Source organism: Methylobacterium indicum (assembly GCF_001043895.1).
Classification (GTDB): Bacteria; Pseudomonadota; Alphaproteobacteria; order Rhizobiales; family Beijerinckiaceae; genus Methylobacterium; species Methylobacterium indicum.
The window spans coordinates 1-42,312 of sequence record NZ_JTHF01000055.1 but is presented as its reverse complement, the minus strand read 5'-3'; the positions used below and the strand labels follow the sequence as shown (position 1 = coordinate 42,312).

Sequence of the window (42,312 nt, the reverse complement as noted above, 5' to 3'; positions counted from 1 at the left end):
CCAGGACGCGCAGGGCGCCGGCAACTTCCCCGGCCGCGACGGGCGCATGCCCCGGCCCGAGCCGCGCCTGCTCACCGTCACGCAGGAGGTCAGCCGCTCGGCGCCCGAGACGCTTCATCTTGCCTACGGGGTCGTCTCGCCGATCACCTTCGTGGACGGCAAGGGCGCGCCCTGGCCGATCGCCTCGGTCGCCTACGATCCCCGGCTGTTTGCGCAGGATGGGACCGGCTGCGGCCAGGACACCACGCTGGGAGCGGCGCAGGTGCCTGCGGCGACGGGGGCAGACCGCCCGACCTCGATCAACCTGATGCCGTGCCGGTACGACACCTGGGGCAACATCCTGATCCGCCTGGAGAACGTGCCCTACCCGATCCCCCTGATGGTCCTGTCGGGGCAGAGCGAGACGGTCGACATCCCGGTCACCGTGCGGGTCGCCGGCACCTCGCCGCTGACGCCCCCGAAGGTCGTCACGGCGAGCGCGCCGGTGCGCAAGGCCGGTCCGCCCGGCCCGCCGCGCGGCGCAGGCCCGATCGACACCACGGCGCTCCTGCACCTGTTCGGCGCCGGCACGCCGCCGACCAGCGCGCAGAAGCTCGTCGCGACCGGCGGGGCGCAGGCCTGGCTCTACCGCGAGCGGATGTACGTGCGCGTCCAGGGCGATCTCGTCAGCCCGCAGCCGGTCGCCTCGGCCGACGCGGCGTCGGGCTACCGCGTCTACGAGTTCCTGCGCCCGGCCTCGCGCCTCGTCGCCGAGCGCGGCGACGGCGCCGAGACCGCCATCACGATCGAGTTCTAGGAGGGGATCATGGCTACGCTGTCTCCCAAGGCGTCCGCTGCGATCGGTGGTGCGGTCCTTGTCTTCTCGCTCGGCTCGGCGGCCTTCGTCCTTCGGGACGCGCCGGTCACGGACCAGGGCGCAGGCCAGGCCTCGGAGATCCGGGGATCGACCCCGAACCCGCAGAACGACATGATGAAGCCGGTCGGCAAGGCCGAGGCCGACCGGCGCGCCGGGGTCAATCGTCAGGCGGCGGACGAGAAGGACAGCGCCGGCAAGCCCTACGTGGCGCCGACGGTGATCGCGGAAAAGCGCGGCGCGACGATGGGCGATCTGCCCGACGACAACCCGGCGCCCAAGCCCCCGGAGCCGCCTCCGGAGCCCAAGGTAGTCGAGCGGATCGTCTACCAGGACCGGCCGGTCATCCAGACCGTGTACCGGGACGTGCCGGTCCAGCCCACGGCCGACCCCGAGCAGGTCGCGGCGATCAACGAGCAGATCAAGGCGCTGCTGAAGCCCACCCCGGGCGGGTTCCTGGTGCGGAGCTTCGCCAAAGGCGAGCGGCCAAAGCCCCCCGAGCCGCGGGCGGCCGCGGTCACCCCACCGGTTCCGACCGGCCCGTTCGGCCCCGGCGTCCGGCACGCGACCGTGGCGCGCGCCGGCGACGTCGCCTACGCGGTGCTCGATCGGGGCTTCAACTCCGACGATCCGGCCGCGCCGATCTTTGCCACCATCGTCGACCTCGACGAGCGCCAGCAGCCCGGGCCGCTCAACGGCATCCGGCTGCTCGGCCAGATCGTCTACTCGCAGACGCAAGGTGCGATCCGGTTCTCGACCATGATCCTGCAGGACGGCCGCCAGGGGCCGATGCATGCGATCGCGATCACGGTCGACCAGGCCCGCACCGGCGTCGCCGAGGACGTCGACAACCACGTGCTGGAGCGCTACGGCGGCCTCGTCATCGCCGGGCTGATCCAGGGCGTGGGCCAGGTCGGCCAGCAGCTGACGCAGCTCAACACCCAGACGGTGGTCGGCAACGGCTTTGCCGTCCAGTCCGGCCGCAACATCGACTGGCTGACCGCCGGCATGGGCGCGGCGCTGCCGGTTGGCCAGGCCATGACCGCGGCGGCGGCAAGAAGCTTCAGCCGGCCGCCGACCCTGTCCTCATCGACCAACTTCCCGATCGGCATCGTCTTCTTGCAGCCGGTCGTGGTGCCGCTCGACGCCGCCCGCGTCTCGGTCGGGGCCGGCACCGGCTACGGGCCCGACCCGGCCTTTGGTCCGAGCTACCGGCCCGAGACCCTGCCGATCTCTCAACTGAGGAAACCGTGATGGGTCCGACCAAGGGACTGGCCGACGTCCTGCGCGGCCTCGTCGAGCTCGTGCCGGTCCTGGCCTGGCTCGTGGTCGTGCTCACGGCGGTCGCCGGCATCGCCCTCACCGGCTACGCCCTGGTGCGGGTCTACCAGGCCAACACCTCGGGCGACGGCACGGCGGGCAACTGGATCGTCGCCGGGGTGATCGGCTGCGCCATGACGATCCCCACGATCATCATCGCGCAATTCTCCTTCTACTTCGCCGAATGAGCATGGATCGCAGGCGATGAACGACGGATCCTGGCACCTCATCGACAACTTGACCGCCAACGCGGCGGCCTACCTCGGCGATCATCCCGTGGTGAGCAAGGCGGCCATCGGCTTCACCCTCGCGGCGGGGTGCTACGCGGTCGTGGCCGCGCGGGCCTGGTCGGTGTCGGTGTGCTCGGACCGGGGCTTGCGCCGGATCCTGCACCTTTGCGCCATGGCGGGCGGCGGCTGCCTGTTCCTGACCGGCCTGCTCTACGACAGCCTGACGCGTGGGCTCGACGGCGCGATCACGTCCATGCCGCTGATCTACGCCTACTACCCGGCGTCGATCATGCTCTCTTGCGCCGCGATGGTGTTTGCCCTCGCACAGGTGTTCTGCGCACTGCACGTCCGCCCAGCGCCTTTGCTCAGGGGCGTCATCCCGGGACTGCTCGGAGCCTGGCTCTTCGCGCTCGCGGTACCCGTCTTCCAGTTCTCGGTCATCCTGCGGGGCGCGCAATGAGGACGGCGGACAAGTTCTGCGACCTCGCCGGCTTCGACCCGGAGCGCGAGGAAGCGGTGGTCTACGCCCATGACGGGTCGCAGGTCACCCTGATCGAGATCGACGGGGTCCGCTCGATCGTCTCGGCCGAGGACTACCTCGTCAACGTGGTCGAGCGCTTCGCCGGCGGGATCGCGCAGATCCTCAAGCGGCCCGGCCACCAGATCACGATCTCCTACGAGTCCTCGCTCAACACCGCGAAGATCATCGACCCCTTCGTCGAGCGTCAGAACCGGCGCTCGCGGCAAAAGGGGCTGTCGGTCGAGGCGCTGATCGAGGAGGGTCGGACGGTCCTGGAGGACCGGGCGCGTTCCGAGACGATCCTGCTCGCTGCCTGGACCCGGCCGACGGCCGGGACGGCCGAGGAGGTTCGCCGCGAGCTGAAGGAGAACCGGAAGGCCTGGCAGGAGCTGCCGCCGGCCCGCGACGCCCAGAACCCGTACCTGCGGCTCGGCTCCCTCGACGGCGTCCACGCGGCCTTCGTGCGCCGGGTGATGGAGGCGCTCAGCGAGGCCCGTCTGCAAGGGCGCATCCTGGCTCCCGACGACAAGGGCCGGCGCCGCGACCTGGAGCAGATCCGCGCGGCCGTCCTCTACCACGAGACCCCCGACGGCTGGACGCCCTACGGGCCGGGCACCCGGCGCTATCCCGGCGCCAAGGAACGCCACGACGACGACGTCTCGGAATTCTTCACGCCGACCGTCGCGCGTCAGATCATGACCTCGAACGCGCAGGCCGCGAGCAACATGCGGGCGCTCGACATGGGCGGGCGCCGCTACGCGCTCGCGGTCATGCGGATGTTCCCCTCCACGATCCTGCCGTTCAACCGGCTGCTCGACTCGCTCCTGGAAAGCACGTCGCGCTCCGCCGACATGCCGTTCCGGGTGTGCTTCCACCTCGAGGCGCTGCGCGATGCCGATGTCGGCTTTCGCCTGCGCAAGGTGTTCGCCGGCCTCCTCGCCTTCGCAAGCCCGAGCAACAAGAACCTCTTCCGGGCGCTGCGCCAGCTCGAGGAGGTGGTCGAGAAGGACGGCGAGGCGATCGTCAAAGGCCGGGTCATCGCCACGACCTGGACCGAGCCAGGCGAGGATCCGGGGCTCCTGGAGCGCCGCCGCTCCTACCTGATGAGCGGGATGATGACCTGGGGCGAGGCGGTGATGACCGACGCCCCCCACAACCCGCTGCGGGCGCTGTGCGAGACGGTGGCCGGAATGACCGTCCAGGCCGAGGTCCCGCCGGGCTCGATCGCGCCGCTCGGGGATCTGGCCGCTCTGCTGCCGTTCCACCGCACCGCGCCGATCTTCAAGCAGGGCCAGAGCATGCTGGTCACGCCCGACGGCAAGCCGGTGCCCTACGAGGCATTGAGCCCCGAGCAGTTGTTCTGGCTCACCCTCATCTACGCCACGCCCGGCTCGGGCAAGTCGGTGCTGATGAACCGGCTGAACGTCGAGTTCGCGGCGTTCTCGGCCGGCGCGGCGCTGCCGTTCCTGGCCGTCATCGACGTCGGCGTCAGCTCCAGCGGGTTCATCGAGCTGGTGCGCAACGCGCTTCCCCCTGAGCGGCGACACGAGGCGTACTACGTCCGGCTCCTCAACACGCCGGACTACGCGGTGAACTTCCTCGACCTCGGGCTCGGCCGGCGCATGCCGCTGGAGCGCGAGAGGAGCTTCATCGAGAACTTCCTCGCCACGCTCCTCAACGTGTCGAACCCGGAAGTGACGCTCCTGGTCCCGCGCCTGATCTCGCGGGTGTTCCAGCTCAAGAGCGACCTCCAGTTCTCGTCCTCGCCATCGGTCTACCAGCCCGACGTCGACCCCGAGCTCGACCGGATCATCCACGACTTCGGCATCGAGGTCCCCGACAAGGCGCGGTGGTGGAGCATCGTCGACGCGCTGGTCCAGCGCCGGCTCTTCAACGCGGCGCAGCGCGCGCAGCGCTACGCGATGCCGGTGCTGGAGGACTTCGCCCGGGTGCTCGCCGAGCCGATCATGGTGCAGGACTTCCCGGCCGAGCTGATCCGCCACGTCCAGCGCTCGCTGGAAAGCGCGATCGAAAAGTTCCCGATCTTCTCCCGGCCGACGAGGCTCGACCTCGGCGAGGCGCGGGTGGTGTCGATCGACCTTCAGGACGTGGCCCAGCGCCACAAATCGCCGGAGGCCGAGCGCAACAACGCGCTTATGTTCATGATCGCGCGGCACGTTTACCTGTCGAAAATCTCCGGCTTTGCCGAGGAGATCGCGAAGATGGATTTCCCGCCCGAGGACAAGATCCGGTCGGAATACGTCCGGTACTGGGAGGCGCGCTACGCTGAGGTGGCGGAGACGCCTAAGCGCCTGTGCATGGACGAGTATCACCTGACCGGCGGCGTCGAGACGATCGCCCGGCAGGTGAAGTCGGACGCGCGCGAGGGCCGCAAGTGGGGCTTGGAGCTGATCCTGGTCTCGCAGCTGCTCGCCGACTTCGACACCCTCGCCGACATGGCCTCGACCGTGCTCGTGCTCAACGCCGACTCGAACGAGATCCGCGAGCAGGCGCGCAAGACCTTCGGGTTCGATCAGGCGGTGAAGTCCGCGCTCGAGCGCCAGGTCCACGGCCCGCAGGGGCGGCGCGGCGCGAACCTGCTGGCGCGGTTCAAGCTGCGCGAGGAAGAGCGCTGGATCATTCTGAACAACTCGCTCGGGCCCCGGATGCTGTGGGCCCTGACCACCAAGGCGGAGGACCGCCTGGTGCGCGACGAGCTGTACCGCCGGATGGCGGTCAACGATGCGCTGCGCATCCTCGCTTCCCGCTTTCCCGATGGCACCGCCATCGAGACGTGGAGCCGGATGTCCGCGCTTGCGCGGTTCGGTGAGGACCGGATCGCAAAGACGATCGTCGATCAAGTGTTGGGGGAAATCATGAGCGAAGCTCAGCCCCAGATCGGCCGATCCAGAACCGCAGCATGACGATGGAGGCTTCCATGAACTTCAAGGATATGTACTACCACGCGCTCGCGACTGCGACGGTTATGGGCTGGAGCACTGTCTCGGCTCTGGCTCAGGCGACGGGCGGCACCTCGGGCGACCCATCGGCGCCGATCGAGTTCCTGAAGAACTCGCGCTCGAAGGCGGCAAGCTCGTCGCTCAACGCGTCCTCGATTGCCACGGGCGGCAACAACGCCGGCATCGTCATCTCGATCATCTTCGCCGTGATCGGCATCGGCCTTGCTGGCATCTCGGGCGTGAAGCTCTACAAGAGCTCGCAGGACGATAACGCCCGCGAGGATAGCGGCCGGTCGATCGCCGGGATCGTCGTCGGCTCCGGCGTCACCATCCTGGGCGTCATCATCGGCGTCGTGACCACCTACATGACCGGAACGGGCACCTGACGGTCGACCCGGCCGGTACAGCGTGACACGACGACAGCGCCGAGCGGACCTTCCGCTCGGCGCTCCTCGTTGAGGGATCTCAGTAGGTCCTGATCTCAGACTGCAAGCGCGGATCGACGTGGCGAAGCCAAGCGTAGTCCGGGAATTTCAACCCGCGCTCCGTCAGGGCCACGCTTGCGAGCGTCGAGACGGCTTCTTCGAGATATTCCTTCGTCTCGAGCACTGCGTGGACCTGCAGGAGTTCTGCGATCCCCCGGCCCTTCTGATCGGCGATCGCCTGGACCAGGGCGCCGTGCAGGGTCGGCAGGAGGGTAGCGGGCTGCTCGCATAGCGGATTCACGGCATGGCGGTCTGCGGCCGCCCTGACGGCGTTCAGGACCCTCTCGCGAAGCTTGCGATCGGCGAGGGGCGCCAGCGCGTCGATCGTGAGGACGAGGGCGCCCGCGAGGTGCCAGGGAACGTCGTCCGGCACCGTCTCCACGGCCCGGGCATCCATGAGATCGCGAACTTCCACAAACCGGTTGGGGCACTTGGCCGGAGGAGAGGACAATGGCTCCTGGTCCTGGTCCTGGTCGGGCAAACGCACCAGCCGGTCGGCCGGCATGAACCGACGGCCGATCTCCTTCCGCGTGAAGCCTTGGCGCGGCAGGGTGATGAGGGCGTCGATGTGGTTCCGGCTCCGCTTGCCCCACGCGAGGAAGCCGATGAGCGCCGTGAGCAAGGCGGCCACCAGGCCGAACGGAGCGCTCGATTGGTAGATCGATACGAAGGCGAACGGCTGGCCTGCCGGCATGCCGGTGAAGTACCGGCCCCAGCCCGTGAACCGCCATAGGGTGAGCGTCTCGAGCAGTCGCAGGGCAGCATAGACCTGCCCGAGGACCGGCGTGAACGTCCACCACACGAGGCTGAGAACGGCCATCGTGGCGCACGCGACGAAGCTGAGGGTAAGGATCGAGCCAGCCGAGATCGACTCGACCGGCGTGCGCCGCAGGGCCTTCATAGGGACCGTCCGAGCTGAGGCTCTTCCTGGCCGAGCGTCTTCTGCTGGGCGACCGTTTGCTGACGATCGTCGGCCACCAGGACGTCCATCAGGGGCTTCAGGACGGCACGGATTTCCTCGAGATCCTGGCCTTTCGGCAGGAGGCTCTTGGCCTCAGCGTCGTTGCCCTGGACCAGGATCGCCGAGCCCTCGCGCCCGAAGCGCTCGATCAGGCTTTTGTCGATCTGCCGCGCCTCGGCTGCCAGCCCTGGGTCGGCAACGATCTCCCGGGCCGTTCGGGTCTGCAACGCGTCGGCGAGCGCCGGGCTCGGGCCTGGGATCTCGATCCGGTTGCGTACGGCGTCCTCGGGTCGCTGGCCGGCGAGCATCAGATAGCTCGCCGGGATCAGCACCCGGCCGACGACCTGGCTGCGGGCGACCTTCTCGCGCGGCTGAGAGCGGTCCAGCCCCTCGTCGTTGCGCAAGACCCGCACGTCGATGCGGGAATTGTTCTCCGGCATCACGCGGAACGAGGCGAGCGGCACCGCCGCGAGCACGCGATCCTGACGCACCAGAGCGTGGTGGTAGTTCGCGGCGACCACCTGGCCCTGGACCCGGGTCCCGGGCTCGGGAAGCACGATGCGCGGCGCTCCCATCAGGCGCGTCGCTTCGAACGCCTCGGCCGACAGCCGGCCGAGCACCGGATGGGCGCGCTGCTCCTCCGAGTAGCGGGCGTTCCGGATCATCTCGGCCAGGGGCTGGACTTGGCCGCGGGTGGCGAGCACGAGCTTGTCGCGGGTCTCGCTCGGCACCCGGTTGATCAGCGCCTGGTCGAGCGGCTGCTTATGGTGGCGGGCGTACTGCTCCATGAACGCGAGCAGGGTGCGGGTGTTGCCCTCCCGGAACGGGTGGGCCTGGAACAGCGTCGCCACGGTACCGGCAAAGCGCAGCGCCGGTCGGCTGTCCTTCAGGTTCCCTGGTTCTTCGCGTGCCAAGCTCGACAGGGCCGACCGCATCAGCCCGTCGATCTGCGCCGGCGGCGCATAGGCGACGCTGCGGCCGTTGAGCACGATCTCGGGCTTCCACAGCTCGATCGTGCGGGTCTCGCCGGCCCACGGGTACACCTCGGCGACCAGCCGCTTGTGGATCGCCGCGAAATGCGCCTGGTCGAATTGGCCGAGCACCGGCTCCTTGAGCATCTGGCGCAAGGCCTGGAACGAGACGATCTGCTCGCGCTCGGCCAGGGCTTCCGGATCACGGATGCCGGCATTGTTCTTGAGGGTGCCGGTGCCCTCGTAGACGTAGGGATCGCTGCTCACGCCACCGCTCCCTTGGCTCGGGCCCGGCGCGCATCGAGGGCCTGGAACACCTCGTCGTTGGTCACCAGGCCGGCCCCGGCGAGGAGGGCGCCGAGCTGGACGCGTAAGGACATCCCGTTGCCTGATCCGAGCATGATGGCGGCGGCCTGCTCGTCCTCCGGCGAGGTAAGCGCGGTGACGAAGGGCGCGAACTCGCGTTCATCGACGCCCGAGGCGAGAGCCTCGAGCAGAGTCAGGGCATCCTCGCGCTGGGTCACCAGCGCCGGCAGATCGCGGAAACTCATGGGTTGCGGTTCCTCGGTTCAAGCCCGGCCGATACGGCATTCAGGCATCGTCTCTCGATCCGTCCTTGAGACGGCAAAAACCCTCGGCTGTCCTCTCTCCTACCCTTACCCATCGTCGCCGCGGGGCCAATACGAGGCGCGTGTCGTCCGCGTCACAGAGTCGACCGGAGACAGTGCTAACAGCAAAGTTCCGGCCGTCGATCGAGGATCTGGCGAAGCGTCAGAGCGTCAGCCCGGGATCACGGTCACGATCGAGTTCCTGGCGCTGTTCCGGTGTCTGCTGCGGCTGAACGTCGAGGCGCTGGTCGAGCTCGCGGCGCAGGACCGTAGCGATCAGATGATCCAGGCTGCCCTCTTTGAGGTAGGAGGCGACGAACCCGCCGCCCGACAGGATCTCGCGTTCCTCGCTCGTCAGCCATTGCCCTGGGCCAAGGCTCTTGTCCGGTGAATGCCCGATCGCGCCGTAGGCGCCGAACCGGCGGGCAACGGCGCTCGCGAATGCCTCGATCTCCGCGCGCTGCTCGGACGTCGCAACAGCCTGTGCAACGACAGCATCGAAGGCCCGTGGGTCCGAGCCCGGTGTCCGGGCGATCGTGACCAGCGCAGCCGCCGCCGCCAGAGACAAACCAGGCACCTCGATCGTGAGGCGTCGACGGTACCGCAATTCTTCCGGACGCGCCTTCTCGAGCACGGCGGAATACTGGTTCTTGAGGTTGATCGCGGCCCCTCTGACAGCGTCATACGACGCCACAGCCTTCTCGCGTTCCTCCTTCTCCGGCTTCGGCACGAACCAGCCCTTGCGACCCCGCAGGCCGCCGTAGGCCTCGGGATCGGCCAGCAGGTCGTCGATGCGCGCGATGTAGCCTTTTCCGGGCGTACGAAGCTGGGCGAAGATCGCCTTGTACAGGCTTGCCGGATCCTTGACCGCCATGCGGATCGAGGTGCGCAGCGAGGTGAGTTCCCGCTTCAGATCCCGCTCTGGATCGACGCGATATGCGAGGGCTGCATCGACTGTCGTCTTGTCGAAGGGAACACCCGCGAGGAACGGCCTGAGTGGACCCATCGACGGGGAGAGTTCGGCAGCCTTCGGCGGGATATTCTCGACGGCTGGACGCGATGAGGCGAGCGCCTGCCAGGCGGCGCCAAGCCGTTCGGCAAGGCCGTGCAGGCGGCGCCAACGGGCCTGTGCCGTGCGGATCATCGTGCGGGCACGCTTCACCAGCGCTGGCGCAAGGACGGCGTGACCGTTGAGACCGCGCCGCTCCGCGAAGGCCGAGGCGAGGGCGCGCAGATCCTGCGGCCGCACCCGGTCGGCGATGTCGTTCTCCGCCGTCTCCAGCCGGGCAAGAGCCGCCTCGAGCGTGGTCAAGGCAGGCGAGCCCGACGGGTCGATGAGCCCGTCAGCGGGCTTCGGTTCGGGCCTCACGGCACCGGCATCAGCTTCGATGCGTCCCGCTAGAGCCGACAGACTGCTGGCGATCCGACCGGCGTTGAGCAGCGGAAGGTCGCTCGCCCGATCCCGGATCGGCTCACCATCCATCGCCTCGGGCGGCCGGGTCAGCGCAACCGCGGCCTCGCGGAACGCAGCCTCGTCGGCGTAGTCCAAGGTCGAGGCTTTCGACCCGTCGCGAGACAGCCGGCGCGACAATCCTTCGAGCGCGGCCGTGTCGAGAACGTCCAGGGACGGCGCGGATCCGAGCTTGGCTTTGCGCCAATCCGGAATGAAGTCGGCATGCGCGCCGTGGACGGTGACAGCGTGGCGGTGGCGCGTCATCGCCACGTAGGCGAGATGCCGATCCATGCCGGGCGTGGCCAGCACATGGACCCGATCGAGCGTCGCGCCCTGGCTCTTATGCACGGTCGCTGCGTAGCCGTGATCGAGGTTGCGGTAAGCTTCCGCCTGGACCTCGATCCGCTCGCCGTCGCTCCTCCCGTCACGGTCGAGCCTGACGGTGAGCCGACCGCTCGACGCGGCCTCGACGCTCGCCAGCATGCCGTTCTTCACGCCAAGCTGGCGATCGTTCTCGAGGAACAGGACGCGGTCGCCGGGAGCGAACATCCGCTCGCCTCGCGCGGTCACGAACCGGGCCTCTTCGGCCAGCATGCCGTCGGCCTTGAGCGCGGAACGCGCCATGCCGTTGAGGGCCAGAACGTCGACGTTGGTCTGGGCGAGGATCAGGGTTTCGCTCGCCCGGCCGTCAGGCTTGTGGCCGAGGTAGTCCGGCTTCCAGGCCGCGATCAACGCCTCGCGTGCGCCCTCGCGATCGGGCGAGAACCGCACCATCCCGGCCTCGCGGTAGACCCCGAGTGCTGCTGCGGCTTCGCCCCGCGCAAACGCTACGCTTGCCCGCCGCATCGCCGGATCGGCCTGGCGCCAGATCTCCGATAGCTCGGCGTAGCCGATCGTCTCGGTGATGGCCCTGAAGCCCGCTCCGGCCTCGATCGGCTGGAGCTGCATGGCATCGCCGACCAGCACCAGCTTGGCGCCGCGCCGCTCCACTTCCTGGACGATGCGCGAGAGCTGCTCGGACGAAACCATGCCGGCCTCGTCGAGCACGAACACGTCGCCGGGTTTGAGCAGGTCACGCTCGTGCTTCCAGGCCAATTCCCATGAGGCGAGTGTGCGGCTGGCGATGCCTGCACTCTTCTCCAACCCCTCGGCCGCCTTGCCGGCCAGCGCCCCGCCGACGACCCTGTGACCGGTCCCGATCCAGGCCTCGCGCGCGACGCCGAGCATGGTGGATTTGCCGGCTCCGGCAAAGCCGACGACAGCCGCGATCCGCTCAGGCTGCGTGACGTGCCGGACCGCCTCACGCTGCTGCTCGGACAGTTCCGGGCGAGCCGCGAGGGCGCGCTCAAATGCGCGTGAGGAAACCCGGTGACCGGCATCGGCGTAGAGCCGGCCGGTCGCGGCCTGCATCAGGATTTCGGCGCTCAGAAGCGCACGGGTGGTCCAGCGCGCCGGCGACGTGACCCGCCCACTCTCGGGGTCGAACACCTCCTCGGCGACCGCCACCAGTTCCGGCGACTGGCCGAGCCGGAGCCGGACTGCCTCGAAGGCGACCGGATCGTCGATGTAGCGGAAGACGGCGCGGGCGATGTCGCGTTCGTCGAACACGCTCTTCTCGCGCGAGAGGATCGGTAGGAGCTTTTCAGGATCGGCGATGATTGCCTGCGCATTACGGATGCGCTTCTGCTTCTCCTCCTCGACACGGTCGGAGATGGTGCCGCGCAGGTTCGAGGCCTGGACGCCGATGTGCTCGGTCGGCTCGATCTGGATGCCGGCCTCGACGTGGGAACGATGATCGATGCGCAGGTCGAACCCTGCGGCCGCCAAGTGGGTGTTCGCCACCTCCGCCCATGACCGGCGCCATGGAATGAGGTGCTTCATCGGCCCGGCCATGACCTCGTACTGAGGCTTTCCGTCCGGGCGGTAGATGACGTTGCCGTCCGGATCGCGGGCAAACTCGTGCTTGCGCGCAAAGCCCTCCTCGGTGAGCGTCCGCAGCGGGATCATGACGTGGATGTGCGGGTTACCCGGGGCATCGTGCAGGGCCCAATCCACGACATGGCCCCGGGCCGCGATCTCCGTCTCGATCCAGTCGCGGGCGAGTTCGATGTTCTGCGCCAGCGTCAGCTCGATCGGCAGCGCGATGTTCAGCTCCATCGCGTAGCCGGTGCCTCTCAGCCCCTCCTTCTTCTCGACGGCGTTCCACAGGAAGGCCGACGCACCGTTCTCGCTGCGTCCGTCGAGCGCGATCCGGAACCAGGCCGGAACCACGGGGGGAAGGCTGAACTCGGTGTGGGCGACGTGCTGCTTGCCCTCGTAGGTGATGACCTTGCCGTCGGCCTCTCGGGTCATCGTGGCCGCACGCCGGTAGGCGGCGCTGGCGACGGCGCTCTTGCCGCGTCCGCGGCTGATGAGCTGAGCCGAGAGGTGATAGATCGCCATGCGAGGTTCCCGAGCTTGACAATTAGCAGCTAACTCAGGGAAACGCAAGTTTCCTTTAAGTGCGCCCCTTCGTAAACTCAGAGGACTTTGCGGAGGCGCTGCGCGCCAAAGTTCCGTTCGAGGGAGGCCCCTATGGGGCCTCAACCATCTGCCCGGCGGCAGCCGGACCGCGCGACGTTCGAAGGTTCGCCGTCGCCTGAGATAATGGGGCAACGGGGATGATCGAGGAATGTCGAAGCCCGATCGGCCCGACGCTTGCGACTCGGCACAGGGTGCGCCGCCGGAAGGGGATGGAGGTGCCCCCTAGCTCCACCATAAGCTGAGCTTCGGAGCCTCGAACGTCCGCCGATGCTCCGCGATCAGGGGATCGCGCCCCGCTCCACTATAAGTCTAACAAACCCGGAAGTGTGATGTTGGGACCACGGGTGGTTGGGTCTTTGACCCGACATCACACACACTTTCTGACGCAGCGTTCCGCAATCGTGTTCCGGATGTTAACCAGCGCTGTCCACCGCAGAAGGGAACGGAGCAACCATGGCCAGGCCAAAGTCGCGCGAGGCGATCCTCGGCGAGATCCAGCAGCTGTCGAGCTCGATCGATGCGTTGAAGAAGAAGCTCTCCGACCACGACAAGGCTGAGGCTGCGCGGATCGGCGGCCTGGCGATGAAGGCTGGCCTCGGTTCGATCGCCATCCCCGAGGAGGCTCTGGCCAAGGCCTTCGAGGAACTAGTGGCGCGATTTCGTACGGAATACCCGGAGGTGGCGCAGCCCAAGGCAAAGGGACGTCGAGGCGCTCGATCGGCTCCAGAGGGAGCTGATGCTCAAGCGGAATGAGGAGCGGAAGCGAGACGCTCGCGAGAAGATCCAGCTCGGCGGCCTCGTCATCAAAGCCGGCCTTTCCGATCTGCCGAGCAATGTTCTGCTCGGCCTCCTGATCGAGGCTCGCGAGCGTATCCGCGACCCTGACGTGATCGAGCGCATGGCTCGGCTCGGCGACAAGGAGTTCAAGAAATGAAGTGGATCAACGGGGCCATCGTCGTTGCGATCGGCCTGGCGCTGCACCTCACGTTCAGCCTGTTCCTTGCCCCGCTGGTCGGCGCGTTTTACGTCATCGAACCGGGCCATACGATGATGGTCCACGCCATGCGCGTGGCCGCCGTCGCGTTCCCCGCGCTCGTGCTATTTGCCGCTTCGGGCCTTGCCCGAGCCGGCGACAGCGGCCGGGTGGTCGCTGCGCTGTCCTCGCTGTTCCTGATCGGACTTTGCGCCTGGACGGTGCGTGAGGAGATCGCCCGTCTGAGCGCGCTCAATCCGCAAGGGGACGCCCGTGCACTGCTGCGCCAAGCCGATATCGCGCTGTTCTGCGCCGTGTGCTTTGCGGGTTTCGTCGCCTTCATCGCACCGGTAGTCTCGCTCGTCCGGGTCCGCCGGACCATCCGCGGCTACAACAAGCCGGTTCGCTCGAAATCCGCGGCCCATGGCGATGCGGAATGGGCGCCGATGAGGCTCGCCGGCGAGCTGTTCCCGGAGGATGGCGCGCTGGTGCTGGGCGAGCTGTACCGGCCCGATCTCGATCCGAAGAACACATCGAGGATCTTCAAGCCCGGCGACCGCAAGACGTGGGGCTCGGGCGGGCGCAAACCGCTGATGGGGTTCAACGCCGATCTCGGCTCCGGGCACGGCCTGATTTTCTCGGGATCGGGCGGGTTCAAAACGACGGGAACCGTGATCCCGATGCTGCTGTCGTGCCCGTGGAATGCCGTCGTCCTCGACCCCTCGACCGAGCTGCATCCGATGCTCGCCGAGTATCGAGCAACGATGCGCGGTCAGGAAAACCTCCGGCGCGTGCACTGCATCACCCCGAAGGAGCTGATGAGCGGGTTCAACGTGCTCGACTGGATCGGGCGGGGCGAGAACTCCGCCGAGAAGGACATCGCGGCCGTGGTCGGCTGGATCGCCACCGGCCAGGTCAAGCGTGCCGACCCCAACGACTTCTTCCGAAACTCGGCACTCCAGCTCATCCGCGGCGTGCTCGCGCACATCTGCCTCAACCGCGGCTTCGACGCGACCCGGCCGCGCACGCTGCGCACCCTGCGCGAGCTGATCTCCCAGGCTGAACCCGACTTTCTGGATTACCTGAGCCGGATCCTCCGGGCCGAGGAAAGGGACTCGTTTGCCGCGCTGGCGCTGGGCCCGTTCAAGTCGATGACGCCCCAGACGTTCTCCGGCGTCTACGCCACCGCAGCCGACCTGACGAACTGGCTGAGCTTCAAGGAATACGCCGCCATCGTGTCCGACGGAACGTTCTCCAGCCTCGATCTCGTGGAGGACGATATCGATGTGTTCGTCGCGCTCGATCTCCAGACGCTTCAGGATTATCCGGGCCTTGCCCGGGTCATCATCGGCGGGCTGATGAACGCGCTCTACCACGCCAACGGCGAGGTCAAGGACCGCGTCGCGTTCATCCTCGACGAGGCCGCCCGGCTCGGCAACATGAGCCTGCTCGAGGTCGCCCGTGACGCCGGCCGGAAGTACGGCATCGTGCTCGTCATGGTGTACCAGGCGCTCGGCCAACTCCGCCAGCAATGGGGCGACAAGGACGCCGTCAGCGCGTGGTTCGAGTCGACCTCGTGGCAGAGCTTTTCCGCCATCACCGACATCGAAACGGCCAAGGCATTGTCCGAGCGGTGCGGGTATTTCACCCAGGAGATCATCTCGTACAGCCAGCAGGCTCGATCGGGCGGCAAGGGCTCGGGCGGAGTGAGCGTCTCGGCCTCGACGTCGCTCCACAAGCGGGCCCTCATCATGCCCGACGAGATCATCAACACGATGCGCCGCGACGAGCAGATTTTGTGCGTGCCGGGCATCGAACCGATCCGCTGCGGGCGCGCGATCTACTTCCGCCGCGACGACATGATGAAGCTCGTCGGCGAGAACCGCTTCTTCTCTCGCGAAGCGCGGGAAGCGGAGGATTACCTCACCGAGTTCGAGGTGACCCAACAGGCGGCCTGACGGGCCGCTCGCTGCGTCGCCGGACGCGGCGAAACCCGTCCGAGAGGACGGTTCGGTGGGCGTCCGAATGGGCGCCCGCCGAAGGCTTGTCCCGCGCGCTACGAACCAGGGTAAGGCTCCCCGATCTCCGGGGACAAAGGCCGCCGTTGGGCGGCCCTGGAGGAGGGGGATTAGCCCTCCGGGGTGAGCTGGGCGACCCGGGCCTGGGCGGCCTTCAGCTCGGCCTGGATGGTGCGCCGCTCGCGCGGGCAGGAGATGGAGGCCAGCTCCGCCTGGAGTTCGGCTACGTGGGTCGCGAGGGCGTAGCGGGCGTGGGCGGGGAGGGTCGAGGTGGGGCGCGGCATCGTCTGGTTTCCCTGGGCGCTCGGGACCGTCCCTGCGCGATGCGACCCCCCAAACAGGCGGCGGCTCCGCCTGCACCCCGAGAGGGGCCGGAGCGCAGCGGAGGACCGGCCGGACTGACGATTTTGTCCCGCGAGGAATGGCGCGAAGCGACAGGGGAAAATCGTCTGGCCGGACGGTTGCGGGCGGAGCCGCCGTCTGTTCCCTTGTCGCCATCGTGTAGGGACGGTCTGACGCTGTGGCGAACGTCGGCGCCGCGTTTCACCGCCGGTTCCGCTTGGGGCGGTTCGACCGGGTTCCATGCTTGCCGGATGAGGCGAGGTGGCCGTCTCGTACCCGCGCCGTGGCTCCAGATTGGCGCGGGAGGACGCCCTCAACCGCGCCGCCGCCGCTCGAGATGGCGCCCGCTCCGGACGCCCCCAGCCCCGCAGCCTGACCAGGAAGGTTGCCCTCACCGGGGAGGAGCGCCTCCAGTCGAGCACCGGTACCTCCGAGACCCCGGTGCCAGCCCGCGCCCTGTTCCCTGTTCCTCCGAAATGAGGAAAGGGACCATGCCGGCCCTCAGGATGGATCGCTCAAGCCCCCGGCGGGAGGTCGTCGATCGCGGCCTGGACGCTCTCGATGCATTCCGCCACGACGCTCACCGGATCGCAGTCGGCTGACAGGCTGGGCGGTGGCGAGCGTCGTGCCGGCTGCGAACCCTGCCCGCCTTGCGGCCTGACCCACGCACGCAGCGCCCCTGGGGGAGGGGCAGTTTCAGCCTGGCGCCGGGCGACTTCGCTTCAGTGCTGACCCCGCCCCCTCAGCGTGCTACCTTACGGCATACTGGCACAACCCAGGGGCAACCGTGGCCGTCGACCCACCCGACCCTTTCGCCTGCCCCGAGGCCTCCGCCTCGCCTCTGCCGGCATCTTCCTGGACGACCTGCAAGGCGATCTTCGAGGGCGCCACCTCGCTTCGGTTCGAGGTCGGCGATCCCGCCGGTTTGCGCCTCACGCTGACCTTCAGCGGAGGGATCATCTCGGCCTCAGGCGTCGATGACATCGGCGAGTTGATCGAGGGTTTCCAGCTTGTCGGGGAGGCCATCGTGTTCTGTGACCGCTTAAGCTTCACGCTGGTCCAAACCGCCGACACCGTCCTCTACCGTGACGCCGATACCGTGGTCCGGATCCCCCGGGGCACCTACGATCGTCTTGCCTCGCTGGTGGGGTCGTTTGCGGGAGAGGGCGAAATCCTACGCTAAGGCTTTGGCCAACGATATTCTCCGGTAAGATTGATGTGTTCCCAGGGGATAGGAGAAGTCGCTTGATATCTAGTATGACGTCTGTCGCACCTGCTTGATCGCGGCCGCGATAGCTAGATCGCGTTGCTCCTCTTCTCCATCCGCGTTCCAAGCTGCGGAAAGGCACCCATAAGCGTACGCCTGGTCGAGCAGGCGACGCGGATCGACGTCCAGCGCACGAGAGAATGCGTCCGCCATCTGTGCAATGCGTCTAGGATCGAGACAAAGGTCGTCTCTGTCAGCCGGATCGTAGAACATATTGGCGGCGCCAAAGCCCACTTCACCGACCAGACCGACGGGATCTATCACCAGCCAGCCGCGACTGGAGAACATGATGTTTTCATGATGCAGATCGCCATGTAGCCCACGCAGTTCCGAGGCATTGCTCATCATTTGATCGGCTATAATCGCCGCGTGGACGTAGTCAGTTTGACAACCTGCGTTTTGATCATCGCGCGCCCGCTGAAACAAAGCTGCAAAGCGATCCCGGATCGGGAGAAGGGCAGAAGGCAGGGGTTCCTCAGATGCGGCATACAGCTTCGCCATTAGTTCCGCTGCAATTTCGGTCGCCTGGTAGTCGCCGTGCTCGGCAACGATGTGAGAGAGCATTCGCTCCCCGGCATATTCGAGCAACATCAGATTGTTCTCACGACCGAGCAACCGGACTGCTCCCCTCCCATTGCGCCATACCAGATAGTCGGCCCCGCGCAGTTCATCAGCAATGTCTTCTATAGGTTTCAATCCCTTGACGATTGCAGGAGTCCCGTCTGGCAATGAAACTTTCCAAACGAGGCTGGAAAAGGTGTCCGCAATGAGAACAGGTTGCGAAACGTGCCAATGAGCAGGAAAAACAGGCGGCATGAACATCAACCCCAAGTCAGAGGGTCCAATCGCAGATAGAAGGCAAGGCGTTCGCGGTCGGGGGCTTCGATCCCCAATACATTGAATAGGACAGCGAAGGCGCGCTCTGCTTCATCTGGCGCTGCCCAGTTCTCTTCGGCGTTAGCAATCATGAGTGCCAAATCGGCATAGCGATCTGCTGTTCCGAGCCGCCCAAGGTCGATCAGACCCGTGCATTGAAGAGTTTTAGGGTCCACCATGAAGTTCGGCATGCAGGGATCACCATGGCAAACAACCATATCGGTGCGCTCTTGGTCGAGCCGCACCGGTAGCTCTCGTTCGACACGAGCCAAAAGATCGAGCTGCGGCGTACTCTTGTCCTCGTCCGGTAAGAAGTCGGGATTGACGGCATTGCGGGACACCACATCAACGGCGCGTCCGAACATTCGCGACAGCCTGCGCTCAAACGGACATTGATCAACCGATAGGCTGTGAACAGCGCCAAGTTGCTGCCCCATTGACGGCCACGCTTTGAGCAAATCCGCTCCAGACAGATCAGCCGCCGGTACTCCCGGAATTGCCGTTATCACCAAGCATGCACCCTCCTGTTCCTCCTGCCAGTTGATCACCTCGGGGCAAGCCACACCTCGACCTTTGAGCCAAATGAGGCGGTCACGCTCTCCAGCGAGCTCACCGCGGCGGGAAGCAGGTGCGATTTTCGCGAAGGCATGCCCGTCACCACGTCGAAAAACAAAATCACCAGATTCTCCGCCTCTGACAGGCAACCAGTCAGAATGCGATTCACCAAAAAAAATATTAGTTCGATTCAATGGAGGTTCCTTCAGTTTTCTGATGAAGCGCGGAGGTGGCTCAACCTGCGAAAAGAAACGAGTTGCTACGTAAGTCCGAGAACATGCTTTCCATGGTCTCTGAGCTCGCCTTTGGGACCGACATATCGGTAGAGAGTGACGCGCTCGATGCCGAGTTCCTTGCAGAGATCGGAAACTGAAGTATCGCGCTGGGCCATGGCGGCTTGCGCGAGACGCACCTGAGCTTTGGTGAGCGCGAATTTTCGTCCGCCCTTGCGACCGCGCGCTCTCGCGGAGGCGAGACCCGCCATGGTGCGCTCTCGGATCAGATCCCGCTCGAACTCGGCCAAGGTGGCGAAGATTCCGAACACCATGCGACCGGACGCAGTCGTGGTGTCGATCTGAGCGCCCTTTCCAGTCAGAACCCGCAGGCCGATCTTGCGGTCTGACAGCTCCTTCACCGTGTTGACCAGATGGGCAAGCGATCGTCCGAGGCGATCGAGCTTCCAGACCACCAGCACATCGCCGTCACGCAATGACTTGAGGCAGGCAGTCAAGCCAGGGCGATCATCACGACCGCCGGAAGCAAGATCATCATAGATATTGTCCCGTTCGACACCTGCGGCGCGCAAGGCGTCGTGCTGCAGGTCGAGAGACTGCGAGCCATCGGCTTTGGAGACGCGGGCATATCCGATCAGCATGTATCACAAACGTTGGTTTGAGGCGGCGCGTTGGCCACGAATGATTTGTTCGCTGGAAATGTATCTCAACCAGCTTCATAAACAAAGCGTCTTGAACACCATCGGATTTTGAAAAAGGAACATTGATGCCGCGTCGCGTCACTCTAACCGATCGGCAGAAGGACGCGCTGTTGCGCCTGCCGACCTCGCAGGCGGATTTGCTGAAGCATTATACGCTGAGCGATGAAGATCTCGGCCACATCAGGCAACGTCGGCGCGCTCACAACAGGTTCGGCTTCGCCCTGTAATTATGCGTCCTGCGCTATCCCGGCCGGGTGCTGGCTCCGGGCGAACTGATCCCGGCCGAGGTGGTCGAGTTCATCGGAGCGCAACTCGGCCTTGGCGCCGATGATCTCGTTGATTATGCCTCCCGCGAGGAGACGCGGCACGAGCATCTTGCCGAGTTGCGGGCGCTCTATGGGTTCCGCACCTTCTCCGGACGTGGAGCACGCGAGCTGAAGGACTGGCTGTTCCGGGAAGCCGAACTGGCGGTGTCGAACGAGGACATTGCCCGTAGCTTCGTGACCGAGTGCCGACGCACCCGCACGGTTCTTCCCGCGACATCCACGATCGAGCGGCTTTGCGCCACGGCTCTGGTCGATGCTGAGCGGCAAATCGAGACGCGGATTGCCGGTCGCTTGCCCATACCGATCCGGGAACAGTTACTGGCATTGCTTGAGGAAACGGCCGACGATCGGGTGACCCGCTTCGTGTGGCTGCGTCAGTTCGCGCCAGGCTCGAACTCTTCGTCGGCCAACCGGCTGCTCGACAGGTTGGAATATCTGCAACGTGTCGATCTTCCCGAGGATCTGCTGGCCGGTGTTCCTGCCCATAGGGTGACACGTCTGCGCAGGCAGGGCGAGCGGTATTATGCCGATGGTATGCGCGATCTCCCGGAGGACAGGCGGCTTGCAATTCTGGCCGTCTGCGCATCGGAGTGGCAGGCGATGCTTGCCGATGCCATGGTCGAAACCCACGACCGGATCGTGGGCAGGCTCTACCGGGCGTCGGAAAGGATTTGCCAGGCCAAGACCACCAACGAAGCGAACGCGGTGCGCGACACCCTGAAATCCTTCGCTGAAATCGGCGGAGCCTTGGTCGATGCCCAGGATGATGGCCAGCCATTGGGCGACGTTATCGCGAGCGGATCAGGCTGGGACGGCTTCAAAACCCTTGTCGCGATAGCAACCAGACTGACGGCCACCATGGCGGACGATCCGCTCAATCATGTACTCGATGGCTATCACCGTTTCCGCCGGTATGCTCCTCGCATGTTGCGCCTGCTCGATCTTCGGGCTGCCCCTGTCGCGCAGCAGCTTCTGGAAGCGGTGACAGCCCTGCGCACCGGTTTGAACAATGCTCCGCATACCGCCTTTCTGCGGCCGAGCTCGAAATGGCATCGTCATCTTCGTGGTCAGGCGGCCGGCGATACCCGCCTCTGGGAGATCGCGGTGTTGTTCCATCTGCGCGATGCGTTCCGCTCCGGAGATGTCTGGCTGGCGAGGTCCCGGCGCTACGGTGATCTGAAGCACGCACTCGTACCTGCTCAGGCCGTGGCGGAAAGCGGCCGCCTCGCCGTGCCATTGCGGCCGGAGGAATGGCTGGCAGACAGGCAAGCTCGCCTTGATATCAGGTTGCGCGAGCTTGGCCGCGCTACTCGCGCCGGCACGATCCCTGGCGGGTCCATCGAAAACGGGATCCTGCATATCGAGAAGCTCGAAGCTGCCGCGCCGCCCGGCGCCGAAGATATGGTTCTCGATCTCTACAAGGCGATTCCGCCGACACGTATCACCGATCTCTTATTGGAAGTGGATGCCGCGACCGGCTTTTGTGAAGCATTCACCCACCTGCGCACGGGAGCGCCCTGCGCGGACCGGATCGGGCTAATGAACGTCATCCTTGCGGAAGGGATCAATCTCGGCTTGCGCAAGATGGCGGACGCCACCAATACCCACACCTTCTGGGAGTTGATCCGCATTGGACGGTGGCATGTCGAGGGCGAAGCCTACGACCGGGCGCTGGCCATGGTGGTTGAGGCGCAGGCGGCACTACCTATGGCTCAATTCTGGGGCGCGGGTATCTCCGCATCAAGCGATGGACAATTCTTCGCGGCGACCGAGCAAGGCGAGGCCATGAACCTGGTCAATGCGAAATATGGCAATACACCGGGCTTGAAGGCTTATAGCCACGTCTCGGATCAATATGCGCCGTTCGCGACCCAGGTGATTCCCGCGACGGCGAGCGAAGCACCCTATATTCTCGACGGACTGCTTATGAACGATGCCGGCCGCCATATCCGCGAGCAGTTCGCCGATACGGGCGGCTTCACCGATCACGTCTTTGCCGCGTGCGCCATTCTCGGCTATCGGTTCGCCCCTCGTATCCGGGATCTGCCGTCCAAGCGCCTCTACGCGTTCAATCCTTCGTCCGCGCCGGCGCACTTGAGGGCCTTGATCGGCGGAAAGATCAACCAGGCCATGATCGAGCGCAACTGGCCCGACATCCTGCGCATCGCCGCCACCATCGCGGCCGGGAGCGTCGCGCCGAGCCAGATCCTGCGGAAACTCGCCTCCTATCCGCGGCAGAACGAACTCGCGACGGCCCTGCGGGAAGTCGGCCGCGTCGAGCGAACCCTGTTCATGATCGACTGGATTCTGGATGCCGAACTCCAACACCGGACCCAGATCGGTCTCAACAAGGGTGAAGCGCATCATGCGCTGAAACGGGCCATCAGCTTCCATCGCCGGGGAGAAATCCGCGACCGGTCCGCCGAAGGACAGCACTACCGGATCGCCGGCATGAACCTGCTGGCCGCGATCATTATCTTCTGGAACACCATGAAGCTCGGCGAAGTCGTCGCCAGCCAGAAACGAGACGGAAAGCTGCTATCGCCCGATATGCTGGCCCATGTCTCGCCGCTTGGATGGGAACACATCAATCTCACCGGAGAATATCGTTGGCCAAAGCCTTAGCGCAGGATTCCGCCCCCTCCCGCAAACGACCCCCCGTAGGGCGCGAAGGGGGGATAGCTCGCCCCCTTTGGGGGCCTCGATATGCGGGAGGGGGAGCCGCCGCGAAGCGGTGGGGGAACCCCGCAGGGGTGCCCCGTGCAGGGCACGCGATGATTAAAAAAGGATTAAAACCGGATTAGGCTCGTTTTCGCCAAAGGCTAAAACCCAGCACTGGCGCGGGTTTGCAGCCTGTTCGGCCTGTGGATAGCGTATCCGCTGGAACGGTATCCGGCATCCGCTGGAACGGTATCCGGCATCCGCTGGAACGGTATCCGGCATCCGCTGGAACGGTATCGCCTACCTGCTGGAACGGTATCAAGGAGTCCACGCTAGATCTATCTCATCTGCGCAAGGCAGAACGTGAAGACGGCCGCCCTGGACCTCGCCCGCGAGCGCCAGGCGCACGAGGCCGGCGCGCGGACCCGCGCCACGGCCCACGAGCGGACGCCGCAGCAGGAGCGCCAGAAGGCCGCCAGAGAGGCCGAGCGCGGCCGTGAGGCTTGGACGCTAGGGCAGGGCATGAAAAAGCCCGTAGCGGGCTGCTACGGGCGTCTGACGCGGTGGAAAGGGGGAGGGGATGTTGTCTACATGGCTCTGCTGTAGTGAGTGGGTTGCGCTCCGGCAGCGGTCCTGATCAATCGTCACCCTTTCTCGGTCCTTCAACGTTCCTGACAACGAGCCTCCTTTTCGCCAATCCATCGACAATCACCGCGAGTCCCTGCTCGAACGCTGCGTCCGGACCGGCTTCGTCGAAGGCGTCTATCGCGGCCCGCAACAGCGGCGAGAGCGGAGCCTGTTCAACGGTGCCGCCGCGCTCGCCGGCATCGCTGTCGCCGGCCTGCTCCTCAAGCACGGCCCCAACAGTGAAGTAGCTGATTGTCATCAGCGCATTGACGGCGTCCCCGGCCGAAAAACCCGCCTCGCAGAGGAAGCGAAGCTGCGCGTCGGCCGTTTCCATCTGCGGTGCGCCCGGTCGCGTGCCGGCATGGATGCGCGCGCCATCGCGGTAGGCGAGCAGCGCCTGCCTGAAGCTGCGGGCATTCCCGATCAGAAATGAGCGCCAGTCGTCGTCGGCTCTCGGCACCGAATGCGTATGATTCTCCGCCAGCATGGCTTCGGCCAGTGCGTCGAGCAGCGCCCGCTTGTTCCTGAAGTGCCAGTAAAGCGCCGGCTGCTGAACCCCCAACCGTTCCGCCAGTTTGCGTGTCGTCAGACCGTCTACGCCGACCTCGTTCAACAGGTCCAGGGCGGCACGGATCACTGTATTCGGCTGCAACTTTGTCATGCTTGACACTTTATCACTGATAAACATAATATGTCCACCAACTTATCAGTGATAAAGAATCCGCGCGTTCAATCGGACCAGCGGAGGCTGGTCCGGAGGCCAGACGTGAAACCCAACAGACCCCTGATCGTAATTCTGAGCACTGTCGCGCTCGACGCTGTCGGCATCGGCCTGATTATGCCGGTGCTGCCGGGCCTCCTGCGCGATCTGGTTCACTCGAACGACGTCACCGCCCACTATGGCATTCTGCTGGCGCTGTATGCGTTGGTGCAATTTGCCTGCGCACCTGTGCTGGGCGCGCTGTCGGATCGTTTCGGGCGGCGGCCAATCTTGCTCGTCTCGCTGGCCGGCGCCACTGTCGACTACGCCATCATGGCGACAGCGCCTTTCCTTTGGGTTCTCTATATCGGGCGGATCGTGGCCGGCATCACCGGGGCGACTGGGGCGGTAGCCGGCGCTTATATTGCCGATATCACTGATGGCGATGAGCGCGCGCGGCACTTCGGCTTCATGAGCGCCTGTTTCGGGTTCGGGATGGTCGCGGGACCTGTGCTCGGTGGGCTGATGGGCGGTTTCTCCCCCCACGCTCCGTTCTTCGCCGCGGCAGCCTTGAACGGCCTCAATTTCCTGACGGGCTGTTTCCTTTTGCCGGAGTCGCACAAAGGCGAACGCCGGCCGTTACGCCGGGAGGCTCTCAACCCGCTCGCTTCGTTCCGGTGGGCCCGGGGCATGACCGTCGTCGCCGCCCTGATGGCGGTCTTCTTCATCATGCAACTTGTCGGACAGGTGCCGGCCGCGCTTTGGGTCATTTTCGGCGAGGATCGCTTTCACTGGGACGCGACCACGATCGGCATTTCGCTTGCCGCATTTGGCATTCTGCATTCACTCGCCCAGGCAATGATCACCGGCCCTGTAGCCGCCCGGCTCGGCGAAAGGCGGGCACTCATGCTCGGAATGATTGCCGACGGCACAGGCTACATCCTGCTTGCCTTCGCGACACGGGGATGGATGGCGTTCCCGATCATGGTCCTGCTTGCTTCGGGTGGCATCGGAATGCCGGCGCTGCAAACAATGTTGTCCAGGCAGGTGGATGAGGAACGTCAGGGGCAGCTGCAAGGCTCACTGGCGGCGCTCACCAGCCTGACCTCGATCGTCGGACCCCTCCTCTTCACGGCGATCTATGCGGCTTCTATAACAACGTGGAACGGGTGGGCATGGATTGCAGGCGCTGCCCTCTACTTGCTCTGCCTGCCGGCGCTGCGTCGCGGGCTTTGGAGCGGCGCAGGGCAACGAGCCGATCGCTGATCGTGGGGTCGTCTCAGAAAACGGAAAATAAAGCACGCTAAGTGTGCACTGAGGCGGGAACGCTCATTGCAACGCCTTTGCTAAGGCTGATCCGATTCTGGACACCGCCTGGTTGCTTGCCGACATAGACGCTGCGGTTTGGGTGATGTAGATCGCCACAATGACGGCTGAACGCTTGGGCGGCCAGACAACGGCGATTATGGAACGTGATCCGTGACCACCTGCTCCCGACTTGTCCGCAATTTGCCAATCCCTCGGCAAGCCAGCGCGTAGCAAGGCATCGGCAACTTGATCCCCGAGCATCCATTGTGTCAGTTCGTTCCGAGCCGGAGCGGAGAGGACACCGTCGAGCAACAGTGTTTGCAGGCTCCGCGCTGCCGCAATTGGCGTTGTCGTGTCGCGTGCATCCCCCGGCGTGGCCTCGTTGAGTTCGGGTTCTCGCCGATCCAGGCGTGTCTTATCGTCACCGATAGACCGCATGAACGCGGTGAATGTCCGTGCCCCGCCGATTGCATCCAACGCCAAATTGGCCGCTGTGTTGTCACTGATACTGACGGCGGCCCTGCACAGCTCACGCAGGGTCAGCGTGCCGCCAGGTGGCACCCTTTCCGTCACGGGTGAGTATGTGACCAGCGCTGTGCGCTCGATCGGTATCGCCTGCTCCAGGTTCAGCTTGTGGCGGTCGGCCTGGGCCAGAACGGCCGCGCAGGAAAAGGCTTTATGCGTGCTGTTCAGCGGGAAGCGTTCGTCGCCACGATGCTGCCACGTCAGGCCGGAATCCGTATCGATCACCGCCACTCCGACCCTAGCCTGAAGCGTGGTCTCCTCTTGGGTTACAGCGAGGTCGAGGATTCCCGTATCCATGGCATATGCGGATGTGCAGATGAGGCCAACACATCCGAGTATCGCCACAGGGACAGAGAGAAAATGACATTGAAATTTCATAAGCATTAGATTTGTAGCGACGCCGGCACCCAGCGATACAGCGTCGGAATCGACACGCCGAGGTTCTTGGCCACGTCCCGCGGCGGCACGCCGCTAGCCAGCAGTTTCTTGGCCGACTCGATCTTACTGTCGGTCATCTTCGGCTTGCGGCCCCCTTTGCGGCCGAGTTGCTTGGCAACCGCCAGTCCGGCACGGGTGCGCTCGACGGTCAGCTCACGTTCCATCTCGGCAAGGCTGGCCATGACGTGGAAGAAGAAGCGCCCGGACGGCGTGCCGGTGTCGATGGAGTCGGTGAGGCTCCTGAACTGGACGCCTTGCTTGTGCAGCTCGCCGACCAGATCGACAAGTTGCTTGACCGAGCGGCCCAGCCGGTCGAGCTGCCAGACGACCAAGGTGTCGCCCTCACGCAGCATTTCGAGCGTTTTGCCCAAGCCCGGACGGTCTGCCCGTGTGCCGCTCACCTTATCCTCGAAGACCTTTTGGCATCCGGCCTTGGCCAAGGCTTCACGTTGCAGCTCAAGGTTCTGATCCTGCGTGGAAACGCGCGCATAACCGATTAGCATGGCTTGCCTTTTGCCCGGTCGATGCGTTCCTGCACCACCTGCATGGCTTCTTCGTGGGGGTAAGCCTTGACGGCGGGGTCGTTGGCATCCAGGCGCACGGCTGGCAGTTGCTTGAGCAATTCCGGTAGCCATTGCTGTACCGTCTCCCACACTACATCGAGGTTGATGTCGAAATAGCCGTGGGCCATGCGATTGCGCATATTGCGCATGCTGCGCCACGGCACGTCGGCATGCGCCTGGGTGAACTCGGCGTAGCCATCCATCACCTTCGTCGCAGCCTCGCCGATGACGATAAGGCTCATGATGACGGCCTGCTGGGTGCACTTGTCGGCCAAGAAGTCGTCCCTGGCCATCCCTTCCACGAAGCTGCGTGCATCGGTTGCGGCCTGCTGGATGTGGTCGAGGTAATCGGGCAGACGGTTCTCGCTCATACCGGCTGCGCCTCCGCGAGCACCTTGGCCCGGAACTTTGGCGGCAGGTCGCCAGGGGTCAGCAAATCGACGTCCACGCCGAGCAGCGATTTCAGTTCTTCTTCCAAATCGCCCAAGTCCAACAACGTGGCACCAGGCAAGGCATCGACCAGCAGGTCGAGGTCGCTGCCATCCCGGTCGGTGCCATGCAGAACCGAACCGAATACGCGCGGGTTCGCGGTGCGGAAGCGGCCTACTGCTTCACGCACCGCGCTTCGCTTCATGTCAAGCACAACGGACGGTCGCATGGGCATCCTTTCTTATCGAAACTCGTTGAGATGATATGCAATCAAGAATAGAATTTCAAGAACCATTTTCGAGAATCGCAATGCCTTGATTTCGCGTGCCGCGCCGGGCGCTTTGGCGGGCTTGTCACAAACCTACGTTTTCAAGAAGAAGGAAACCGCATGCCCCGCCGTTCGATCCTGTCCGCCGCCGAGCGCGAAAGCCTACTGGCGTTGCCGGACACCAAGGATGAGTTGATCCGTCACTACACGTTCAGCGAAAGCGACCTGTCCATCATCCGGCAGCGGCGCGGCCCGGCCAACCGGCTAGGCTTCGCCGTGCAGCTCTGCTACCTGCGCTTTCCTGGCGTCATCCTTGGCGTCGATGAGCCGCCGTTCCCGCCCTTGCTGAGACTGGTCGCCAACCAGCTCAAGGTCGGCGTCGAAAGCTGGGACGAGTACGGCCAGCGGGAACAGACCCGGCGCGAGCACCTGGTCGAGCTGCAAACGGTGTTCGGCTTCCAGTCCTTCACCATGAGCCACTACCGGCAGGCCGTCCAGTTGCTGACCGAGCTGGCCATGCAGACCGACAAGGGCATCGTGCTGGCCAGCGCCTTGATCGAGCATCTGCGGCGGCAGTCGGTCATTCTGCCTGCCCTCAACGCCGTCGAGCGGGCGAGCGCCGAGGCGATCACTCGCGCCAACCGGCGCATCTACGATGCCTTGGCCGAACCGCTGTCGGATGCGCATCGCCGCCGCCTCGACGATCTGCTCAAGCGCCGGGACAACGGCAAGACGACCTGGCTGGCCTGGCTGCGCCAGTCACCCGTCAAGCCCAATTCGCGGCATATGCTGGAGCACATCGGACGCCTAAAGGGGTGGCAGGCGCTCGACCTGCCTTCCGGCATCGAGCGATCGGTGCACCAGAACCGCCTGCTCAAAATCGCCCGTGAGGGTGGCCAGATGACGCCCACCGATCTGGCCAAGTTCGAGCCGCAGCGGCGCTACGCCACCCTGGTGGCGCTCGCCATCGAGGGCATGGCGACCGTCACCGACGAAATCATCGACCTGCACGACCGCATCCTGGGCAAGCTGTTCAACGCCGCCAAGAACAAGCATCAGCAGCAGTTCCAGGCATCCGGCAAGGCGATCAACGCCAAGGTGCGGCTGTTCGGGCGCATCGGCCAGGCGCTGATCGAGGCCAAGCAAGCGGGCCGCGATCCGTTCGCCGCCATCGAGGCCGTCGTGTCTTGGGATGCTTTCGCCGAGAGCGTGACCGAGGCGCAGAAGCTCGCCCAACCCGAGGACTTCGATTTCCTGCACCGCATCGGCGAGAGCTACGCCACGCTGCGTCGGTACGCGCCGGAATTCCTCTCTGTGCTCAAGCTGCGGGCAGCGCCCGCCGCCAAGGACGTGCTCGACGCCATCGAGGTGCTGCGCGGCATGAACAGCGACAACGCCCGCAAGGTGCCCGCCAACGCACCAACCAATTTCATCAAGCCACGCTGGCAGAAGCTGGTGATGACCGACAACGGCATCGACCGGCGCTACTACGAACTGTGCGCGCTGTCGGAGATGAAGAATGCGCTGCGCTCCGGCGACATCTGGGTGCAGGGGTCGCGCCAATTCAAGGATTTCGAGGACTATCTGGTGCCGCCCGCAAAATTCGCCAGCCTCAAGCAGGCCAGCGAATTGCCGCTGGCCGTGGCCACCGACTGCGACCAGTACCTGAATGAACGGCTGACGCTGCTGGAAACGCAGCTTGCGGCCGTCAACCGCATGGCGCTGGCGAACGAGCTGCCGGACGCCATCATCACGGAGTCGGGCCTGAAGATCACGCCGCTCGATGCAGCGGTGCCCGATACCGCGCAGGCCTTGATTAACCAGACCGCAATGGTCCTGCCGCACGTCAAGATCACCGAATTGCTGCTGGAGGTGGACGAATGGACGGGCTTCACCCGGCACTTCGCGCACCTGAAATCGGGCGACCTGGCCAAGGACAAGAACCTGCTGCTGACCACGATCCTCGCTGACGCGATCAATCTGGGCCTGACCAAGATGGCGGAATCGTGCCCTGGCACGACCTACGCCAAGCTGGCGTGGCTACAAGCCTGGCACATCCGCGACGAGACCTATTCGACGGCGCTGGCCGAGCTGGTCAACGCGCAATTCCACCATCCCTTTGCTGAGCACTGGGGCGATGGCACCACGTCATCGTCGGACGGCCAGAACTTCCGCACCGGGAGCAAGGCCGAGAGTACCGGCCACATCAACCCGAAATACGGCAGCAGCCCAGGGCGGACGTTCTATACCCACATCTCCGACCAGTACGCGCCGTTTCATACCAAGGTCGTGAACGTCGGCGTGCGCGACTCGACCTACGTGCTCGACGGTCTGCTGTACCACGAATCCGATCTGCGCATCGAGGAGCACTACACCGACACGGCAGGCTTCACCGATCACGTTTTTGCGCTGATGCACCTGCTTGGCTTCCGCTTCGCGCCGCGCATCCGTGACCTGGGCGACACCAAACTCTACATCCCGAAGGGCGAAGCCGCCTACGACGCGCTCAAATCGATGGTCAGCAACGACCGGCTGAACATCAAGGCTATCCGCACCCATTGGGAAGAAATCCTGCGGCTGGCCACCTCGATCAAGCAGGGCACGGTGACGGCCTCGCTGATGCTGCGCAAGCTCGGCAGCTATCCCCGCCAGAACGGCCTGGCTGTGGCGCTGCGCGAGCTGGGACGCATCGAGCGCACGCTGTTCATCCTGGACTGGCTGCAAAGCGTCGAGCTGCGCCGCCGTGTGCATGCCGGACTGAACAAGGGCGAGGCGCGCAACGCGCTGGCCCGCGCGGTGTTCTTCAACCGCCTGGGCGAAATCCGCGACCGCAGTTTCGAGCAGCAGCGCTACCGGGCCAGCGGCTTGAACCTGGTGACTGCCGCCATCGTGCTGTGGAACACTGTCTATCTGGAACGGGCCGCGAACGCCCTGCGTGGCCACGGCCAGGCCGTCGATGACGCCCAGTTGCAGTACCTGTCCCCGCTGGGCTGGGAGCATATCAACCTGACCGGCGATTACCTCTGGCGCAGCAGCGCCAAGATCGGCGCGGGCAAGTTCAGGCCGCTACGGCCACTGCAACCGGCTTAGCGTGCTTTATTTTCCGTTTTCTGAGGCGACCCCTGCTGGAGGTGGATGCGGCGACCGGCTTCACCGAAGCGTTCACCCATCTGCGCACAGGAGCACCCTGCGCTGACCGGATCGGGCTAATGAACGTTATCTTGGCGGAAGGGATCAACCTCGGCTTGCGCAAAATGGCGGATGCGACAAACACCCACACCTTCTGGGAATTGATCCGCATTGGACGGTGGCATGTCGAGGGCGAAGCCTATGACCGGGCGCTGGCCATGGTGGTCGAGGCACAGGCAGCGTTACCCATGGCCCGGTTCTGGGGCATGGGCACGTCGGCTTCGAGCGACGGACAGTTCTTCGTCGCTACAGAGCAAGGTGAGGCCATGAACCTGGTCAACGCGAAATATGGCAATACCCCGGGCCTGAAAGCCTATAGCCACGTCTCCGACCAATATGCGCCGTTCGCAACCCAGGTGATTCCTGCAACGGCAAGCGAAGCGCCTTACATCCTCGATGGCCTGCTGATGAACGATGCTGGACGCCATATCCGCGAGCAGTTCACCGACACGGGCGGCTTCACCGATCACGTCTTTGCCGCATGTGCCATTCTCGGCTACCGGTTCGCTCCGCGCATCCGCGACCTGCCATCCAAACGGCTCTACGCGTTCAATCCGTCGGCCGCCCCGGCGCACCTGCGAGCGTTGATCGGTGGAAAGGTCAACCAAGCCATGATCGAGCGCAATTGGCCCGACATCCTGCGCATCGCCGCCACCATTGCTGCCGGGACCGTCGCGCCAAGCCAGATTCTGCGGAAACTCGCCTCCTATCCGCGGCAGAACGAGCTCGCGACAGCCCTGCGGGAAGTCGGTCGCGTCGAGCGCACCCTGTTCATGATCGACTGGATTCTGGATGCCGAACTCCAACGGCGTGCCCAGATCGGGCTCAACAAAGGCGAAGCTCATCATGCGCTGAAGCGGGCAATCAGCTTCCACCGCCGCGGTGAAATCCGCGACCGTTCCGCCGAAGGCCAGCATTACCGCATCGCCGGCATGAATCTGCTCGCCGCCATCATCATCTTCTGGAACACCATGAAGCTCGGCGAGGTCGTTGCAAACCAGAAACGCGATGGAAAGCTGCTATCGCCCGATCTCTTGGCCCATGTTTCGCCGCTCGGATGGGAACACATCAATCTCACCGGAGAATATCGCTGGCCAAAGCCTTAGCGTAGGATTCCGCCCCCTCCCGCAAACGACCCCCTGGTGACCGTTCTCGTCCAGGATCGGCGCGTGCAGGGCGTCTTCGAAGAGGCCCACCTGCGGCTCGCCAAGGAGGCCCGGGTGACCGCCTGGCACCCTAGCCACGGTGAGAGGTAGCGGCCAGATCACAGGCCGCTCGCTCCCGGGTCCGGCGCTCACGCGCCGGCCTTCACGCCCCGCCGGACGGGGATTCCCTTGGCCATGGCCTTGTCGGCGAGGTTGTCGGAGATCCCACCCCCGGGGAAATGGACGATCCCGATCGGTGCCTGCTCGAGGATCTGGTCGTTGCGCCGGAACGGGGCCGCCTTGCTGTGGCGCTTCCAGTCCGGCTTGAACACCACCTGGGCGACCCTGCGATTGTCGGCCCACTTCGCGGCGATCAGCTCGGCGCCCTCGCCGCCCCCGTGCATCAGCACCATGTCGGGGTGCTTGGCCCGCACCTTGTCGAGCGTGTCCCAGATGACCGCCACGTCCTGGAACTGCTTGCCGCCCGTGAACGCGATCCGGGTTCCTTTCGGCAGGTGGATCTCGGTCTCGGCCCGGCGCCGAGCGCTGATGAAGTCGCGGCTATCGATCATCGCCGCGGTCATCGTCGCGCGGTTGACCTGCGAGCCCGAGCGCGGGCGCCACAGCGATTTGGTGATCCGGGTGAACCGGTGGGCGGCGGCGTCTCGGGTATACTCGAAGGCGTTGCGGCGCTCGCAGAGCGTCTGCCCGAGGGCGATCAGCCGCTCCAGCTCGACCGACAGGACCTCGCTGCCATCCTGCTCGCGCTGGCTCTGGCGCTGCGCCTGCTCGTTCTCGTCGAGCTTGCGTTCGATCATCTCGACCCGGCGGTGGAAGACGTTCACGACCCCCCACAGCACGTCCTCCAGATCGTCCTCCAGGCGGGTGCCGGCGAAGGTGTCCTCGAGCGCGGACATCGCGATATGGAGGGCGTGGTCCAGCTTACCCGCGTGGGGCAGGGGCCGGGGATCGTCGTGCTCCTCGAACGGGCGGTAGCCGGTGACCGCGAGCTCCTCGAGCAGGGTCGGATCGGGCTGAAGGTCCTCGTCGAGGTCGTGGGTCAGGTGGTCGAGCATCGGGGGCTCCTCGGGGTCCTGGGGGCCTGCGTCCATCGCGGCCTTCATGGCGACCCAAGGCCGGGCTCGGGGGCCGGGCGCACCCGCGCGAGGATCCGCATCGCACCGCTTGCGATGCGGCCACGCGGGCCGGAGCGTCAGCGGAGGACGGCTCGTCGGCCGTCGATTTTGCTTCGCGATGCAAAGCCGCCGTCAGGCGGCGGCGGAAAATCGTCGGACGAAGGCCGTTGCGCCCAAGGTCCCCCGACCCGGCATCAGTCGCCCTCTGAAGAAGGCCGTGGATGCAAGCCTCTCTCGCGGCCCATGGCTGCCTCGCGGGTCCGCCCTCAACCCAGGGCTACGCGGATCAGGCTGCCAAGGCCTCCTCGAACTGGAGGAAGGCCACGGCATGGTTCGGGTCGAGCTGGGGCGCGAGCAGCAGAGCGAGATCTCGCGGGCCGAGGTGGCAGAGGTCGCGGTTGAAGTCGTCCTCGCGGGGATCCAGCACGCCCACCAGGATGCCGGCGGCCTCGGCGCGCTGGCGCAGGATCGCGGCCCCCCGCTCGCCGGCTGGATCGGCGTCGCGGGCGATGTAGAGGTGGCGCAGGCCGGGAGGGAGGATCAGGGCGGCGAGGTGGGCTCCCGACAGGGCGGCGACGTGCGGCACCGCCGGCAGGACGCGCTGGACCGACAGCACCGTCTCCACGCCCTCGCCGGCCACCATCACCTCGGGCACCGTGCCGGGGAAGCGCACGCCGTGGCCGAGCTGGTTGCCGAGCGTCCGCCGCTGGTCGTGTACGGCCGCCTTGTCATGGCCGTCCGGGGAAAGCCAGGTCCGGCCGACCGCCGTCACGGCGCCCGACAGGTCGGTCACGCTAGCGAGCATCGCCGGGTGATGGGTGTCAGGGCCCGCCGGCTCCTTAGCCGAGGGCCGGTACAGGCAGCGTGGGTGGAAGCGCAAGGCCGGCTGGTCGATCGCGTGCTCGAGCCCGCGTGAGCGCAGGTAGGCCGCCGCGACCGTGCCGGGGACAGGCCGGCCGTAGCGCAGCATGCGACGGGCCGACTCGACCGTGTCGCGCGCCTCCGGCAGCGGACGGGCCCGCTCCGGCACCGGCGGCTGGGTTAGGCTCAGGAAGGCTCGGGCTTCGGCCACGGCAGCTTTCCAGTCCTCGCCCTGCTGCATCCGGATCACGTCGAGGAGGTCGCCGTGCTCGCCCGTCGCGGCGTCGGTCCACTTGCCGCGCGCACCCTTGCCAGTGCTCGGCCCGGTGAGCCGCACGTACATCGACCCGCCATCGCTGTTGAACACGTCGCCCACGCACCACCAGCGGCCGGAGCGGTAGCCGTTCGAGAGGTAGCGCAGGCAGAACGCCTCGACGTTGTCGGCGAGCTGGCGGGAGAGATCCGCGGCGGTGGGATGGATCGGCATGGTCGGCCTTGCGTCGGGTTCGTGCATTAAGCGTGAGCGTGAGCGGCGACGCAACGTAACAGTGCATAGCGCTCGATGACGGCGGCCAGGATGGTGGCCCCACTCTCTCCGACCGGGATGAACAGACGCGTACGAAACGAGATCACTTCGGAAAACAGGCCGATGGTCTTCAAGGCCGCCCGCGCGCTCTCGCTCACCCCGATCAACTCGATGCGGTGCTCACTCATCACTCGGACTCTCTTCACCTGGAGCCCGCCGGTGAGCTGGAGGCTGGCACGGCCCCCGAGCACGGCCGCGTAGGCGTCGGCCGGGGCCATGGCGGTGCCGGCGCCGAGGTTCAGCTTCTCGCGGGTGACGTGCAGGTCCTCCGGGTCGACCACGCGCCCGACGATGCGTTCGCCCGCGTCGGTCACGAGGCGGAACACCCGCATGTCGATGCCGGGCAGGCGATCCCAGATCGGCAGGAGGAGCCCGGTGACCACGTAGAGGGTGCGCTCGTCGAACTCGGGCAGGGCGGCAAGCTCGGCCTGCCACGCGGCGGCGAAGGCCTCGGCCGGGACCTCCTCGAACGACGACCGGGCGTACTGGTCGCGGTCGAGGAGCTGGCGCTGGAGCGGGCGCACCAGGCGGACCCGCGCCACCACCGAGCCGTCCTCGCGCGTCTCGCTCGCCGCCTTGCCCATCAGCGCCGGCCGGCCGGATCGGGCATTGAGCACCGGGCGGTAGCCCTCGGCGATCATCTCGTGGGCCGCGGCGAGGTCGAGCGGCCGCAGCCGGCGGCGCTCGGCGATGGTCAGGAGGTGGGTGTGCGCGCCGCTCGCCGGGTGGGTATAGGCCACCTCGCGGTCCGTCACCGTGAAGCTCTCAGCGGTCAGCACCTCGACGCCGACATCGTAGACCCCGGCCGAGATCGCGCCCTCGATCACCTGGGCCAGCCGCTCCTCGAACGCCGTGAACAGGATGTTCTGGACCGCGATGCGGAGCGCCAGCACGCGGTTGAGGAAGCGGCCGATCGGCGGCAGTTCGTCGAGGACGTGGCCGGCGTCCGAGGTGAGGGCCAGCCCGGTCATCGCCTCGAACACCTTGAGCGGGCAGCCCTCGATCTCGCCCCGCACGATCGCCCAATAGAGCTGGCGCAAGGCCGTCGCCGCGTAGGGCCCCTCCAGATTGTCCTGCGGCCGGAACAGCCCCTGGCCGCCGGTCTGGCGCTGGCCGCGGGTGATGGCGCCGAGGGTGTCGAGGCGCCGGGCGATCGTGCTCAGGAAGCGCTTCTCGCCCTTCACGTCGGTCGTCACCGGGCGAAACCGCGGCGGCTGAGCTTGGTTCGTGCGGTTGGTGCGGCCGAGGCCCTGCACGGCGGCATCCGCCTTCCAGCCCGCCTCGAGCAGGTAGTGAACGCGAGGGCGCTGGTTCTTCGCGCCGCGGTCGGCGTGGTAGCTGCGCCCCGTGCCGCCGGCATCCGAGAACACCAGGATCCGCTTCTCGTCGTCCTGGAAGGCCTGCGTCTCGCCGAGGTTGGCGGTCGCCGGCCGGTTCTGGAGCACCAGGCGATCGACGCCGTCCTTGCCCGCCTGGCGCACGATCCGGCGCGAGCGGCCGGTCACCTCGGCCACCACCTCGGTGCCGAAGTGGTGCAGGATCTGGTCGAGGGCCGACTGTACGGGCTCGAGCCCGCACAGGTGCTCGATCAGCGCGTCGCGGGTCTCGACGGCCTCGCGGCACAGGACGGGCTGGCCCGCCTCGTCGACGGCCGGCCGGGACTGGATGTTGCCGTCGGCGTCGGAGAACGGCTCGTAGAGCTGGGTCGGGAAGGCGTGCTTGAGGTAGTCGATGACGTACTCGCGCGGCGTGACGTCGACCTGGAGGTCGCCCCACTCCTCCGAGGGGATCTCGGCCAAGCGCCGCTCCATCAGCGCCTCGCCGGTCGAAACGATCTGGACCACCGCCGCGTGGCCGGCCTCGATCCCCGCCTCGATCGCCGCAATCAGCGACGGGCACTTCATCGCCGTCAGCAGGTGGTTGAAGAAGCGCTGCTTGCTCGACTCGAAGGCCGAGCGCGCCGCGGACTTGGCGTTGCGGTTCAGGGTACCGCTCTCTCCGGTGACGCCCGAGGCCTTCAGCGCGGCATCGAGGTTGGTGTGGATGACCTGGAACGCGTCGGCGTAGGCGTCGTAGATCGCCGTCTGCGTGGGGCTGAGCGTGTGCTCCAGCATCTCGACCTCAACGCCGGCGTAGGACAGCGAGCGGGCGGTGTAGAGGCCGAGCGCCTTCAGATCGCGCGCCAGCACCTCCATGGCGGCCAGGCCGCCCTGGTCCATCGCCGAGACGAAGTCCGACCGGGTCGGGAACGGGAACGCCCCGCCGCCCCACAGCCCGAGCCGGTGGGCGTAAGCCAGCTTCTCGACCGTGACCGCGCCGGTGGCGCTCACGTATAGTACGCGCGCATCAGGCATTCGATATTGTAGAGCCAGCCCCGCCTTACCCTGCTGCGAGGCCTCGACCACGCCGCGGTCGCCCGAGCCCGCCGCCGCGTTGGCGAGCGCGTGCGCCTCGTCGAGCGCGATCACGCCGTCGAAATCGGGCCCGAGCCAGGTGAGGATCTGGTCGAGGCGCGAGCCCGACCCGTTCCGCCCGGTGCCGCGGAGCGTGGCGAAGGTCGTGAACAGGATGCCCTCGGGGAGAGTGATCGGCTTGCCCGGCGCGAACCGCGACAGCGGCACGATCTGGAGCGGCTCCTGGCCGAGGTGGCGCCAGTCCCGCCGCGCATCCTCAAGGAGCGCCTCGTTCTTGGAGATCCAGAGCGCCTTGCGGCGGCCCTGGCTCCAGTTGTCGAGGATGACGCCGGCGACCTGGCGGCCCTTGCCCGCGCCGGTCCCGTCGCCGAGGAAGAAGCCCTGGCGGAAGCGCACGGCGCCCTCGGCCCCCGCGGCTGCGGCGGAGAGGAGGGTGCCGGTCTCGTCGACCGTCCAGTGACCGGGCAGATGGCCGGAATGCGCCGCGCCGGCGTAGATCACGGTCTCGAGCTGGCATTCCGAGAGCAGGCCGGCCGAGACGACCGCGGCCGGCAGGCGCGGGGCATAGCTCGGCCGGGGCAGGCGGACCGAGGCCATGGCGGTCGACTGGACCAGCGGCGTCGGGTGCGGGTGGGCGCCCGCGATCCGCAGGGTCTCCAGGGCGTAGGCCTCGTACAGGGCGGCCTCGACCGCGAGCGTGGCGGGCAGCTCCTCGATCACCGTGTAGGCTACTTCCGAGGCGGTCACGTCGGGAGCCGCCGCGGCGGCGGCTCGAGGCGAGGGGACCGTGCGCGCGGCCGGCACCGCCTTGCGGGAAAGGCCCGGGATCGTGGCCCGGCGAGCCGGTACGGCGACTGGCTCCAGGCGGGCCGGGACATGCGCCAGGACGGCGGTCAGCAGCCCGGCCGGGTCGTCCATGAGCCCGAGCGGTGCGACGTGCGGGCCCGCCTCGCCGTCGGGCAAGCGATCGAACACGGAGAGGCGCACGTCGACGGTGGTGCCGTGCTTGGCGTAGGCGCGGCCCGACAGCCCGGCCGAGAACACCATCCGCCCGCCGCGGTCGCCGAGCGCCGCGAAGGCCTTGGCCGCGGCCGGGCGATCGGGCCGGAAGCTGTCGGCGGTGATGGCGACCAGGCGCCCGCCTCGCGGCAGGCGGGCGAGGGCCGAGCGCAGGTGATCGCCGGTCGCGTCGCGATAGCGGCCCTCGACATGGGCCGCGACCGAGAACGGCGGGTTCATCAGGACCACGGTGGGCGCCACGTCCTCGGCCAGGCGATCGTGGATCTGCGCCGCGTCGAGCTGCGTGACGCTAGCCGCCGGGTAGAGGGCCGTGAGCAGGCCCGACCGGGTCGCGGCCAGCTCGTTGAGGTGGAGGCGCGCGCTCGCCAACTCGGCGTGGATCGCGAGCAGGCCCGCTCCGGCCGACGGCTCCAGCACCACGTCGCCCGGCCGCAACCCGCAGGCGAGCGCCGCGACGTAGCCGATCGGAAGCGGGGTCGAGAACTGCTGGAGCGCCTCGCTCTCCTCGCTGCGCCGGGTGTGGGTCGGCAGCATGCCGGCGATCCGGGCGAGCATCGCGAGCCGGGCGGCCGGGGTCGTGGCCTTGGCGCGGATCGCCGGCCAGAACCGGCGCAGGAACAGCACCTGGGCGACCTCGCCGGCCTCGTAGGCGTCCTTCCACAGCCACAGGCCCGAGACGTCGCTGCCGCCGCAGGCAGCCTCCATCGCCGCCCGCAGGGCGGCGGTCTCGATCGCCCGGCCCTGCGCCAGCGCGTCAGCGAGGCGGGTGCCAGCCTCGACGATGGCGGTCGGGCTCGGGGTGAGGGCGGTGCTGGCCTGGAAGTCCTTGGCGCTGATCGAGAAGTTCATAGGCGCGGCTCCTGTCAGATCATACCGGGCCGCGGGGCTCTCTCTCGTCCTCGCGCCGGCTTAATCTCCGACAGGGCTCCTCTTCCTCTCAGCGCACGGAATTTTATTCCTGCAGTGCAGTATCGCGGACACACCGGGCGCCGTTCCACACAGTCACTTCCCTGCGGAATGGTTAAGACCATTGACCAGTGGCCGAGTCATGCGCTTGCATGAAACAGTCAGACACAGCGGAGGGATTCGTTGGTTGAGCCGGCCACAAAGAACAAACCACGATCAGATTGTCGTGTGCACGGCTCGGATCGTGATGGGATACGTGGCCGGCAACCGGTTGCCGCCCGGTGCTCTCGCTGCGCTCGTCACGACGGTGGCGAAGGCGCTCAGGCCTCCGCGCGACTTCGAGGCCGCCGCGGCGGCGGCCGCGATCGCCCCGGCCGGACCCGAGGTGTCCTACATCGCGTCGGACTATCCCCGCCCGCAGGCCCCGGCGCGCCTCCTCTCCCTCAAGGAGATCGCGGACTCGGTCCAGGAGACGTACCTCGTCTGTTTCGAGGATGGGATGCACTACCGGATGCTGGCCCGGCACCTCCGGTTGTTCGGCCTGACGCCGGACGCCTACCGCGAGAAGTGGGGCCTGCCCGACGACTACCCGATGATGCCGGCAGCCGACCTCAGGCATCGTGCCGAGCTCGCCCGGCAGCGCAGCCTGGGCAAGCACGATCGCAGCACGTCCAAGCCGCGTGGCTACTACGTCGCTCAGGCCAAGGCTTTGGCGCGGGGCGCCGAAATTCCGACCGAGCCGAAGGCCTACAGCACAGATCTCGCCCGACCCGGGTGGCGCCGGCGGGGCGAGGTGGGGCAGGGCGCGAGCCCGGGCTGATGCCCGGGCGCGTGCGGATCGTGGGCGCGCTCGGGCTTTAGCCTTCACGCCGCGCCACCACGCGACGCTCTCCCCGCTGTCGGTTTTGGCGAAGGTCTACGGCTCGCCCATTGGCCCCGACCCCGCCGCGGTCATGCAGGACGCTCGTAGCGACGGAGATCGGGACGGGTACGAGGGCACGGCCCGCACCCGCCCATGGGACCTCACTCGGCGGCGATGGCGTACTCCATATCGTGATCGCCGTCGCCCGGGCCGTCCTCGCCGTCAAGGAAGGCCGGAAGCGGCTCGGACCCGGCCTCCTCCGCGCCGGTGCTCAGGAATGCCGGCAGGGCCTCGCCCTCGACCGCCGGGGTCACCTCCGGATTGGCAGCGTCGACCGGGACGCTCGGCACCTCGGCGGTCAGGCCGGGCGTGCGCAGGAGCTCGGGCAGCCAGCCGCTGTCGGCCATCAGGCGCTCGGCCTCGCGCGCCATTTCCGACTTCTTCAAGCCCTCGAGCAGGCGCGCGGTATCCTCGCCATTGGCCTCGCGCACCGCCTCCAGGATCCGGCCCTTGGTCACCCGGCTGAAGTAGTTGACCGCGGTCGGCTTCCAATCGCGGGTCATGTCGAGCCCGACAAGCTGAGACAGCCGATCCGCGTGCGGCATCGCCTCGAGGCGGCGGTCGTAGGCCGAGTGCATCGCGTTGACGCTGAGCCCGGCGCAGAGCGCGAACAACTCGGTGCGCTCCTCGGAGCTAAGATCGACCAAGAAATCCCAGATCGCCCCGTGGTCGGCCGGCAGGCGACGGGCCCACGCCTCGCGCCGGGTGTCGAGGGCACTCGCCGGGCGGTAAGCGTCGAGGCCCTGGACGGTATGGTCGGGCCGAGACGAGGAGGTCGAGATCTCCAGGCAGGATCCGGTGCGGTAGGCGGTGACGATGACGCGGATCACCATCGCGTGCAGGACCGCGATGAACGCGGCCTGGGGGTCGTCCGCCAGCGCCTCGCGCAGCGCGATGGTGCGGTAGGTGGTCAGCTCGGTCCGATGCTGCTCGGAGAGCGGACGCTCGACCTCCTCCGGCTCCGCCACGGGAGCGGGCGGGGCAGCGCTGCCCCCGATCGTGATGACCGTGCGCATTACCGCCGGGGCCGGGGCGGCAGCCCCGCCCGAGGGAGACGCGGCCGGCTCGCCGATCGGCGCCGCCCCCGCGGCCGTGTCCTCGCCCGTGCCCGCCTGGGCCTCCGGCTCCTCCTTGGGCTCGTCCTCCAGCCGGACATAGCCGCGCCGGACCTTCGGCGTGCCGTCGAAATCCAGGGTGATGAAGGCGCCGCCGATCGCGATGTCGGCCGGGTCGTAGATCTCGGCGCGGGCCTCGAACTTGGCGATCTCACCCTCCAGCACAGCCATCCGATCCGCGGCGTCGGCGGGCCACTCCTCGTCGCTGTAGCCGTACTCGTTGTCGAGCTGCTCGCGCTCGGCCAGGGCCGCCTCGAAGGCCTCCTGCTCCGCCTCGCTCAGATCGGAGCGGGTCGGCAGGACGCGCAGGCCGTGGACGCGGCTGCTCATCAGCGCGAGCGACACCTCGATCCACTTCCAGCCCTCGGCCGCCACGGTGGCACCGAACTCGGCCAGCTTCGCTTCGGCCAGACGGTCGAGCAGCGCGGGATCCTGGAACCACTCTTCGCCGCGCTCCGTGAACAGGTCACGCAGGACCACGCCGCCGGCGGCCTCGTAGGCATCCTGGCCGACGAAGATGGCGCGCGGCTCCCCCATGCTTACCGTGCGCTCGGTCAGGGCCTGGCGGATCGCCCAGTTGCTCATGACGCCGCGCTTCTTGAGCGCCTCCCAGACCTGCACCTGGCGCGCCTGGTCCTCCGTGACCGTGAAGGCGATCAGGCACTCCAGCGTCATCTGGCCGGCACCGTAGGCCTCGAGCAGGGCAGGGCTGACCCCGGCGAGCCGCAGGCGCTGGGTCACGATCTTCTCCGAGACGAAGAAGCGCGCCGCGATGTCGGCGGTGGACATGCCGGTGTCGGCGAGCGCCTTGAACGCCCGGTACTGGTCGAGCGGGTGCAGGGCCTCGCGCATCGCGTTCTCGGCGATCGAGTCCTCGGTTGCGCTGATCGCGCCGCCGGCCGCGCGCACGATGCAGGGCACCTTGACGGTCTTGGCCATCCGGCCGGTGGTCACGAGATGCTCGAGCGCGCGGAAGCGGCGCCCGCCGGCCGGCACCTCGTAGCGGCCGGTCTCATGGCCAGCCTCGTCGAGGACCGGGCGCACGTTCAGGGACTGGAGCAGGCCGCGGTGGGCGATGTCGGCGGCCAGGTCCTCGATGCTCATGCCGTCGGCGATCCGGCGCACGTTCGCCTGGGACAGGCTGAGCTTGTCGAACGGGATCGAGGCTGCTTCGGTCAGCACGATCTTGGCGGTGGCGGCGATCTTGGCGGCGGCCTTGGTCCTGTTCATGGCTCGTCATCCTTGGCTCGGGCGGCCGGGCTCTCTCCCGACCTCGAAACCCTCACGAAGGCGAAGCCCCCCTCTGACTCCAGAAGGGGGCCGC

The 42,312-nt window shown here is 66.6% G+C and carries 30 protein-coding genes and 2 pseudogenes; 15 read left to right on the top strand and 17 right to left on the bottom strand.

Going from position 1 to position 42,312, the window contains the following annotated elements; translation table 11 throughout:
* The 6 genes from QR78_RS07105 to QR78_RS07080 all read left to right on the top strand — a co-directional run.
* A partial coding sequence (locus QR78_RS07105; protein ID WP_048426798.1) for a DotH/IcmK family type IV secretion protein occupies window positions 1-796 on the top strand: 796 nt, incomplete at its 5' end.
* Window positions 797-805: 9 nt separating this feature from the next.
* Complete coding sequence (locus QR78_RS07100; protein WP_048426797.1) at window positions 806-2,107, top strand: DotG/IcmE/VirB10 family type IV secretion system protein; 1,302 nt, start codon at window positions 806-808, stop codon at window positions 2,105-2,107.
* Window positions 2,107-2,361: a hypothetical protein gene (locus tag QR78_RS07095; RefSeq protein WP_048426796.1), complete on the top strand. Its 255-nt coding sequence runs from the start codon at window positions 2,107-2,109 to the stop codon at window positions 2,359-2,361. Before QR78_RS07100 ends, QR78_RS07095 begins: the two co-directional genes overlap by 1 nt.
* 16 nt (window positions 2,362-2,377) lie before the next feature.
* Window positions 2,378-2,863 (top strand): hypothetical protein, encoded by a 486-nt coding sequence (locus QR78_RS07090; protein ID WP_048426795.1) that lies wholly within the window; start codon window positions 2,378-2,380, stop codon window positions 2,861-2,863.
* The gene (locus QR78_RS07085) at window positions 2,860-5,847 is read left to right on the top strand and encodes a hypothetical protein (protein ID WP_048426794.1); all 2,988 of its coding nucleotides are present in this window, start codon (window positions 2,860-2,862) and stop codon (window positions 5,845-5,847) included. Before QR78_RS07090 ends, QR78_RS07085 begins: the two co-directional genes overlap by 4 nt.
* Complete coding sequence (locus QR78_RS07080; protein WP_048426793.1) at window positions 5,844-6,269, top strand: hypothetical protein; 426 nt, start codon at window positions 5,844-5,846, stop codon at window positions 6,267-6,269. Before QR78_RS07085 ends, QR78_RS07080 begins: the two co-directional genes overlap by 4 nt.
* A 79-nt stretch (window positions 6,270-6,348) precedes the next feature.
* On the opposite strand, the gene QR78_RS07075 is transcribed toward QR78_RS07080, so the two are convergent.
* The 4 genes from QR78_RS07075 to traA form a co-directional block, all read right to left on the bottom strand.
* Window positions 6,349-7,269 (bottom strand): hypothetical protein, encoded by a 921-nt coding sequence (locus QR78_RS07075; protein WP_048426792.1) that lies wholly within the window; start codon window positions 7,267-7,269, stop codon window positions 6,349-6,351.
* Complete coding sequence (locus QR78_RS07070; protein ID WP_048426791.1) at window positions 7,266-8,567, bottom strand: Fic/DOC family protein; 1,302 nt, start codon at window positions 8,565-8,567, stop codon at window positions 7,266-7,268. Before QR78_RS07070 ends, QR78_RS07075 begins: the two co-directional genes overlap by 4 nt.
* On the bottom strand, window positions 8,564-8,851 hold the full coding sequence (locus QR78_RS07065) for a hypothetical protein (protein ID WP_048426790.1): 288 nt from the start codon (window positions 8,849-8,851) through the stop codon (window positions 8,564-8,566). The genes QR78_RS07070 and QR78_RS07065 overlap by 4 nt, the downstream gene beginning before the upstream one ends.
* 220 nt (window positions 8,852-9,071) lie before the next feature.
* Window positions 9,072-12,803, bottom strand: a complete 3,732-nt coding sequence (gene traA, locus QR78_RS31845) for a Ti-type conjugative transfer relaxase TraA (RefSeq protein ID WP_082171539.1) — start codon at window positions 12,801-12,803, stop codon at window positions 9,072-9,074.
* Window positions 12,804-13,337: 534 nt separating this feature from the next.
* Here traA and QR78_RS32500 point away from each other — a divergent pair.
* Genes QR78_RS32500 through QR78_RS07045 form a run of 3 tightly spaced genes read left to right on the top strand, consistent with a single transcriptional unit; the run spans window position 13,338 to window position 15,815 of the window.
* Window positions 13,338-13,637 (top strand): TraC family protein, encoded by a 300-nt coding sequence (locus tag QR78_RS32500; protein ID WP_082171538.1) that lies wholly within the window; start codon window positions 13,338-13,340, stop codon window positions 13,635-13,637.
* Window positions 13,621-13,818, top strand: coding sequence for a conjugal transfer protein TraD (locus tag QR78_RS07050; RefSeq protein WP_048426788.1), 198 nt, complete (start codon window positions 13,621-13,623; stop codon window positions 13,816-13,818). The genes QR78_RS32500 and QR78_RS07050 overlap by 17 nt, the downstream gene beginning before the upstream one ends.
* On the top strand, window positions 13,815-15,815 hold the full coding sequence (locus QR78_RS07045) for a type IV secretory system conjugative DNA transfer family protein (RefSeq protein ID WP_048426787.1): 2,001 nt from the start codon (window positions 13,815-13,817) through the stop codon (window positions 15,813-15,815). The genes QR78_RS07050 and QR78_RS07045 overlap by 4 nt, the downstream gene beginning before the upstream one ends.
* A gap of 170 nt (window positions 15,816-15,985) precedes the next feature.
* Here the strand turns inward: QR78_RS07045 and QR78_RS35460 are convergent, their stop codons facing one another.
* A complete protein-coding gene (locus QR78_RS35460; protein ID WP_167349668.1) occupies window positions 15,986-16,159 on the bottom strand; it encodes a hypothetical protein in 174 nt (57 codons plus the stop codon).
* Window positions 16,160-17,004: 845 nt separating this feature from the next.
* Here QR78_RS35460 and QR78_RS35345 point away from each other — a divergent pair.
* On the top strand, window positions 17,005-17,400 hold the full coding sequence (locus QR78_RS35345; RefSeq protein WP_053220832.1) for a hypothetical protein: 396 nt from the start codon (window positions 17,005-17,007) through the stop codon (window positions 17,398-17,400).
* Between the two features lie 69 nt (window positions 17,401-17,469).
* Here QR78_RS35345 and QR78_RS32485 read toward each other — a convergent pair whose 3' ends face one another.
* The 3 genes from QR78_RS32485 to QR78_RS07025 form a co-directional block, all read right to left on the bottom strand.
* Complete coding sequence (locus QR78_RS32485) at window positions 17,470-18,306, bottom strand: aminoglycoside O-phosphotransferase APH(6)-Id (RefSeq protein WP_000480968.1); 837 nt, start codon at window positions 18,304-18,306, stop codon at window positions 17,470-17,472.
* Window positions 18,306-19,109: an aminoglycoside O-phosphotransferase APH(3'')-Ib gene (gene aph(3'')-Ib / locus QR78_RS32480; RefSeq protein ID WP_001082319.1), complete on the bottom strand. Its 804-nt coding sequence runs from the start codon at window positions 19,107-19,109 to the stop codon at window positions 18,306-18,308. Before aph(3'')-Ib ends, QR78_RS32485 begins: the two co-directional genes overlap by 1 nt.
* Window positions 19,110-19,174: 65 nt before the next feature.
* On the bottom strand, window positions 19,175-19,789 hold the full coding sequence (locus tag QR78_RS07025) for a recombinase family protein (protein WP_000904906.1): 615 nt from the start codon (window positions 19,787-19,789) through the stop codon (window positions 19,175-19,177).
* 125 nt (window positions 19,790-19,914) lie between these two features.
* On the opposite strand from QR78_RS07025, the pseudogene QR78_RS07015 reads away from it, so the two are divergent.
* Window positions 19,915-22,800 (top strand): annotated as a pseudogene (locus tag QR78_RS07015) (Tn3 family transposase).
* Between the two features lie 673 nt (window positions 22,801-23,473).
* On the opposite strand, the gene tetR(A) reads toward QR78_RS07015, so the two are convergent.
* Window positions 23,474-24,124 carry a tetracycline resistance transcriptional repressor TetR(A) gene (tetR(A), locus tag QR78_RS07005; protein WP_000164043.1) on the bottom strand — a complete coding sequence of 217 codons (651 nt, stop codon included), beginning with the start codon at window positions 24,122-24,124 and terminating at the stop codon, window positions 23,474-23,476.
* 105 nt (window positions 24,125-24,229) lie between these two features.
* Between tetR(A) and tet(A) the strand changes: the two genes are divergently transcribed.
* The gene (tet(A), locus tag QR78_RS07000) at window positions 24,230-25,429 is read left to right on the top strand and encodes a tetracycline efflux MFS transporter Tet(A) (protein WP_001973670.1); all 1,200 of its coding nucleotides are present in this window, start codon (window positions 24,230-24,232) and stop codon (window positions 25,427-25,429) included.
* A gap of 63 nt (window positions 25,430-25,492) precedes the next feature.
* Here the strand turns inward: tet(A) and bla are convergent, their stop codons facing one another.
* From bla to QR78_RS06985, 4 genes are read right to left on the bottom strand one after another with little or no spacing between them, the layout of a single operon-like run.
* Window positions 25,493-26,374, bottom strand: a complete 882-nt coding sequence (bla, locus tag QR78_RS32475) for a class A beta-lactamase (protein WP_011270171.1) — start codon at window positions 26,372-26,374, stop codon at window positions 25,493-25,495.
* A gap of 5 nt (window positions 26,375-26,379) precedes the next feature.
* On the bottom strand, window positions 26,380-26,937 hold the full coding sequence (locus QR78_RS06995; protein ID WP_048426786.1) for a recombinase family protein: 558 nt from the start codon (window positions 26,935-26,937) through the stop codon (window positions 26,380-26,382).
* On the bottom strand, window positions 26,931-27,368 hold the full coding sequence (locus tag QR78_RS06990; RefSeq protein WP_011270168.1) for a HepT-like ribonuclease domain-containing protein: 438 nt from the start codon (window positions 27,366-27,368) through the stop codon (window positions 26,931-26,933). Before QR78_RS06990 ends, QR78_RS06995 begins: the two co-directional genes overlap by 7 nt.
* A complete protein-coding gene (locus QR78_RS06985) occupies window positions 27,365-27,655 on the bottom strand; it encodes a nucleotidyltransferase family protein (protein WP_008932166.1) in 291 nt (96 codons plus the stop codon). Before QR78_RS06985 ends, QR78_RS06990 begins: the two co-directional genes overlap by 4 nt.
* A 159-nt stretch (window positions 27,656-27,814) precedes the next feature.
* Here QR78_RS06985 and QR78_RS06980 point away from each other — a divergent pair, with 159 nt between their 5' ends.
* A complete protein-coding gene (locus tag QR78_RS06980; protein WP_011270167.1) occupies window positions 27,815-30,784 on the top strand; it encodes a Tn3 family transposase in 2,970 nt (989 codons plus the stop codon).
* A 32-nt stretch (window positions 30,785-30,816) separates the two neighbouring features.
* Window positions 30,817-31,989: pseudogene (locus QR78_RS32470) on the top strand (Tn3 family transposase); the annotation flags it as partial.
* A gap of 188 nt (window positions 31,990-32,177) precedes the next feature.
* Here the strand turns inward: QR78_RS32470 and QR78_RS06970 are convergent.
* From QR78_RS06970 to QR78_RS06960, 3 genes are all read right to left on the bottom strand, one after another.
* Window positions 32,178-33,104: a DUF2493 domain-containing protein gene (locus tag QR78_RS06970; RefSeq protein ID WP_082171546.1), complete on the bottom strand. Its 927-nt coding sequence runs from the start codon at window positions 33,102-33,104 to the stop codon at window positions 32,178-32,180.
* 346 nt (window positions 33,105-33,450) lie between these two features.
* A complete protein-coding gene (locus QR78_RS06965) occupies window positions 33,451-34,512 on the bottom strand; it encodes a DUF7146 domain-containing protein (RefSeq protein WP_048426785.1) in 1,062 nt (353 codons plus the stop codon).
* A gap of 26 nt (window positions 34,513-34,538) precedes the next feature.
* The gene (locus QR78_RS06960; protein ID WP_048426784.1) at window positions 34,539-38,894 is read right to left on the bottom strand and encodes a strawberry notch family protein; all 4,356 of its coding nucleotides are present in this window, start codon (window positions 38,892-38,894) and stop codon (window positions 34,539-34,541) included.
* A gap of 199 nt (window positions 38,895-39,093) precedes the next feature.
* Between QR78_RS06960 and QR78_RS31840 the strand changes: the two genes are divergently transcribed.
* Window positions 39,094-39,771, top strand: coding sequence for a MucR family transcriptional regulator (locus tag QR78_RS31840; protein ID WP_082171535.1), 678 nt, complete (start codon window positions 39,094-39,096; stop codon window positions 39,769-39,771).
* Window positions 39,772-39,974: 203 nt separating this feature from the next.
* On the opposite strand, the gene QR78_RS06950 is transcribed toward QR78_RS31840, so the two are convergent.
* Complete coding sequence (locus QR78_RS06950; RefSeq protein ID WP_048426783.1) at window positions 39,975-42,218, bottom strand: ParB/RepB/Spo0J family partition protein; 2,244 nt, start codon at window positions 42,216-42,218, stop codon at window positions 39,975-39,977.
* Between the last annotated feature and the right edge of the window lie 94 nt (window positions 42,219-42,312).

What these genes read in the sequence shown, in the direction of transcription:
- QR78_RS35460 (WP_167349668.1), bottom strand. Translation starts at nt 16,159, where the DNA reads ATGCCGCGCCCCACCTCGACCCTCCCCGCCCACGCCCGCTACGCCCTC.
- QR78_RS06995 (WP_048426786.1), bottom strand. Translation starts at nt 26,937, where the DNA reads ATGCTAATCGGTTATGCGCGCGTTTCCACGCAGGATCAGAACCTTGAG.
- QR78_RS06965 (WP_048426785.1), bottom strand. Translation starts at nt 34,512, where the DNA reads ATGCCGATCCATCCCACCGCCGCGGATCTCTCCCGCCAGCTCGCCGAC.
- QR78_RS06990 (WP_011270168.1), bottom strand. Translation starts at nt 27,368, where the DNA reads ATGAGCGAGAACCGTCTGCCCGATTACCTCGACCACATCCAGCAGGCC.
- QR78_RS07085 (WP_048426794.1), top strand. Translation starts at nt 2,860, where the DNA reads ATGAGGACGGCGGACAAGTTCTGCGACCTCGCCGGCTTCGACCCGGAG.
- QR78_RS07045 (WP_048426787.1), top strand. Translation starts at nt 13,815, where the DNA reads ATGAAGTGGATCAACGGGGCCATCGTCGTTGCGATCGGCCTGGCGCTG.
- bla (WP_011270171.1), bottom strand. Translation starts at nt 26,374, where the DNA reads ATGAAATTTCAATGTCATTTTCTCTCTGTCCCTGTGGCGATACTCGGA.
- QR78_RS32500 (WP_082171538.1), top strand. Translation starts at nt 13,338, where the DNA reads ATGGCCAGGCCAAAGTCGCGCGAGGCGATCCTCGGCGAGATCCAGCAG.
- traA (WP_082171539.1), bottom strand. Translation starts at nt 12,803, where the DNA reads ATGGCGATCTATCACCTCTCGGCTCAGCTCATCAGCCGCGGACGCGGC.
- QR78_RS07025 (WP_000904906.1), bottom strand. Translation starts at nt 19,789, where the DNA reads ATGCTGATCGGATATGCCCGCGTCTCCAAAGCCGATGGCTCGCAGTCT.
- QR78_RS07090 (WP_048426795.1), top strand. Translation starts at nt 2,378, where the DNA reads ATGAACGACGGATCCTGGCACCTCATCGACAACTTGACCGCCAACGCG.
- QR78_RS07050 (WP_048426788.1), top strand. Translation starts at nt 13,621, where the DNA reads ATGCTCAAGCGGAATGAGGAGCGGAAGCGAGACGCTCGCGAGAAGATC.
- QR78_RS07100 (WP_048426797.1), top strand. Translation starts at nt 806, where the DNA reads ATGGCTACGCTGTCTCCCAAGGCGTCCGCTGCGATCGGTGGTGCGGTC.
- QR78_RS06970 (WP_082171546.1), bottom strand. Translation starts at nt 33,104, where the DNA reads ATGCTCGACCACCTGACCCACGACCTCGACGAGGACCTTCAGCCCGAT.
- QR78_RS07095 (WP_048426796.1), top strand. Translation starts at nt 2,107, where the DNA reads ATGGGTCCGACCAAGGGACTGGCCGACGTCCTGCGCGGCCTCGTCGAG.
- QR78_RS31840 (WP_082171535.1), top strand. Translation starts at nt 39,094, where the DNA reads ATGCGCTTGCATGAAACAGTCAGACACAGCGGAGGGATTCGTTGGTTG.
- QR78_RS32485 (WP_000480968.1), bottom strand. Translation starts at nt 18,306, where the DNA reads ATGTTCATGCCGCCTGTTTTTCCTGCTCATTGGCACGTTTCGCAACCT.
- QR78_RS06980 (WP_011270167.1), top strand. Translation starts at nt 27,815, where the DNA reads ATGCCCCGCCGTTCGATCCTGTCCGCCGCCGAGCGCGAAAGCCTACTG.
- QR78_RS07075 (WP_048426792.1), bottom strand. Translation starts at nt 7,269, where the DNA reads ATGAAGGCCCTGCGGCGCACGCCGGTCGAGTCGATCTCGGCTGGCTCG.
- QR78_RS06985 (WP_008932166.1), bottom strand. Translation starts at nt 27,655, where the DNA reads ATGCGACCGTCCGTTGTGCTTGACATGAAGCGAAGCGCGGTGCGTGAA.
- QR78_RS07065 (WP_048426790.1), bottom strand. Translation starts at nt 8,851, where the DNA reads ATGAGTTTCCGCGATCTGCCGGCGCTGGTGACCCAGCGCGAGGATGCC.
- QR78_RS07080 (WP_048426793.1), top strand. Translation starts at nt 5,844, where the DNA reads ATGACGATGGAGGCTTCCATGAACTTCAAGGATATGTACTACCACGCG.
- QR78_RS06950 (WP_048426783.1), bottom strand. Translation starts at nt 42,218, where the DNA reads ATGAACAGGACCAAGGCCGCCGCCAAGATCGCCGCCACCGCCAAGATC.
- QR78_RS06960 (WP_048426784.1), bottom strand. Translation starts at nt 38,894, where the DNA reads ATGAACTTCTCGATCAGCGCCAAGGACTTCCAGGCCAGCACCGCCCTC.